The following is a 57,671-nucleotide window of genomic DNA, read 5'->3' as shown; positions in this document are numbered from 1 at the left end:
GCTATTCAGCTATCAAGAACAACTTCACCAGCGTGATGATGGATGGTTCTTTAGAAGCTGATGCTAAGACTCCTGCCAGCTTTGAATATAACGTTGCTGTCACCAAAGAAGTTGTCAATGTTGCTCACTCTTTGGGTGTGAGCGTAGAAGGCGAGTTAGGTTGTTTAGGTTCTTTGGAAACCGGTGCTGGTGAAGCTGAAGATGGCCACGGTTTTGAAGGTACTCTGGATCATTCTCAATTGTTAACCGATCCTGATCAAGCAGTTGAGTTTGTAGAAGCTACCCAAGTAGACGCTTTGGCTGTTGCTATCGGTACTAGCCACGGTGCTTATAAATTTACCCGTAAACCCACTGGTGAAATTTTAGCGATCAGCCGCATTGAAGAAATTCACCGCCGCTTACCTAACACCCACTTGGTAATGCACGGTTCTTCTTCTGTACCTGAAGATTTAATTGCATTGATCAACGAGTTTGGTGGTGCTATTCCTGAAACCTACGGTGTACCTGTTGAAGAAATCCAAAAAGGTATCAAGAGTGGTGTTCGTAAGGTAAATATTGACACTGATAACCGTTTGGCTATCACTGCGGCTGTACGTGAAGCTTTGGCTAAAGGTCCCAAGGAATTTGATCCTCGTCATTTCTTGAAGCCTTCGATTAAGTATATGCAAAAAGTTTGTGCTGACCGTTATCAACAGTTTGGTACTGCTGGTAATGCAAGCAAGATCAAACAAGTTTCTTTAGAAGAGTTTGCTGCTAAATACGCTAAAGGCGAATTAGTAATGAAAGCTGCTGCGAAAGTTTAATTTCTAATTTTTTGAATTTTTCTCAGCAATCAATAGGTTCTAGCTAGGCTATACCCATATATAAATAAACCGGGGGCGTTTATGTTTCCCGGTTTTTTATGATCATAGATACCCAACTTCTTTGAGAAGTCGGGGATCTAATTTGCTAAAAGACTCGATGCTGTAAAGATGGCATTTGACGGCGCACTTGTTCTAATCTGGTGGGTTTAATTTCGGCGATCGCCACTCCTGGTTTATCCCCCGCATCAGCTAAAATTACACCCCAAGGATCAATAATCATGGCGTGTCCGTGGGTTTGACGACGGGCATAGTTAGTACCAGTTTGAGCAGGTGCAATGACATAACAAGTATTTTCAATTGCCCTGGCTTGTAATAATACTTGCCAGTGGTCTTTCCCTGTAAAAGCTGTGAAAGCCGCAGGAACAAACACAACATCGACTTCCTTATCTGCTAAATGCCGATATAATTCTGGAAAGCGGACATCATAACAAATAGAAAGTCCAATATTACCCAAGTTTTCCGAAAAATAGATTGGGGGTAATTCCTTACCAGCCATAACGGTGCTAGATTCTTGATAGGTATTACCATCAGGGACATTGACATCAAATAAATGTGCCTTGTGGTAGCGAGCAAGTTCTTGACCATTAGGATCAATAAGTAAAGCCGTATTGTAAACTTTACCCGTGCTATTTACAGGTACAGGAAAGCCGCCGCCCAGGATAGTAACTTGAAAGCGTTGCGCCATTTTCAAGAGAAATGTTTCTGTTTCTTGAGAAATGACATCTGCTTGGGCAAGTTTATCCTTTTCTTCCCCCATAAAAGAGAAATTCTCTGGCAAACCTACCAACTCAGCACCCTGACGGACAGCTAGATCAATAAATTCTTCTGCTTGTGCCAAATTTTTCTCTAGATCAGGCACACTGGTCATTTGAATAGCGGCGGCTAAATAAGACTTCATAAATTCAACAGCAAACAGTGGATGACGGGATAGATTTTCAAATATAGCCGTAGACAGAGTAGTTAGGACATCAATGAATCATGAAACTCTCACTCTAATAGGGTTTTACTCCTGACTCCTGGTATATATCGGTCTATACAGAATATCCCTAGCGTCTTATCTTAATATTCCTGTTGATTCTAGGAAACTATTTACAGCTATTTTCAGGTTTAACCCATTTTTAAGTGCTGTTTTAAAGTCGGTGGCAGATTTTTAGCTGCTTCTAGTCCGTCCACATCTTCCCAGTTAGTATTTTTATCCCAGCGGATATAACCAAACAATTCATCACCAAAGTTAGCACCAATCAGGTATGCACCGCTAAGGTTAGCACCTCTCAAATTAGCACCACTTAGGTCTACTCGGCTCAAGTCTGCATCTTGCAGGTTAGCATTACTTAAATCTGCACCTCTAAGATCAGTACGAATCAGATTAGCACCGCTGAGGTTAGCGCCACGCAAGTCTGCTTGAATAAGTTTAGCTCCTATCAAGTAGGCATGACTGAGGTTTGTTTGCAATAAATAGCTGCGGCTAAGTTCTGCACGGCTGAGGTCTGCTTGACTCAAGTCTGTGCCACTCAGGTCTGTTTGAAAGAGATAAGTAGCTCTAAGATGTGTCGCACTGAAAAATTGTCCCACTATACTTTTAAAACTATCTCCCCGCAAGCAATTACAGTAGTTAATCAGTCGCTGCAAATCTGATGTTAAATTATCTCCTTGGGTTTCTCCTGATGGATAGAAAATTATGTATTCTTTTAATACATCATGTTCTTGGGCATATCGCTGTATTTCTAACAGCAAAATCATTACATTCAAACCTGCATAGATATCTATTTGGCGTTGACCTAAATTTTCAATCCTGTCATTTTCGCTGTATTGTTGTAATTGTCTCAGCTTGGTTTGGGCTAAAGTTTCTTCTGGGGTATCAATGAATTTTCCTTGACACCAGTTATTGTAAAAGTTCTCTAACACCTTAAATAGATTAATCCAATATAAATCGGGAACTTGTGTGAGTAACCCAATTACATATTCAACTATTTCTGGGGTAATTTTCCCAAATCCTAGCAAATCATAAATTTGCCAGTTCATTTCTTGAATTTGCTCTTGATCATCAAGATTAAATCTTGACCAATATTGTAGCGATTTGGTTAACTTTTCAGCAAACAAAAATTCACTAAAAGTTTTCTGATAACATTCAATATTGTCTTCTTGTTTTTGAGCAGGAATAAAGTAGAACTGATTTAAGGTTGCGGGAATATCTATTTGTGGTTCTTGTAACCGGGATTTGATCATTGACATAGAACCAAATACACCGCCAGACTGGACAACAGCAACAGCAGTTTCTGTGAGAAGATTTTGTAGGTATGATTGGTAATTTTGATGTTCTTGATTATTAACTTCGCTATCATCTAAAGTGAGTTGTTGTTTGGCTATTAACCAATTGAAAAACTCTTGCAAAATGACGACTTTCGCAGTTTTTTTATTAGCTTGTTCTAATTCATTAAATGCGAAGGTTTCATCTCGATACATCAAGGCTAATAAATGCAGATAAAGTGGTTCAAATGCTAATTTTTTAATGGTTGATGGACATTTTTTACTAGATAAAAAATCCGCTAAATCTATTTTTCTCCCGTTGTTTTCTGGCAATAAAGCCCATTTGTTTAACCATTTTTCTTGGAGTTTTATATCCATTTCTAGGATTTCTACTCGCTCTAAATTATGGGGTAAATTAGGAATATATTGTAAAATGTTTATTCTGCCAGTAATTAATAAACGATGCCCCATTTCAACTTGATTTTTACATTTCTTTTGAAATGCGGCTACTTGTTGAATAAATTCCTCTAAATCAATATCAATGTGCAAATCATCAAAACTATCCAAAATAAATATAAATCGCGTATTTTTATTATACAATAAATTCTCTTTAGTCTCGTTAGTTTGATGGCAACTAACTTTTAATTCTGCTTGCAAAGTTTTCTCTAAAGAAAAAGCAGAGGAAACAGCATCAATATCTTTTAGACGAATTAAAATTGGTGTCCATAAAGGATGTAAATGTTGCCGTACCCAGTCAGCAAACATCTGACAAAAAACACTTTTACCCCTTCCTGGTTGACTTTCTATCAACATTACTTGTTCTAATTTTTGTTGATTGAGGATAACTCCTTTTGCCCATGTTTCTACATCTAAGGCATTATCTAAGGCATTGACTTTTTGACCGCAAGGTTGGACTGTGAGAGGAATATAAATATCTTTCCAAGAGTAGCTTTGATCAAATACTTTTGCTAATGGCTGTGTTGCAATATGTTCTTTCAAATATTCGTCAATACCTGTAATTATTTGTTGCTCTTGCTGCAAGTTTACACAGGAATTTGTAATTAAAGCTGGGATGTGATCACCTACATCTATCAAGGAATTAATAATATAGCGGTGAGTATTAAAAGCAATTCTTTTTGTCAGAAGATTGACTAAAAACTTTGTGATGTTTGGGGTTACTAATCTAGCTGATAATATTTGATTAAATGCTGCTGCTAACTCTGATTCATGAAAACAGGAAATTGTATTTTTAGCAGTTTCTTTATCAAATTCAATATCATTAATAATCTGCAATTTTGTTTTAAATTCTTCCAGGTTATCTAGGTGAGTATCCCAATTTATGGATGGGTATAAAGCCAAAATATCTCTGATGCTTTGTAAATAAGCAGCTTGGCTAACTATTAATACAAAGTCTTCTAAAGCAGGAGATTCTTGAGTTATATCAGCGTATAACTTTAACAAGTTAACACCAAGAGATACATAAGATAACTCTTTACCTACTATCTCTGCTAACGGTAAACATAGCACATCTAATAATGAAGATGAGTTTTCTAGTACAGGTTTGATGACTTCTAAACTGATATTTTGTTGGTCAATACTTTGTGTCGCTGCTAAAATTGCTTTACCTGTATCTGCTGTGGTATTCAGACTAGCTTGTACTGAAAAAGATTGTTGCAATTGTTGCCAAATTTGCGATAAAGTTCTGGTCATTAGTTTAAGGGGGTTAATTTACTAATAATTATGTAAAAAATGTATTTTTTTTACTAGTATATTGGCAAATATAGATAAAATTAGTAAAAAAATTACTTTATTTTTACATAACCTGAAGTTGTATATATCACAAGCTAACCTATAAATAACTGATCTATTACAGTAATATTAACTATGTTTAAAGTTAATGTGATACTGGTAAATTTGGTGAGTTATTTAATAATTTTACTGGCGGTTAATCCAAATACCCCTTAAACCAGCCTTTCTAGCGCCATGATAGTCATCTGTAATGCTGTCGCCAATGTGCCATGCTTCTTCTGGTGAACAGTTATGACTTTGCAAAGCTATGTTAAAAATTTCCGGATCTGGTTTAGCTGTACGGACTTGGGTAGAAATGGTAATAGATTTAAAATAGTCTCTGAGTCCTAAGCTTTGTAATACTGAGTATAACCGAGAATCAAAGTTAGATAAAACACCCAAGTCAACTCCCAACCGTCGCCAGTTTACTAAAGCTAGGGGTACATCTGGATAAACAAACCAAGGTTCAGCAGTACCAAAGTGTATATAAAGTTCGCTAAAAAAAGCTGAAAAATCAGAAAATTCCCTGAGTACCCCTGCACCTTCAAAGGTATTGAGGGCGATGATCCGCCACCAGTCAAATTCTCGTTGGGGGATATCTTTAATATCTGGATCAAGAAATATTGATGGTGGTGCTGCTTTAAAGCTTTTAAAAAATTCTTTATTTAAAATTTCTGGGGCAACTGTAACGCCAAATTCCTGGGCTATTTGACTATAAATTGCCCCTACACTACCTTTAACACCAAATAGTGTACCTACAGCATCTAAAAAAATAACTTTTGGTTTTTTCATAAGAAGTTCAGGTGACAGGTGACAGGTGACAGGTGACAGTAAGAAGGCAAGAGGCAAAAGGGAAGAGTTTATTCTTACCAATCACCAATCACCAATCACCAATCACCGATTACCTATTTTACTGAGAAAGTGTTTTAATGATCGGACTAACTAACCAATTAAACCCGACTTTTAACTGATGTTCTAAGGTTGGTAATCTGTATAAATAAGCTAACCGACGGGCGATATATGCTAAAGAACCATCTAGTTTCACACCTAAACCTGTGAGGGTGGCGTTGTCTATTCCCAAGGCCATCATTTCCCCTAGTTGTTGATAGCGGAAGGGAAGTAAAGGACGATTTGTTAAAGATGCCCAAATGTTCCATGCTGTATAATCTGCTTGTTGAAATGCTACTTGGGCGGTTGCAGGTACTTGTTTTTCTTCTGCATCTTTACAGTCTGCTAAGTCTCCTAAAGCGAAAATTTCGGGATGTTCTAAGACTTGTAATGTGGTTGTAGTGGTAATTTGTCCGCGTTGGTTTTGCTTGAGGGGTAGATTTTTTACTACTGGGGAAACTCTTGTACCTACTGTCCAAATTACCAAATCTACAGGAATTTCATCTGTTTGATTTTTATACTCCAGGGAAATGGTATTTTCTCCTATTGATAATACTTTGGTTTCTAAATCTATAAACACGCATCTAGCATCTAAGGCTTTTTTGGCGGCTTCGCGGTTAAATTCTGGGGAATTTCTTAAAATTTGATCACCGATTTCAATCAGGCGAAATCTGCCTTTTTCTCCTAGTCTATCTGCTAGTTTACAAGCTAATTCTACGCCACTGTAACCACCGCCAACTATGGCAACACGAATTTTTTCAGGATTTGATGCTTCTAAAATTCTCAGGCGTTCTTCTAGGTGATAAGCATCCGTTATGGTACGGAAGGGGTAAGCATTGTTTACTGCACCGGGTACTAAATCTAGGGGTGTTTCGCCGCCTAATGCTAATACTAGGCGATCGTAGTCGATTTTTTGCCCATCTTGCAATTGTACCTGTTGTTTGTCGGTGTCGATTTCTGAGACGGTGGCTTGATGAAAACGTACTCCTGTACCTTGTAGCAGTTCTTGGTATGGTGGAGCTATTTCCCAGGTTTGTAGTTCGCCGGTGAGGAGTTCGTAAAGTAGGGGCGAGAAAATAAAGCGATCGCTCTGATCTACTAAGATGATCTCAGGTTTGGGTGTATTTTCCCACGGTAACTGGCTTAAACGTAAGGCGGTGTAGAGACCACCAAAGCCTCCACCTAGTATACAGATTTTTGTAGTTGTTTTTGTAGTTGTTTGTGTCATGGTTTTGCTCAAAGGCTAAATTCTAGCAGGTTGATTTATTTTTAGTGTTATTCTTAGTGTAATGATTTATTGTGATATGGACTTGAATCAGATACGCAATTTATATCAAAAGCCATAAGGTAAAAGACTTTTCACACTGTCACCTGTCACCTGTCACCTGCTATATTACTTTCTCTTGCCATTAGCCAACAATCCTGATATTTACCTTCGTGTAGATCATGACATGGTAACAGCTTAATTTTCACAAACCCACATTTTTCATAGCAGCGAATAGCACGATGATTTTTGACGTTAGGATCAATTACTATTGTCAACGCTTGCAGGGTGTTAAATATATATTCTATCGCTAAAGATAACACTTTTGTCCCAATTCCCTGATTCCAATATTGGGTTTCACCAATAAATAAGTCAATCCCATAGACATTATTTGTATATTCTAAAGAATACATTTCTCTGATATGTTCTGGTAATTTATTCATTTCATAATATTGTAAATAACCAATGTCTATATTTTGATATGAGAAAATACAGGGAATAAGCGGTTCTTTTCCTAATATTCTGGGTTTATAGGTTTTGACAACTTTGGCAAAATCATAAGGTTCATCTCTTCCCCCATAGAATTCTAATACTTTTTCATCTGTGCGCCATTTTTCCATTAATAAATAGTCATGTTTATGATTTTTCATAGGACGAATTTTTATTTCGTCTTTGATAACTAGCATAGGTGGTATTTCTAGAAATGCTCTTGGTTTCGTTTGTTCACAAGGGCGGGAAAGACTTGTAATGAGCGGTTAGTGAGCGCAGTCGAATTATGTCGAAGTATGCCCACCCCACAAGTATTATTATAAGGGATAATGGTCTGAAAAGTACAGGATTTTCGGATGTTTTTTCATGTTTAAAATGAGGTACACAAGGGCGGACAAGACTTGTAATGAGCGGTTAGTGAGCGCAGTCGAACTATGTCGAACTATGGCCAAACCACAAAAATTATTATTAATGTTTGTACTTTATTAATCGAGAATATACTGTAGTAATAATCAATTATTAAATGTTTACAAAGTTACTTTTCCATCCCATCTTTCAATAGTTTTGTTACTAATTCCCGGTATTTTTTCTAAGTCTTGTAAAGATGTAAATTTTTGCTGTTGACGGGCAATTATGATCCTTTGTGCTAACTTTTCACCTACTCCTGGCAGAGTTTCTAATTCTGCTTGTGTTGCTGTGTTGAGATTAATTTTTTGATTATTAAAATCGGGAATAGATGATTGAGTTTTTATTTGCGGACATTGTTGTATTTGCTCATCAATTTTTGATTTTATTCTTGACGGTAATCCTGGTTTTATGGTAGTATAAAGACGGTCAAATTCACGCTGAAAATGTGCAGCTACTTGAGGATTTTCAATAATTAATAAAGTTTCATCATTATTATGATTTGCTGCTTTTGACCAATTATGAGAACCTGTAATTACTGTTTGGTTATCAATAACGGCAAATTTATGATGTAAAAAATCACCTGTTGCTAATGTGGGAACTCCAACGGTAGTAATGGGATTTTTCCAAGGACGGTTATCAACTTCATATTTACAATTTTCACTTAAAGCTAAACCCATCATATCTAAAGCTTCACTGTAGTAACGATAGGCAAATTGTGGTTCAATTAATGCTCTAATTCCTACATTTTGATTATGGCGATTTTCCAGGATATTGGCAATTCTTTGCTCGGAAAATACAAATAATGCCATATCTATATTTTTAGTTGATTTATCTAGTGTTTCTGAAATTAAACCATTACTAGAATTATTCCAAGGTTGAGTAGGGGAAATGGGGGAAAAGTTGACGGTAATTTGATTATTAACTAAGGTGATTTTTTGGGGTTGACGTATTGGTTTTTGCAGTCCAAATTTACTATCTGGTTTTCCTCCTGGTCCATCACCCCACATAATATTAAATTCTTCTGTAAATAAGTTTGCTAATTCTGGACTGTCAATTTTTAATAAGTTATTGGCATTACCTAAGCTGCTAGAATTGCTAATATCTCCTGATGTATCACTTAAAGTAAAATTGGCAGAAGTAATCATCACAAAACGATTATCAACAACGATAAATTTATGGTGCATTAAACCACTACCAGCAGAATTATCTGCGGTGTCATCTATCCAGGGAATTTTGCTATTTTGGATAATGACTAAAGCATCACGTTGACTTATTTCCTCTGGTGTGATTTGATTGTCTTGGTTGATATCAACAAATTTTCTCAATTCGTTGTATCTTGCTTTTTCTCTTGGTTCTAGTTTTTGAACTTCTGCATCTGTTAAACTACTCCAAGGACGAGAATAATTATTATCTAAAATTAACCGAACTTTAACACCGGATTTTTGTTTTTCTGCTAATGCTTGGGCAATTTTTGGTAAACGTAATTCTTGGATTGCTATATCTATGGTAGATTGGGCTTGGGAAATAACATCAAGAATCTGTTTTTCTAAGTCATCTCCTAGACGGGTTTGTTGTCGGTAGGTTTCTTGATATTCTGAAGCTTGGGAATGATTGAAGTAAACTTGAATTAATGGATCTTGGGGTAATGGTGCTAACCTTTGATTTGAAGATGTGACTTTTTGACAACTGGTGAGGGTAAATAAAAATAAAAATATATAAGATGAAAATTTCAGATGGGGCAAAATAGACATGAGAATCTGATACAAATAAATAAGGGATAGTTAGGGAAGTTAGGAGTTATGTACAAGTTATGGAGGAACGAACCGCAAAGGACGCAAAGGACGCAAAGTAAAGAGGTTAGAGAGGAATTTTTCGTGAGTTCTGATCAAGTGAAAAATTCTGACTCCTGACTCCTAATAATTTATTATTGCCCATAATAGGTGCTAAATTAGCAAAATTATTGATTTTATGCAAATTTATCTAGATTACAGTGCTACTACTCCTACTCGTCCTGAGGCGATCGCTGTTATGCAATCAGTTTTAACTCAACAGTGGGGTAATCCTTCTAGTTTACATGAATGGGGCAATCGTGCAGCTTTAATTTTGGAAACTGCCCGGATGCAAGTTGCAGGTTTAATCAATGCTATTCCTGAATCAATTATTTTTACTTCTGGGGGAACGGAAGCAGATAATTTAGCGATTATGGGTGTGGCTCGATGTTATTCTGTACCGCAACATATTATTATTTCTAGTGTGGAACATTCTGCTATTTCTGAACCGGTGCGAATGTTAGAAAGTTGGGGTTGGGATGTTACCCGGTTGGTTGTAGATGGTAAAGGTAGAGTTAATCCTGAAGATTTAAAAGCAGCTTTAAGAAATAACACAGTTTTGGTATCTGTGATTTATGGACAAAGCGAAGTGGGGACGGTTCAACCGATTATAGAATTAGGAAAAATTGCTCAATTAAATGGCGTTTTGTTTCACACAGATGCAGTACAAATTGCCGGACGTTTAGCGATAGATGTGAATACTTTACCTGTTGATTTATTGAGTATTTCTAGTCATAAATTATATGGTCCTTTGGGTGCTGGTGCTTTATATGTGCGTCCAGGGGTGGAGTTAATACCACTTTTGGGTGGTGGTGGACAAGAGAAAAAATTGCGTTCTGGTACACAAGCAACTCCCGCTATTGCAGGTTTTGGGGTTGCTGCGGAGTTAGCGGGAAAAGAGTTGGAAGGGGAAAGAATCAGATTAATAAAATTGCGCGATCGCCTATTTTCTTTATTAGAAAATGTCCCCGGTTTAATTCCTACTGGTGATATGATTCATCGTTTACCCCATCATCTGAGTTTTTGTTTAGAATATGCAGATGGGGAAAAAATCAGTGGTAAAACTTTAGTTCGTCAGTTAAATTTAGCAGGAATTGGTATTAGTGCGGGTGCTGCTTGTAATAGTGGTAAATTAAATCCTAGTCCGATTTTATTAGCAATGGGATATTCTCAAAAAGCTGCTTTGGGGGGAATTAGGTTAACATTAGGAAAACAGACAACGGAAGCGGATATTGATTGGACTGCGATGGTTTTAAAACAGGTTTTACAGAGGTTGGTAAATGTGGAATTGGTAAGAGGTTGATTGTTAGAATTTCTTGTCTGAATCAGGATGTCTGGTTACTGAGCGAAGTCGAAGTACAGGATTTAAGGATTTACAGGATTTTTTATTATATCCTTTAATTCCTGCCTGAGAATAAGCTTTAGCTTTAATTTACTAGGATATTCATTTAAAATAATCAATAAAAACTACTTTCTGCTAGTGAACTCAATCCCAATGCAAAGCTGTTTTACCTATTGATGAACTTTTATAAATAGGTTGCATCAATTATTATAAAATGAAATATAATACTATATATATTCAGTTAAATAAGCTGTCAAGCAGCTAAATTGTATAATTTTCAGATAGTGAAGTCTTGTGGTGTGGGCAAGATGCCCGCTAGACTTATACAAATTAAATGCACAACAGCTTACAAGGTGAGGTATAAACTTATAGACGCTAGGTCAAGCTACGCTATCAGACAATGAGTGAAATGAGAAAATAGTTTATAATAAATAAGCTATAATTTTCATAAAATTAACAACCAAAATCAATCATAGCTACTATGAGCGTCACCATATCAGATGAAACTTTAAATGCCTGTGGAATGAACGAAACCCAGTTTAAACAAGAAATTGCCTTGTTATTATTTCAGTCTGGAAAACTGGCAATAGGACAAGCTAGTAAGTTAGCACAAATGGATAAAATACATTTTTGTCAGTTACTTAAAGAACGTCAAATACCTCTTTATTTTTATGAAATTGAAGATTTTGAACTCGATTTAAAAAATTTACGGGAGTTAGGCAGATTGTGATAATTATTAGTGATACTTCTGTGATTACCAATCTAGCCGCTATTGGTCAATTAGACTTACTGCAAAAACTATACAACAAAATTTTGATTCCCCAAGCTGTTTATCAGGAATTAACCGGTATAGATATCACCGTACCTGGTTCTTTAGAGGTACAACGTTTATCTGCGGTGTAAAATTCAGCATTCAATAGTTTCGATAATGCTAGATAATGAGCATCATAAGCAGCAGATAATTTAAGTGTTTTTGCTATATTGCTTGCCATTTGATGAAGTTGAGAAATTTGCGAGTTTCCATAAAGAACTATTCCTAAATTTAACGCATCTTCTAAAGCTTTTTCTGTTTCTTCTATAGTCAATAAATTCGCTTGATTCATGCGATGTAAAGCATTGGTAATTTCATAATAAAATAATGTTGGTGCAATAATAGTCGCAGAGTTATTTTGCCAATTTTCCCATAGTTGGATAAATGGTGAATCCATAGATTTACTATTTATTAAGTTAATGGTAAAGCTGGCATCTACACAAATTAAATTATTCATGGTGGATAAAAGAATTAATTAACTGTTCACTTCTTTCTTCTCTCATTTCTGAGATAATATTGGTAACTATATCTTGTAAAGATTGATTTTTTAGTCTTTGGTTCAGTATTTCTCCTCTTTTGAGGATACTTTGTTTGATAATATTCCAATCTGGTTTGATTTGCAATTCTGTTTCTAACAATTGTTTTTCTTCTGGGGATAAACAATGAATAATTTCTACTAATTTTTTGACTAATTCGGTGTTCATAGTTGTATTTAGTTATAAGGAGTGGCTATTGATATTCATTTTATCATAATCTAAAACGAATTTCTAGATTTATTTAATCTATTTTTGTTAATTGAGAAACTCTTGGATCAATTATCTTTTGACCTAATTCATTGAACATAATTGCTAAAGATACTTTGTTTTCTGATCCAAAAACATGAGTTATTTCACCAGTACCAAATTTTTTGTGAATTACACGATCACCTACATTCTGGGTGTAGAACCTGATATTTGATTTGTCTGAATCAGGATGTCCAGGATTTAAGGATTTACAGGATGTTTGTCTCCCTACATTCTACTAAAAGAATGAACCACGTTGTGCGAAGCACTTCCCGAAGGGTAGATACGAAGAACACGAAGGAAGAAGAGAAGAAGAGAGGTAATTTTGCAGCGATAAAAGAGTATTTAGACAACTGGTAGCATTTCAGAAACAATAATTTCTAAATCAGGAAAATCTAAAGGAGATATTTTTTGATGTTCTGTGAGAATTTCTTGATTTTGATAACCTTCTGGTGTGGGATTTCTAAATACAATTAATTCGCGTTTGACTACATCTAACACCCAATAATCTTTAATTCCTGCTTGAGAATAAGCTTTAGCTTTGATTTCTGTATCTAGTTTTAAACTGCTATCTGCAACTTCAATAATGAAATAAATTTCATCTGGTGTAGGATGATGATCTGCATAGTCTAAAGGATCTATTTTGACTACAGCAACATCTGGTTCTGGTTCAGACCTTTCATTTAATTTTACAGGGTCTTGAATTGCTATCCAAGCCTGATTTTCTAAACGATTTTGCAGTAATTTATCTGTTCTTCCCACTGCTGAACGGTGGGCTGTTCCTTTAGCAACCATCCAAATTATTTTCCCCTCTAATAATTCTACCCGTTCACTCGGCTCAAATATTCCTGCTTCAGCCATTCTGTGGTATTCATCAACAGTCCACAGCCGCAATTGTAAGGGTGATTCTGTGGTTTGCATAGTTAATTGAGGTAAATATTTATTCTCTATTATATGATATTTTTTGTCAGAATCAGGATGTCCAGGATTTGAGGATTTACAGGATTTTTTATGAAATAATGGAAATAAAGAAACTGTGAACTAATAATTGTTATTGTTAATTACATTAAATGTTGCGATCTGTGAATTTCTCTCAAAATATCCTTTACTTCTTGAAACTTTTTATCCCTACCTTGTTTTTGATATAAATTAGCCGATTTTTGTAAATTGCTAATTGCATAGGGTGGATGTCCTATGGTATAGTAAGTACAACCCAAACTTTGATATGCTTCAGCGAAATAAGGATTAATTCTAATCGCACTATTAAAATCATCAATAGCTTTCTGATATTCTTCTATTTCATTAAACATCATCCCTCTCCTCAGATATGCTGGTGCATGATTAGGATCTAATTTTACAACTGTAGAGAAGTCTATCATTGCTTCTTTATCTAATCTTCTATCATAACGAGCAATACCCAGCCAAAAATAAGCTGAGGTTTTATTATTATTAATAGTGATCGCTTGAGTAAAATCTTCAATTGATTTTTGTATTTCTTGGGTATGATAGAGTATAAATCCACGATTAAAATAAGCTTCGTCTGTTGGATTAATTTTTATTGATTGTGTATAGTCATGAATAGCTAATTGATTAGCTCCAATCTCAAAATACATATTACCCCGCCAAAAATAAGCGTTGTCTGTTGGATTAATTTTTATAGCTTGAGTGAAATCATCAATTGCACTCTGATTATCTCCTAAATTATAGTGAGCAACCCCCCGATTATAGTAAGCAATAGCAAATTCTGGATATAAATTAATAGCTTGAGTGTAATCATTAATTGCACTCTGATTATCTCCTAAAGTATAGTGAGCAAACCCCCGATCATTGTAGACGATGGCATAATTGGGATTAATTTTTATAGCTTGAGTAAAATCATCAATTGCTCTCTGGTTGTCTCCTAATTCAGAGTGAGCATTTCCCCGATTGTTGTAGGCAATGGCATAATTGGGATTAATTTTTATAGCTTGAGTGAAATCATTAATTGCACTCTGATTATCTCCTAAATTACAGTGAGCATTTCCCCGATTGTTGTAGGCAATGGCATAATTGGGATTAATTTTTATAGCTTGAGTGAAATCATTAATTGCACTCTGATTATCTCCTAAATCATAGTGAGCAAGCCCCCGATCATTGTATGCAATGGCATTATTGGCATTAATTTTTATAGCTTTAGTGTAATCATCAATTGCACCCTGGTTGTCTCCTAAACTATGGCGTGCAGACCCACGACAACAGTAATGACCATAATGAGCATCAATTTTTATAGCTTGAGTGCAATCATCAATAGCGTTCTGATAATATCCTAATAGAGAGAAAGCAATTCCCCTTTTGTAATAAATAATTGCATCACTTTTATAATAAGTAATTGCCTCATTTGCCCTTAATTGTAAAGCATGACAATAATTTAAAATAGCACCTTTATAGTCTTTTTTATCAAAAAGACACTCATCACCTAAGTTGATATATTTGTCAGCATCATAAGATACTAAACTATCTAAATAACCACGCAAACCACCAGGATAAAGTAATTCATCTATTCCTACTATAGCTTCATTAAAAGCAGATTGAATCATATTGGTTGGTAAAAACCCAGCCATAATAAAACGATACTCTTTTTCAATGTCACTAAATTCTTCTTGACATAAAACACAAACTAAAACAGAATTTTTTTCAATTTCTTCTTTATCAATTTTCCATTGAACTTGATCATAATTTCCATAACGGGTTTTAACCTGAATACCAGTTGATGAATCAGAAGTTAAAGTAAAATCAACCTTTCCATCTCCACCACTGTATTTTTCATAATCAACTTCAGTTACAAAATCACCTAAACGGATTTTAAAAACTTCCTCACCCAGCTTTCCCTTCATATTATTGAAGAAGATGTTCTTAACGTCGTATTGTTGCTTAAATTTATTAGCCATCTCCCAGCAAAAATCCCGTAATTGCTTTAACCTCTCTCCAGAGATAACCGTCAACTCACTATGCTGGCCTTCCTTCTCACAATGGAGTAAGTCACCTGATTTAATTCTGGCAATAAAATCAGTCTGTTGTGCTTTGAGTATAGTTATCCAGTCCATTTGTCAAAATTCCCCTTTATCTAACAAGGAATATTTATTCTAGTATTCCCTATCAAGCAGCAAAAATCACCAATTTAGATCACAAATTAGCTAACCTACCCAGAAATGAAATTTAGGGCTAATAGTTCAATTGTCCTAAAATAGACTAAAAGCTTTTTATAGTCGTCTTTAGACGAATTTTGCTATTAGCCTGAGAATTAATTCTCAGGTGGGTATTTTGCACAGTGTATCAAATTTTTCAATATGGCTGAACTACCGAAAACCCTAGAAGCGTGCAGTTCAATCCGGTGAAGTTGTAAAATCGTCTTTAGCTGAACGTACCAATTAATGAGAAAATAAAGACTTGCAATCATCCTTGTCTTATATTGCTGCTATCCGAAAGGAATTTTAATCTAATGTGGAAACGAATTGCGTTAATGTTGGTTTTAGTGTTCAGTATCAGCCTCAGTAACCCTGATGTCGCTGCTGCTTCTGGACTCAAAAGCTTTGTAGATACTGCTGATGGTTATCAGTTTTTATATCCTAATGGTTGGTTGCAAGTTAAAGTTACCGACGGTCCTGATGTGGTATTTCATGATTTAATCGAAGTATCAGAAAATGTCTCTGTGGTGATTAGTCCTGTTCCTGAAGGTAAAAGTTTAACTGAATTGGGAACACCTACCGAAGTAGGATATAAATTAGGAAAAGCTGCTCTTGCTCCTGAAGGTTCTGGACGTTCCGCAGAGTTAGTTAATGTTGCTCAAAAAGAAACTGATGGTAAAACATACTATTTTCTAGAGTATGAAGTTCAACTTCCTAACCGTGAAAAACGCCACAATATAGCTAGTGTTGCTGTGAGTCGTGGTAAGTTGTTTACTTTTAACGCTTCTGTACCTGAAAGACGTTGGAAAAAACTGCAACGTACCATTGATGAAGTTGTTAGTTCTTTTAGTGTCTATTAATTTTATGTGATTGGGATGATCTATTTTAGATTTTAGATTTTAGATTTTAGATGGAAATGAAGTAAGTAAAATCCAAAGTCCAAAATTTAAAATCTAATACCCAATTACCAATTACCAATTACCAATTACCAATTACCAATTACCTATGAATATTCCTCAATTTATACTTGCTTCTGCTTCTCCTGCGCGTCGTCATTTGTTGCAAACTGTGGGTATTGAACCTATTGTTAAAGCTAGTGATTTTGATGAGTCGCAAATTCAAATTAGTGAACCAAAAGCATTAGTAGAAATTTTAGCTAAGTGTAAAGCAGAAACTATTGCACCTCAGTTTCCATCAGCTTTGGTGATGGGTTGTGATTCGGTTTTAGCTATTGATGGACAGATTTATGGTAAACCAGAAAATGCAGAAGTGGCGATCGCTCGTTGGAATTTAATGCAAGGTAATTTTGGTGATTTGTATACTGGTCATGTTTTAATTGATAATACCCAAAATCGCACTGTTGTTAAATGTCAAATTACTAGAGTTTATTTTGGGAAAATGAGCGATCGCGCCATTGCAGCTTATGTCAAAACAGGTGAACCCCTTAAATGTGCCGGTGCTTTTGCTTTAGAAGGTTTTGGTAGTTTATTTGTGGAAAAAATCGCAGGTTGTCATAGTAATGTAATTGGTTTGAGTTTACCATTACTAAGACAAATGTTAGCAGAATTAGGTTATGAAGTTACAGATTTTTGGCAATAATTAAGGAGAGCATTGCAATTTTGAAAAAATCAACTTGTCCAGTGCAAAATCTCTCTAAAACTTTCTTTCCTTCGTGTCCTTCGTCCCTTCGTGGTTCGTTCATTTCATGTCTTAGCCTCATTCCTTAAATAAACTTACACATTTGGGATTCTCCCTAATTTAAGTGATTATTCTCCCCAATTTAGCTCATTCCTGTACTTTCAAAATCCAGATATTTATCAAATATTCTGACTCCTTCCCTTAATCGCAATTTTCACTTAACCAGTTTCTTAAATCAGTTTCAGTTTTAAAGTCTAATAAAGCTTCTCCTAAATCTTCTAACTGTGTAAATGATAAATCTGCAATTTGATTTTGAATTTCTGTACCTATTTTTCCTAAATGACGCTGAAGCTGACGCATAATTAACTTCACTTCTGATCTTCTTCCCTGTTCTAAACCTTCTCTAACTATTTTTTGATACACTACAGATTCTTGCATAATATCCTCCCGAAAATAAACGTTAATTAAAATCAGCAAAATGTTATATATAGTGTAATTGATTATATTTTTATAATTCTTAATATAATAGTACAATACAATGTACTCACTAATAGTAAACTAAATTATAAATTACATCGTTTACATAAAAAATATGTCTTTCATTTCTACCCCATCCCTACGTGAACAACAACATCCCTTGATTTGTAAACTAGCTGATACAATTGAAGCAGCTTGGCATAAATACCTAGACTTATCACCCTATCATTTACCAGCGGAATTAGGATATGTAGAAGGTAGACTAGAAGGCGAAAAACTAATTATAGAAAATCGTTGTTATCAAAGTACCCACTTTCGTAAAATGCACTTGGAACTAGCAAGAGTGGGAAATATGTTAGATATTTTGCATTGTGTGATGTTTCCCAGAACTGAATATGATATACCTATGTTTGGTTGTGATTTAGTTGGAGGTAGAGGTCAAATTAGTGCAGCGATCGCTGACCTTTCTCCAGTCAACTTAGAACGTATTTTACCAGAAGGTTATAATTCTCAACTCAGCCAGTTAACAACAATTAACTTTTCCCAATCCCGTGAGTTACCAGATTGGGGAAATATCTTTTCTGACTTTTGTTTGTTTATTCGTCCCAGTTCTTTAGAAGAAGAAACCTTATTTTTGGCAAGAGTAAAAGACTTTTTAGATATTCATTGTAGTCAAGCGATCGCATCTAATCCCGTAGCACCAGAAAAAGTAGCATCAATTATTGCCGGACAACATAATTATTGTACAAAACAACAACAAAATGATAAAACCCGACGAGTTCTAGAAAAAGCTTTTGGTGAAGATTGGGCAGAAAATTACATGACTACGGTATTATTTGATTTACCACAATAAGTCAGTATTCAGCTATCAGTAATCAGTAATCAGTTATTAGTTATCATTCCATAGCAGTAAGAGCAGGGAGCATCCCAAATGTGTCAGTTTATTTTAAGTTTATTCTTATTTAAACAATAGAAAATTACCCCTCGCTTGATATGATTGAACCGCAAAGACGAGCCAGTGCGTTGGGCGGCTCTGCCGACTTGTAGCAACTGGCGTGCAAAGAACACAAAGAAAGAGGTCAGATAATTTAGCGCAGACTCATCAAGAAACAGTATAACAAGGATACAGAGTTTTGTTAAATTACACCAGTGTTAATCAGAGCAATTTACTGACTATGATTGATTGTTTTCAGGTTCTTGCGGATCATTGACTGCTGACAGATGAATCCTTAATTGAAAAATTTTTAAGACTCCCTATCTGTAAGCTTCGTTACGTTTTTTCATCACTAATAAATGTAGAATTTATTTAACTAGAGTTAAACGGGAGTTTAAAATCGGTAGAAATAAAAGTAGCGCATCATATATTATCAGGAAATTACCAAAAATATTTGTTGTTTTGTTAGATGTAAACAAATAAATTGGTTCACAGGTTAACAATTCAGTTGTTAACAATTCAGTTAAGAAAACCTTGATATTAGGAATTTTCTATTTGATATAGGGGTATGTAACACTTCTTCATACCCAGATCCCCGACTTCTAATATCAATTCTTAATTTAGTTTTGCGTGATTATTATTAGCGCATTTATTCCATATTGCTGGGATAAATCATCAGCAATAAAAAATATTTGCTTAATATTTGCTTATCTGGGTGCTGAATGTGGTGAATTAAACACTGCGAATTCCTGTAATTTTTTGTGCAATCACAACTTATATTTTACCAAATCAACTGAGGCTAATTTGCTTTTTTACTTTCACAAATCACAAATTAGATAAAAGGGCAACATACCATGTCAAGGGTGACTGAAAAGCCAAAGTTAACAGAATCGGCACTAGAAAAATCTCAAGTTTGGTTGAAAGTTGCTATAGCCTTACCAGTAGCGATCGCCGCTGGTATTCTAGGTACAGCCAGAATTGAACAATTAAAAAAACTAACTTCCTCCGTATCCATAGCCCCAACTCCCAGTAGTATTAATGCTGTGGGCAGATTAGAACCGCGAGGAGAAGTAATTAAAATAGCTGCTCCCAACTCAGGACTATCAGCAGGTTCACGAGTACAACAACTATTGGTAAAAGAAGGACAAAAAGTACAGCAAGGTCAAGTTATTGCCATTTTAGACAGCCGCGACACCAACATGGCAGCAGTCGAAGAAGCAAAAGCCAGACTACAAGAATCTCGTGCTAATTTAGCCCAAGTAAAAGCTGCTTCACCAAGAGATATTCAAGCTCAAACAGCGGTCATTTCTCGTTTACAAGCACAGCTAGAAGGAGAAAAACAAGCCCAACAAGCGACTATTGCCCGCATCGCTGCCGAGTTAAGTGGGGAAAAAATCGCCCAAACTGCCACAATTAAACGTCTAGAAGCCGAACTCAGTGGACAAAGAGATAGTTTAAGAGCCACAATTAACCGGATACAAGCCGAACAACGCAATGCTCAAGTTGATGCCGGACGCTATGAGTTTTTATATCAACAGGGGGCTATTTCCCAGCAAGAACGGGATAGAAGACGTTTGAGTGCTGTCACCGCTACTCAGCAACTGCGGGAAACTCAAGCTAGTTTAAGACAAGCACTAGGAACACTACAACAACAAATTGCTGAAGCTAGAGCTACTCAAATCCAAACTATCGCTACTTTACAGCAGCAACTGATCGAGGCTACGGCCACCCGCGACAAAACTGTGTCCACATTACAAAAGCAAATTGACGAAGAAAGAGCGAGATTAAGCAGGTTATTAGATGTGCGTCCTACTGACGTACAAATGGCACAAGCTCAAATTAGTAATGCGATCGCCTTTGTCAGAAAAGCCCAAGCAGAACTGCAACTAAGTTATGTCAAAGCCCCAACCCCTGGAGAAATTTTAAAAGTTCACACCAAATCCGGGGAAGTCATGAGTACAAATGGCATTGCAGAAATTGGACAAACCGATCAAATGTTTGTCATTGCTGAAATTCCCGAAGATAGTATTGGTAAAGTTCGTGTTGGTCAAACTGCGACTATCACCAGTGATAACGGCGCATTTAGCGGGCAAATCAAAGGCAATATCACAGAAATTGGCAGAAAAATCGGTAAAAAAGATGTACTGAATACAGATCCAGCCGCAGATATTGATGCCAGAGTCGTAGAAGTCAAAATTGCTCTTTCTCCCGCAGATAGTCAACGAATTTCTGGTTTAACTAACGCTAAAGTGATTGTGGAAATTAACACTGATAACATTAGCAAAACCAACTAACTTGAAATTACATCAGGAGTCAGGAGTAAAACTAGCGAAAGTATATAGGTTTAAATTTAAATTCTGTACCTCATTGATCTGCAATCTGCGATAAATTGACAGTAATAAAACCGGGAGCATCCCCATAAAAGAAAAAATCAACACAGCCACACCAAAAACTCTCTAAAACTCTCTTACCTTTGTGTCCTTTGCACGCCAGTTACTACAAGTCGGCAGAGCCGCCCAACGCACTGTCTCGTCTTTGCGGTTCAATCAAATTCAGCCTGGGATAATTTTCTGTTATTAGATAAAAATCAACTTCCACATTTGGGATATTCCCATAATACCTGGAATTGATTCATTTAATTAATCCCAAATCCAACATCTCCAATCCAAAATTAAATGACTAAAAAAATACCTCTATCTTGGCTACAACTGACAAGAGAAAAAACTCGCCTAGCTGTGGCTTTATCAGGTATTGCCTTTGCTGATATTTTGATGTTTATGCAGCTAGGTTTTCGGGATGCACTATATTACAGTAACGTCAGAATGCACAGCAGTTTAAAGGGTGATATTGTTGTAATTAACAATCAATCTAATGCTGTATTAGCAATGAAACCTTTTTCCCAAAGGAGATTATATAAAGCTTTAGATCTGCCAGCAGTGGAATCAGTGCATCCGATCTATTTAGACTATACCACTTGGAAAAATCCTATTACTGGTCGCCCTCGCAGTATCCTAACTTTTGCCTTCAACCCAGAATTTAATGTTTTTGATTTACCCGGAGTAGAAGAAAATATCAATAAATTGGAAATGCCAGATGTGGTATTATTTGACCGTTCTTCTAGGGTAGAATATGGACCTATTGCTAGTAATTTTGAACAGGGAAAAAATGTCACAGCAGAAGTGAGAAGACGACGAATTAAAGTAGCAGGATTATTTACTTTAGGAGCATCCTTTGGCGCAGATGGCAATTTAATTACCAGTGATGTCAACTTTTTGCGGATATTTAATAATCGCCAAAGAGGATTAATTGATATCGGGTTAATTAGATTAAAACCCGGTTCAGATGTCAACCAAGTGGCTGCATATTTGCGGACTTATTTACCTACAGATGTGAATGTTTTCACCAAACAAGAATTTATTGATTTTGAAAGAAACTACTGGGCAACGAGTACCGCGATTGGTTTTATTTTCACTTTAGGGACAATTATGGGTTTTATTGTGGGAACTGTAATTGTTTATCAGATTTTGTATACAGAAGTAACAGATCATTTATCTGAATATGCTACTCTCAAAGCCATAGGTTATACACAAAATTATTTATTAACTGTCATTCTGCAAGAAGCTTTTATGTTAGCAGTGTTAGGATACATTCCTGGATTTGCTTGTGCTTTGTTTCTCTACAAAGTTGCTAGAGATGCTACACTTTTACCAGTTTTTATGAGTTCTTATCGGGCTATTATGGTACTAATATTAACTATTTTAATGTGTTTTATTTCTGGTGTAATAGCCATGAGAAAATTACGTTCTGCCGATCCTGCTGATATTTTCTAAGGCATGAGGAAATTTTTTGTTTCTTTCTCCTTGAAAGGATAAGTTTCAACCCTGGAATGAAAAAATTGTCAATTATCAATTATCAATTGTCAATTATTAATCACCAATCACCTATGATGAACACTTCAGAACCAGTAATTGCCATTAAAAATATCAACCATTATTATGGTCGAGGGGCGCTGAGAAAACAAATTTTATTTGATATTAACCTAGAAATATATCCGGGAGAAATTGTCATTATGACTGGTCCATCAGGTTCAGGTAAAACCACATTACTGAGCTTGATTGGTGGGTTGCGGTCTGTACAAGAAGGAAGCCTGAAATTTTTAGGTAAGGAACTATTTGGTTCTAGTCAAAGTCGATTGGTACAGAGTCGGCGTAATATAGGTTATATTTTCCAAGCTCACAACTTACTCGGTTTTTTAACTGCTAGACAAAATGTACAAATGGCAGTGGAATTAAACGGGAGTATTTCTCAATCCCAAGCTATTAAAAAATCAGAAGCTATGTTGGGGGCAGTGGGGTTAGCTGAAAGGATGAATTACTACCCAGACAATTTATCTGGTGGGCAAAAACAAAGGATAGCGATCGCCCGCGCCTTAGTCAATCAACCTCCATTAGTTTTAGCAGATGAACCAACGGCAGCATTAGATAAACAATCAGGACGTGATGTGGTAGAAATCATGCAGCGTCTAGCTAAAGAACAAGGAACGGCAATTTTATTAGTTACCCATGATAACCGCATCTTAGATATAGCTGATCGCATCGTGGAAATGGAAGATGGTTTGTTAACTCGTGATGCTCAAAATATACCTATCAGCCACAAGGTAGGCCAGCAAGTTTCAGAGTCTCACTAACTAAACTGTTTACTGAGTCAAGCCTTAGCTTTTCCAGTTATTTTTTTTGGTGGTGGAGGAACATTAGCCTTTCCTGTTGGACCCTCTGAAGGTGCAGCAACATTTGGTTGGCGAGTAGTACGGAAAGTAACATTTACCCCTTCATTTGACTGTTCCAAAACCAGCAAAGGAGTGGGTTTAGCCTTTTGATCCCAGTGCATATAGACAATCCTACCCTGAATCGTTGGCTGCCATGAGTCGTCATCATCTCTAGGACTCAGATAAGTTTCTATACAGTCCATAATTTGGCTAATAGTCGTAGAAGTTGCCTGTGTTGGTAACTTCATTAACCGAATTTGAATCCTAAACAATACTCGCTTGACAATATTAGGTGGTACACCAGTTTCATACTCAACATCAAAAAGCTCGTCTATCTGTCTACCAGTGCTGCTGGCAACTCCTACTTGTCCCTGTTGAGACTGGCCTGGGCGCAGTGCTAAAGAAATTTTATCTTTGATTTTGATTTTAATTTGATTAACAATCGCAAAATGAAATACTTCCTCTGACATCCGCATTCGCAGATAATCAAGGTTAAAGTCCCGCGAGTGGACTAAATCCGGGTTGGTTTCCATGTTGCGAATGGTTTCCAGCGCCAACTTTAATTTTTTTTCGAGTTCTCGCGTGCGAAATTTTTCAAATTTGACGCTTTTTTCATATTTATGGACTAAAACTTTGCCATAAATAATCAAACCTATTAGTCCTAACAGCAGTCCTCCACTGGCATACATGAATAAGGGTGATGTTGGAGACTCATTGGCTGGTACTTGTTGAATTGCCTTTGTAGTTTTAGCTTTTGAAGACTGGGCTAGAAAGATGGTACTGAGCATGGTTAGCAAATTAAAATATTTTACTGATAATGTTTAGGATGCCCAAATATTTGGTATCACTTTACTGTATTATCAATCTTTTTTTACATCATATTCCTTGATTGTCATTTTTCTATGTACAGACACATTAGCAATTCTCATGAGTGGAAGAATATACGTCTTGTAGCCACAGATATGGATGGAACTTTGACTCAAGAGGGAAAATTCACCTCCTCAATGTTGCAAGCTTTGGAGAATTTAGCAGCCACAGGAGTTAAGGTATTGATTGTCACTGGTCGTTCAGCAGGTTGGGTCAGTGGACTCAGTAGTTTGATGCCAGTTGCGGGTGCTTTAGCAGAAAATGGGGGTTTGTTCTATTCATCTCTTACATTAGAACCACTAACTTTAACACCTATTCCTGATTTAGCTCAACATCGTCAGGACTTAGCTACAACTTTTACCAAATTACAAAGTCAATTTCCGCAAATTCAGGAATCTGCTGACAATCGGTTTCGTGTCACTGATTGGACATTTGATGTTGCTGATTTGACATTAAATGAATTGCAATATCTCAGTAAGTTTTGTCAACTTGAGGGTTGGGGATTTACTTATAGTAATGTCCAATGTCACATTAAACCACAAGCACAAAATAAATCTGTGGGACTGTTACAAGTGCTACGCGAATACTTCTCAGAATATTCACTAGAACAAGTTGTTACTGTAGGTGATAGTCCCAATGATGAAAGTTTATTTGATAGTCGTTATTTTCCTATTTCTGTAGGTGTGGCAAATGTGATAAAATATGCCAATCAGTTACAGTATCAACCTACTTATGTAACTAATGCGGCTGAAGGAGCAGGATTTTTTGAGTTATCTAGTTATATTTTGCAAAGCTTGTCAACATCAAAAAGTTAGTTGATTTATAGTAATAATTCAGGAGTCAGGAGTCAGGAGTCAGGACAAGGCTAATTTTTTACCTTTCCTTGTATTTCAATCTTTAAAGCTTTTAGCATAGCGTGTCATTAGGCATTAGCTGACTGCTGACGGCTGAATACTTACGATTTATAGTAATTATTCAGCAATCAATAAATTGCTACGCCATTTACAGATTACTAATAGCTAAATTTTTACACTTATTATAACATATTTTGTGTTTTATAAACTAATTTTACCAGTCTGTTAGTTTGTTCTTATCAAAGAATTTCTTGCTACTAGTTAGATAATATCTAGGTTGACTCATGTAACATATATAACATTTTTAGGCTAGAATTTGATTTAAAATCTGTTAAGGTCATTGCTGAATATTGATAGACGCTCGTTATAGCAACACTCAACCTATATTTTGATGAGAACAGTGACAATTTGCAACACTGTATAGTTTTCCCACCAAGCTTTTGGGATTGATATATGGGATCACAATATTCGATATCAGTAATTAATAAGTTAAGGTAATACCATTTTTATTATTTCTTTGCTATTTTGTATTTAACGGGACAGTTATTCAACACACCGTGAGTTTAAATAGCAATTAATTAAGGAATTTATCTGCCCATTACTTGTAAGATATTCCAATTGCAATTTTTTGATCTAGAATTACTAAGGCAACGCAGATTTCTGTAAGATTTTGCATGGTCATCAGCCAAAATGGCAGAAGTTTATCAAGTTTATCAATTAGAAGACAACAGGATGTAGAACTATGATCACCACAAATTCTCAATCTATCATTTTCCCTAACTTGATTAGCCAGATCGAAGCAACCCAACAAACAAGTCATAAGTCTGATTTACTACAACCAATACGTCAATGGTTAGATGAAATCGAATTTCACAATCGTCAACTAGCTAAATTGATCGCTAAACTGATTCCTGCTCAATGTCCCTTTGAACGTGATATTATATTTTTCGGTCGCAAAATTGCCCACATTCCCCCTATGTGCAAACTCAATCCCCTATACGAACAATTTGTAGGCTTGCGTTTTCGCGCATTGTGTTATTTAGTAGATGAATGTGGCGAGGATATTCAATCCTACTGCTAAATCACCCTAGATACAACAACAAATGGAAATTAGGATCGAGCATCAACCGAGTCAAGAGAGCCTCAATCAGTTAGGTGTATACAAATGGGCAATTTGGCAAAAAGAAGTTTCCAAATTTCCTTGGACTTATGATTCTGAAGAAACTTGTTACTTTTTAGAAGGCGATGTAGTTGTTACCCCTGATGGCGGACAACCAGTGCAAATGGGTAAGGGAGATTTAGTAACTTTTCCTGCTGGGATGTCTTGTACATGGGAAATTATCAAAGACGTAAAAAAACATTATTCCTTTAATTAATTCGGCACTTCTGCACCAAGAGTCAAGATTTATGATCTTTGTCTTCTGGTATAGTTGACGATTTACAAAAGAAACATTTCATCATTTACTTGGAGTAAGTCTTGTCTGGAGATTCGCAACGAGTTTGATTAACTCCAGTTGCAATAATTTGCAAATTGTAAATTCAAGTTGTCAATTGTTCAATATTTTCATCACTTGTTGCGACTCCCAAATAATTACAATTACAATTACAATTACAATTACCAGTTAAAAGTTAAAGCTTAAAAATCATTTGTAAAAATATTCATCAATCAGGAATAACTGATATATAATTATATTTTCCTATTTACATAAGATTTACACAAAATGTTATTACATCTCAGCACCTGGTCAGAAGTTGAAACTTATTTACAACAATCTCAGGGAATTATTATTCCCATTGGTTCAACTGAACAACATGGACCAACGGGTTTAATCGGAACTGATGCGATTTGTGCCGAGACTATATCTCATGGTGTCGGTAAAGCAACATCAGCGATGGTTGCACCAACAATTAATGTCGGTATGGCATTACATCACACTGCTTTTCCCGGTACAATTAGTTTACGTCCTAGCACTTTAATTTTAGTGATTAAAGATTACATCACTTGTTTAGCAAAAGCTGGTTTTACGAAGTTTTATTTTATTAATGGACATGGTGGAAATATTGCTAATTTAAAAGCTGCTTTTTCTGAAACATATGCACATTTAGAAGATTTACAAATTCAAAACTACCAAAAAGTCCAATGTCAAATTGCTAATTGGTTTATGTGCAGTTCTGTATATAAACTAGCGAAAGAATTGTATGGGGATCAAGAAGGTTCTCATGCTACCCCTAGTGAAGTTGCTGTTACTCAATATGTCTATCCTGAAGCTATTAAAAAAGCTCCTTTGTCTCCAGAAGTTGCCGGTGGACATAAAATTTATGGTGCTGCTGATTTCCGGTTACGTTATCCTGATGGGCGCATGGGTTCAAATCCTGATTTAGCGACTCCTGAACATGGTAAGCAGTTTTATGATGTAGCTGTGGAGGAGTTGATTAAGGGATATTTGGAGTTTGTTAGTCAGGAATAAGTAGCTCAACCTTACAGCAATTTTCATGTATTTGTACCACATCCTTCTTGTTATCTTCCTTTCTTCCTTTGCGCCTTTGCGTCTTTGCGTGAGATTAAAAAATGTGGTTCATTTACCTGAAAATCGCTGTAACAGGGAACAGTAAAGAAGGAATCAAGATGTACTGAGTTTTTTTTCAGAAATCAAATCATAGTCCTATAGTTTACTTTAGTAAACTTTAGCTATTAGCCATGAAATGAATTTCATGGCGGGTGTGGAAGCTAAGAGATTAGGTATTTTTCGGTTAAGTTGACACCAATGAGCTTTTGCTTTACCTCTAAGATTCTACCTATATTAACCTTGAGCAATACCTTCTTCCCGTGCAGCTTGTTTGACAGCAGCAGCAACAGCAGAGGAAACACGCTCATCAAATACAGAAGGAATGATATGCTCCCGATTTAAATCAGAAGGTTTGACTAAAGAGGCGATCGCATTGGCAGCTTCTAAACACATATTAGTTGTAATTGTTTTCGCTCGACAATCTAACGCCCCACGAAATACCCCAGGAAAAGCGAGAACGTTATTAATTTGATTGGGGTAGTCACTACGGCCAGTGGCCATGACTGTAACATTTTTAGGTACTAATTCTGGTTGAATTTCGGGAATGGGATTGGCCATTGCAAACACAATTGCATCCTTTGTCATACCTTGTACCATTTCTGGTGTTAAAACTCCAGGTCCACTCAACCCAATAAATACATCTGCTCCTTGGGTAGCACCTGCTAAAGTTCCTTGTGCTTTAACAGCAAATTCCCTTTTTTCTTCGTTCAAATCTGTGCGATTAATAGAGATAATGCCTTTAGAATCACACATCCAAATTTGTTCTGCACCGGCTTTTCTCAGTAAGCGGGCAACTGCGATCCCCGCAGCACCAGCACCATTAATGACAATGCGGATATCTGCAATTGATTTATTGACTAATTTTAACGCATTCAGTAAAGCAGCTAAAGTGACAATTGCAGTACCATTTTGATCATCATGAAAAATGGGTATATCTAATTCTGCTTGTAGTCTTTTTTCGATTTCAAAACAACGAGGTGCTGCTATATCTTCGAGGTTCACACCACCGAATACAGGGGCGATATTTTTGACTGCTTTGACAATTTCTTCTGTATCTTGAGTATCCAAACAGATGGGGAAAGCATCTATACCTGCAAATTCTTTAAATAACATGGCTTTACCTTCCATCACGGGTAAAGCTGCTGCTGGTCCTAAGTTTCCTAAACCTAAAACCGCGCTACCATCGGTGACAATGGCGACGGTGTTTTGTTTAATGGTGAGGTGATAAACTTCTTCTGGGTTTTGGGCGATCGCTTTACAAATTCTTCCTACTCCTGGAGTGTAGGCCATTGCTAAATCAGAAACACTTTTTAAAGGAATCCTACTCGCAATACTGATTTTCCCGCCACGATGTAAATTAAAAGTCCGATCATAAACATCTATGACTTTAATATCAATTAGCTCTTTTACCGCTTGAACAATAGTTTCCGCTTGTTCTGTACTTGCTGCATCTACAGTAATATCACGGATAGACTCTTGGCGGGTTTGTTCAATTAAATCTATTTGTCCGAGATTACCACCACTGGTTGCGATCGCCTGTGTTACAGATGCTAACATCCCCACCCGGTTGGGAATTTGTAAGCGTAGTGTCACACTGAAACTAGAATTAGGAGTGAGATTTGTCATGGTGCGATAGTTAGATTTTGAATCTTAGATTTTATATTGAATTGCTAGTAAAATTGCAACTTTGATAAAAAATATGACATTTCATGTATAAGATTCACATCCCCGACTTTTTTAAGAAGTCCGGGATCTATCCAAGGTTTACTGTACCTTTAAGTAGGTAAATTATTCGGATCAATACCTTGGGAAACTAAAAAAGCTATTAATCTCTCCTTTTCTTGTTTTTCTTGTTCTGCACGTTGTCTTTCTTGTTCTGCACGTTCCCGTTCTCGTTCCGCACGTTGTCTTTCTTGTTCTGCAACTTCTTTTTCTTTAGCAATTTGTTCTAAACCCCAAGGTAACAAATTACCATCTTTATCCCACCACCTTAACCAATACCCGTTTCTACCTTCTTTTTCACCTTGCCAAGTTCCTAAAAATAACCCCATGTTTTCAATCCAATGACGACCATTTTCATCTGGTAATTGCAATTGATAGCGGTCATTTTTCAACTCATAAAATTCTAATAAACCCCCATTAGGTTCAAAAATCACGTAAATAGTAACTTGTAAAACCTGTTCATAAAAAAACCATTTTCCTGGAGGAAAACTCCTTTTCACAGAATATTCTCCCCCATCATTATGAGATAGAAATTCCATGACTATTAAGGGAAATTCACCTTCTAAATATGATGTATAACTTCTGCGTTCTGGCAAAACTTCTTTCACGGATGGTATATATAACCAATCTGGTGCTTTAACAACAATTTCACCATTAACTGTCGCACAAAGTCCAAAATTAGAAACTATTAGCATTTCTGGTTTGATAAAACCTGCTATTTCTAAACTTTCCCGTAATGCACCTGCTAAAAGCGGTTGTCCTGTATTTTCCACCGGTTCATCCTCTAACTGAAAATCATCGGGTAAAGCTTCCCAAGAGATTACCAGTTGTTTGACTGTTTTCGGTGCAGTTGTTGGTTCACTAAGTTGGGTTGCCATTTAGATTACCTCTGGTTGATTTATTTTTATTGTATACTAGGAGTCAGGAGTTCAAGGAGTCAGGATGTCCAGAATTTTGACTGATGATTTTTGATTGTTTAAGATTTTTATTTGTCTGAATCAGGATGTCCAGGATTTGAGGATTTTCAGGATGTGATTTATTAGTTTTTTGTTGGTGTTTAAGATTTTTGTTTGTCTGAATCAGGATGTCCAGGATTTAAGGATTTTCAGGATGTGATTTATTAGTCGTCTGTTGGTGTTGAAGATTTTTATTTGTCTGAATCAGGATGTCCAGGATTTGAGGATTTTCAGGATGTGATTTATTAGTTGTTTGTTGGTGTTTAAGATTTTTATTTGTCTGAATCAGGATGTCCAGGATTTGAGGATTTTCAGGATGTGATTTATTAGTCGTCTGTTGGTGTTTAAGATTTTTATTTGTATCATATATTATTTATATTTTATATAATATAAAAATTAATAAATTAGTAAAATTACATCTTGCTTAATTTACAAAATTAACAAAATTCAAAATCCTCAAAATCCCCAGGGGAAACGCATCTTATCAATAAGGGCGATTCAATCTCAATAACGACCAAAATATTCGCATTAACGACCACTTATTGACAATATTTTAGTCCATCACCATGATCCTGAAAAAATCAATCAAACGATAAATAGGGATTTATTGGTCTATACATTAAAACGGTATTTTGTCAATAAGATTTAGATGCGTTTCCCCTGTCAAAATCCCCACATCCCAAAAATCAAATTTAATTTCTCTCCTATCTTGTAAATCCTTAAATCCTGAACATCCTGATTCAGACAATAATCCAAAATCCTCAAAATTCCCACATCCCAAAAATCAAAACTCCCACCAAAAAACCACATCCTGTAAATCCTTAAATCCTGGACATCCTGATTCAGACCAAATCCAAAATCCTCAAAATCCCCACATCCTAAAAATCAAAACTCCCACCAAAAAACCCACATCCTGTAAATCCTTAAATCCTGAACATCCTGATTCAGACAAAATCCAAAATCCTCAAAATCCCCACATCCCCAAAATCAAAACTCCCACCAAAAAACCGCATCCTGTAAATCCTTAAATCCTGGACATCCTGATTCAGACAAATTATCTAATTAAACGCAGATGAACGCAGATTTTTAATTTTTAATTTCTCTCCTATCTTGTAAATCCTATAATCCTGGATATCCTGATTCAGACAATAATCCCACGAATAGTCTCAACTAACTTACCATAAACATCATCCGATAAAACCGCTTTTGAACCTTCTAACTGCACTTGTTGATTTAAATCAATCCAAGATTTACAACCACCATATTCAGGCAAATAAGGAATATACTGCACCTGGGGTAGTTTATAAGTTCGTAATAACAGAATATATAAAGGTTGACGTGGTTTCCATTTCAGGCGATCGCTAATAAAATACTCGTTCCAAATATGAAAAGGCAATAATTTACTCACAATAGACTCATCCGCTACAGGTAAAATATCCGTAATTTCCGCCCAACTACCAATGCGAGTTGTTTCTGGATGCCATCCTGATGTAACGGGATACACCAAATCAGCATATTCAGCTTTGAGCATAAAAGATTGTTGATGCTCGTAAGTAGGATGCAGTAAAACCCGTTCATGGGCAACAGTAAAGCGTCCTCCCCGTTCATGAATGCCACCTTTACGTAGTAACATAATTGTTTGTCCGCTTTCTAAAGCATTTACGGCTACAGACCATTCTTTGAGAGCGTGAAAAGTGGTAGTCAGTTCCATGAGCGTCTTTTATTAGGTGACAGGTGACAGATGACAGGTTACAGGGAATAGGTTAAAAGTTTATTGGTTTCCTAATTACCTTAGCTTTTGTCAGAAATTAGAGCAAAATTAGAGCAAAATTAGAGCAAAACTATGGAAAAACGCACACTGGGTACATCCACCGTTAAAATTACACCCATTTTAATGGGAACTTGGCAAGCAGGAAAGAGAATGTGGGTGGGAATAGAAGATGCAGATTCAATTAAAACCATTCGCGCTGCTTATGAAGCGGGAATAACAACTATAGATACTGCTGAAGTTTATGGTGATGGACATTCTGAACAGATTGTAGCCCAAGCTTTGTCCGATGTACGCGATCGCGTGGAATATGCTACTAAAGTTTTTTCCAATCATCTCAAATATCCACAAGTGATAGAAGCTTGTGAACGTTCTCTAAAAAATCTCCAAACTGATTATATCGACCTTTATCAAATTCATTGGCCATCTGGTTCTTTTAAAAGTGAAATCGTTCCCATAGAGGAAACCATGAGTGCCTTAAATCACTTAAAAGAACAAGGTAAAATTCGCGCCATCGGTGTTTCTAATTTTTCCCGTGAACAACTAGCACAAGCCGCCCAATATGGCAGAATTGATAGTTTACAACCAGCTTACTCTCTATTTTGGCGGAATGTAGAAACCGATGCCATGCCTTATTGTGTGGAAAATAATATTTCAATTTTGGCTTATTCACCCTTAGCACAAGGATTGTTAACTGGTAAATTTACCCCAGGACATAAATTTGATCCAGAAGATAACCGAGCGAAAAATAAGTTATTTCAAGGAGAGAATTTTGAACGCGCTCAACAAGCATTAGACCAACTTAGACCCATAGCCGAAAAACATAATTGTAGTTTAGCGCAGTTAGCATTAGCCTGGTTAATTGCTCAACCCCAAAGTAATGCGATCGCAGGTGCAAGATATCCTCAACAAGCACAAGATAACGCCAAAGCCGCAGAAATAAAACTTTCTCATGAAGAAATAGCCCAAATAGACAATATTGGCCGCATTGTCACCAGCCATTTCGACAATACCGGAATTATGTGGGAATGGTAATTGGTAATGGGTAATTGGTAATTGGTTTATTAACCTTCCCTATTCCCTCTTACACTGTCACCTGTCACCTGTCACCTGTCACCTACTCCCAATATTGCTAAATGAAACAAAACATCAACTTTCGTAAACAAGTCATTGCATCAGAAAAAAAGAATGCTAGATTATATTCATAAGTTCAAAAGGACACAGAACAAGAACAACCAACCCCATCGGGCAATGACATAAGTGTCCCCCGTCACCCGCCCAAACAAGTTTTAGTATTTACAAATTAAAGTGGCATTCCGACTGTTGTGTTGATAGTCGCGCCAAATCCCTAAGCGGAAAAACAGGAAAATGCTAAACTTGTAAGATTGTCCACCCCTAGTTATTGAATTTCAATCACTTACTTAATCCCAAAAATTTGAAACTAATCAATTCGCTAGAACCTGATCAACCCTGATCAGGTTTTTAGGTTTTTATCAATTGACAATGTACAATTGACAATTAACGATTAATGAATCGGTGTTCTAGAAGGAAAAGGATTGAATGGAAAAATGCAAAGGTTTTATCTTTTTCCCCATAAAAAAGGGGAAGCTTTAAACCTTGAATGGATCAATTGTCAATTGTCAATTATCAATTAGTAATAGATAAAACCCAATCTCGGAAAAGAGGGTTTATTTGATCAGGTGCTTCATCATGGGGACAATGACCAGCATTGATAAAATATTCTGTTAATTGCGGATAATATTCATGGAACTTTTGGGAACGTTCCCGCGCTTTCATCCAGGGATCAGCTTCACCCCATAACAATAATAAAGAACAAGTTAATTGCTTGAGTAAAACATCAACCTTTTCCCCTTGGGGAGTGCTAAAAACAGAGACGAAAACATCTAAAGCACCTGGATCAAAAGCTGGACGTTGAATTTCTGCAACTAATTGATCAGTAATTGCAGTTTTATCTAAATAAACCTTTTCCAAAGTACGACGAATTACCCAACGTTGACGCACATATTGAAATAATAAAGCTTGAAATAACTTTTGTTTAAAAGTCCATTTGACAGTGTTACCAATTAATTTCTGTACAGGATTTTGTGCAGGTTGCATTTGTACTTGTTCCCCTTCCGTTTGCGAAAATGGACCCGCACTATTAAGTAATACTACCCCCGCTACCAGATCAGGATATTTTGCACCTACACATAAACAAGCATAACCACCAAGAGAATTACCCGCTACAACTGTTTTTTCACCAATAACTTCACTAATAAAATCTCCCAGTTGTTCACGCCATAAATCCCCACTATACTGTAATTTCGGTTTTGCTGAACGTCCAAACCCTAAAAGATCAATAGCAAATACTTGAAAATCCGCACAAAGTCCGGTAAGATTTTTACGCCAGTGATCAGTAGAAGCACCAAATCCATGTACTAAAAGCAAAGAGGGGCGCTGGGGTTGTTTTTCTCCCGCTTGTACATAGTATACATTGTGTCCTCGCCATTGCCAGTATTTTCCAGAAATTGCATTTGTAGAGGGTGCTATATTTGTCTGCATTATCTAAATTAAAGTTAAGTGTTTTTTGATGTATGTATTTTCATTTTACTGTATAAAATAAAAATTTCTACAGTTTTTACGTATTATAATATATAATACTAATTATTCATCACATCTGTTTTCATCAACTTATCCCAAAAGCGAAAATAAAGACCATAATTGCAATTAAACTTGTGATGATGCAAGGTGTGATGGGTAGGTGTAATCCAATATTGATTCCAAAAACCCAGCATCCAGGAACTTGGGTAAACCTCATAACCTGTGTGATTAATCACGCCAAATAATGTCATCAATATCAATAACAAAACTACCATACTAATGTGAATGGGAATGATCAAAAGCAAAATGGGAATAATAATTGCTTGAATTATGCTCTCAAATGGATCAAAGCAAAAGGAAGTCCAGGGTGTTGGGTTAATAGATTCATGATGAACCTTATGAAACCGCCGATACATTTTAGGTTTATGTAACCAGAAATGTGTCCAATAAAAATAAGTATCGTGCAAAAACAAATATATAAACAAGCTTAAAGGTAAATATAACCACCCATATTCTAGAGGATCAAAATAAACTTTGGTATGTCCCGTTTCTATTATTTTCATCGTCAAAGCAACTAGAGGTGAAAAAATAAGACAGGATAAAATTGACCATTTAATTTCAGTGGAGATTTTGTTCTTACGTCTATTGATATCTTGAAGACGACGATTTTCCCAAGACTTTGGTCTGCGAATCCACAGCAACCAATATAGTAAAAAAGATACAATCAGGTATCGCAGGGAAAGAGAAAAAAATATGACTAAAGTCAAAATAGTAAATTCCGTAATTATAGGTAGCATGGTGTTAAATTGTATAAATTTGTTTATGTGTTTTGTTTTTTGATTTATTTCGTAATCATTCAATAAAATTGTATGCACTTGTATAATATATCAGGTATGATAATTTACAGTTAATTTTTTCATTATTAAATATAAATAAACATAATTATATATATTTTTATATAACTAAACAATAAACGAATGAAGCTCACAGCAATACGGTTCGGTTAACGAGATTTACGTATTGTAAATATTAGATATCCCCCATTATATCCCTGAAAAAAGGGGAAACAAACGGATTTTTAGGCATTCTTTGAAAGAGAGGTTGGGGGGATGAAAACCTTAACGGAAAAGTATTGAGGTGAATTTTTGATCAGAGTCACCCATCTGGTTAATTTTAAATTGATATTTGTCGTGTAAACCGAACCAGAAATATTCGCATAAACCGAAAATATTTATAATCGAAAATATCGGTTCGGTAATCATCATTTAATAAGTGATAAAAACCGAATTTACATTATTTTTGAACCTCACTAAGATAATAATCAAAGAGTTGATAAAAACAACTCAAACGAAGAAACAACCAACAATATAGAGGTAAAAGTATATGACAGTTATTCGTTACAATCCCTGGAAAGAAATCGACACCTTAGAACGTCGCGTTAATCTTTTAGTAGAAGGATTTATACCTAATACTTTGAAAGAGTTAACTAATGTTCCGAAAATTCCTGCTGCGGAAATAATTGAAACTGATGATGCAGTAATTCTCAAGTTAGAAGTTCCTGGTATGGAAGCTAAAGACTTAGATATTCAAGTTACAGAAGATTCAGTTTCTATTAGCGGTGAACGGAAGTTTCAACACAAAGAAGAAGATCAAGCTAAAACCAGAAGTGAATTTTATTATGGTCAATTTCAGCGTGTGATTCCTCTACCTGTACCTATTCAAAATACCAAAGTTACCGCCGATTATAAAAATGGTATTTTGCATCTGAATTTACCCAAATTGGTAAAAGAAAAGAATAAAGTTGTGAAAATAAACTTGGGTGAAAATTAAGATTTAGGTAAGTATTCAGTAGGGGTTTAGCACTGCTAAACCCGTACAAGAGTCAAAATATTTTAGGACTTGACTTACGCAAGATTGAACTCAAAACCTGATTCTTGGGTAGGGGTAATTCATGAATTACCCTTACTTTTGTATTGACTATTTCATCATCAGTGATCAAGTGGAAGTGTGAAGTGTCGTTTGGGTTGATGTATTAATTTAATCTCATTTAATCTCATTTCATCTCATTTAATATCTGGCATTTAGCCTGGTTGTTTAATGCAACTGGGTTATTTTTTTGGGTAAGTTACCAAAAACAAGTATAATTGCAATAGGTTTTTTAAAAAACATGATGTTTATGAATAACCAAGATCAGAAACAAGAAAATAATTATTGTCAGCAAATAACCGGAAAATCTAAACTTTTGGGAGTTATTGGCCATCCTGTAGAACATTCCCTTTCACCAGTGATGCACAATGCAGCTTTGAGTAAATTAGGATTAGATTATGTTTATTTACCTTTTCCTATTGCACCAGAAAATTTAGAAATTGCGATCGCCGGTTTTGCAGCTATTGGTGTTGTCGGTTTTAGTGTAACAATTCCCCATAAACAGGCAATAATACCTTTATTATCAGAAATTTCCCCCATTGCTCAAGCTATAGGTGCAGTGAATACCGTCACTCGTCAAGGTGACATTTGGGTAGGAACAAATACCGATGTAGAAGGGTTTATCGCACCTTTACAAACCACCTATCATCAAGATTGGAGTCAGAAAACCGCAGTAATTTTAGGAAATGGTGGCGCTGCAAGGGCGGTTGTTGCCGGTTGTATTCAACTAGGTTTCTCAGCAATTCATGTAGTAGGAAGGAATATATATAAATTAAAAGCATTTAATGAAAGTTGGCAAAATTCACCCTTTGCAGATAATTTTCAAGTTCATACTTGGGAAGAATTACCAAACTTAATTCCCCAAGCTAATTTGTTAGTAAATACTACTCCCATCGGGATGTATCCTCATGTTAATCAATCTCCTTTAAGTGCAGAGGAAATGGTTAAACTACCTTCAGGTGCAATTGCTTATGATTTAATTTACATCCCCAAACCAACCAAATTTTTACAACTAGCAGAAAAACAAGGTGCAATTGCCATTGATGGTTTAGAAATGCTAGTTCAACAAGGTGCAGCAGCATTAAAAATCTGGTTACAAAATGAAGAAATTCCTGTAACCGAAATGCGTCAAGCATTGCAAAATTATTTGGGTTTTTAGGGATGGGTAATTGGTAATTCAATTTTGGATTTTGGATTTTGGATTTTGGATTTTGGATTGTTTTTGTCAATTACAATCTAAAATCTAAAATTTTCTTCCCCAGTCACCAATCACCAATTATGAATTATTACGGATTCCTCATATACCTTTCTTCTCCTTGGGAATTGTAGAGAAATAGAGGGAGGTTGGCATTTTCACTGATGACTCCTAAAGCCTGTTGTAAAGTTTGGAAGTGATTCTGCATATCCGCACCAGCAGTTAGCAGTTTGCGATCATACTCTGGAGTTAACCGGACAACAATACGCATTTGTGGTTTTTCTTCAATTGTGAAAGTGCAGAACCGGATGACATTAAAGCAGGTTTTTCCTAAATCAACGCGACTTTGTGCCAAGTTACCAAAGAGTTGCTGTTTTTCCAGTGTCTGTCCTAAACCAGTAGAATAGGTTTGAATGAGTGACTGTGCTGGATTATAGATGGAACTATCTTGAGAAACCTGTTTAGCCGTCTGTATAGCTTGTTGCCAAGATGCTATTGCTTGTGTCCATTGATTTTTCGCCTCGAATGCTTTAGCTTGATTTGCAAAGTTGGTAGCTTGTTGAAAAGTGGAGGCTGCTGCTATTTCTCTGGTAGCGCGGTTGCGTGCCAGTATGAGTTTTGGTTGATATTCCACTAACAGTTTTTTGGCTTCCTCATGTGCTGTGCTGGTGGCGGGGATACTTTTCAAATCATTAATTACTTGTTGCCAAGCAAATTGTACTCTTTGCCAATCATTACCGGATTTAGCAGTAGCTTGACGCTGGTTAGCTGAATCAGCCACAGTTTTGGCTGTGGTAAGTTTTTTCTGCCATAATTCTTCATTCTGTAACTTCTGATTAATCGCTTTTAAATTGCTTTGATATTTGGGTAATTTTGCCTGCACCAAACTATATAGTTCATGACTAGGTTTAATAGCTTCCAGTGGTGTAATTGCTTGTCTCCATAAAGTTTGTCTGCTGCGGAGTTCATCTAAGCTAGTTGCGGGAGTTTGAATTTTTTGCTCTGCGGCGGATGCGGCTTGTAAAGCTTTGATTACTAAGTTAATTTTTGTTGATTGGTTAGAAAAACTGGCAGCCAGTTCCTGCGCTTGCTGATAACGTGGAGACCATTGGGGAATTACTTTGAGATCAGAAATAACTTTATCCAGTTGCTGTTGTAATGCTATTAGTTCTTGTGTAGATTTAGCTGTATGGATTGATTGCTGAGAGTTGCTTTTTAACTGCTCGGCTGTTTGTAATTCTTTGCATTCACCAATCACACAAGCACGATTCAGAAAAAAAGCACCGCCTCCACAAATGACAGTCACTCCCAAGACTCCTCCTAAGAGGATGGGTAAAGGTGGGAGTGGTAATGATATCGGCTGTCTTTTGCGTTTTGGTAAGCTTTCTGTCCCTGCAAATAGGTCAAATTTTTCTTCTTCGGCTAATTCATTGTCACTCTCATTGAACAATGAGCTATTTGAGCTCAATGTAGCATCCGAGTTAAATGATGTCTCTGATCTTAGTATGGTATCTGAATTTAATGAATTATCTGAGCCAAATGAAAGATCGGAACTCAAGGTAGAATCAGAAATATTTTCTTCGATTCGGGAACTCAGTGGATAATCGGAGATATAGTTCTCTGTTAGTGAAGCAAATGGATGATCCGCGATATGATCATCTTTTAGTAAACTAAATGAACTATCCGATATATGAACATCGGTTACAGGAGATGAGAGATCAGGAATTTCCAGTGGGGGAAAAATTAGCGGGTTCTTAGCAGCACCTTTATTAAAGCCATTGTTTGTTTCCAAGGATGGAATTTGCTGGTTTTTCTGTATTTCTTTAGCCTTAATGGTGATTGATTGTTTAGCATAGGGTAGTTTTTCTCCTGAAACCCTGACATAAAATTGCATCCTTTGATCGTGGTATTGAGATTGCCACTGGAGCGATTCCTCAAGGATAGCAAAGATTTTTTGGCTATCAACTGCTATACCTGGAGGGTGCTGAGTTAAAATCATCAGTTCGTCTTTCTGGACAGCGCATCTCACCTGGAGAACTGGGACTGATGGAAGTTCTACCAGTAGTTTTTCCTGTAAAATACTGGTTAAATGCTGGATATCTTCTTTTGGGAATTTATCTTTCATAATGTCTACTGCTAATGTTGTATATAGTTTTATAGTTTTTATGATCTTGGAGTAGATGAAATAAAGTTCTGGTCTTTGTCACATTCAGAATAGATGGTTTTACTAACTGTTTGACAAAACTCAATCATATACTGATGTTTTAATATACAAGTATTTGATTTTGCTCAAGGCTGAACCTTGGTTTCCTGTCCCAGAGAACTAGTTTGTCACACAAAGTTGCATCTGTAACCAGAAAGCGAGGAAGCAGCAATGGTTTAGGATTTTGCTTTTTTATACTACTAGATCATAAATTAGACAATACAAATGCGAGTATAAATTATCCAGGAAAAAATATATAAGAAGAGCCAAGTAATTTTTTAGACTGGCAAGTTGACCAAGGAGGATCAAAAGGTCTAATCAACCAAATAGCAGCGGTTGGGGTTTGAGAATTGAATATGACTTAATTCGATAAAATTGATTATTGCCAAATCAATTTTCTAGCCAACCGAAGCGTGATTATATAAATAAAGTGCTGTGCAAACAATGGGACAGCAATAAAAATTAGCTTTGAAATTGTTAATACAAGGTGTGTACCAATGGATTTATTGGAGTACCAAGTTAAAGAATGGTTTGATAAGATGGGCATTCCTGTCTTACCATCTCAACGAATTGACCATCCTACAGATTTAAAACGGTTAAAAATTAGCTATCCGATTGTACTCAAATCGCAAGTACACGCAGATGAACGGGCTAAAGCTGGTGGAGTCAGAATTGTGGAAACCACCATTGATGCGATCGCAGCTGCCCAAAATATCTTTAATTTACCAATTTGGGGAGAATTGCCAGAGGTTTTACTGGCAGAAACTAAGTATAATGCCAAAGATGAATTTTATCTGGCTGTAGTTTTAGATACAGCTATCTGTCGTCCTGTGCTTTTAGGTTGCAAAGAACCAGATATTGATTGGGAATCTCCAGGGGAGAAAATGCAATATGTGGTGGTAGAACAGGAATTTTCGCCATTTTATGCCAGAAGACTGGGTTTGAAAATGGGCTTACAGGGTGCGCTGATGCAGTCGGTAAGTGATATTGTAGAAAAAATGTATAAGTTATTTGTGCAGAAGGACTTAGATTTAGTAGAGATAAATCCTCTAGCTGTTAGTGTTTCTGGGCAAGTTATGGCACTCAATGGTAAAGTTACAGTCAACGAACGCGCGATTAACCGACATCCAGAAATAGCCAAAATGGCGGCAAAAATGATTGGCCGTCATAAAAATAGCAAGATCAACAGTATCTTGGGTGATTGGGATGGGTTGGAAATGCAAGGCAAAATCGGTATATTAGGCAATGGTACTGGTTCGTTGTTGACAACCTTGGATGCAGTTTTTAATGCAGGTGGTAAACCTGGTGTGTCTTTAAATTTACGACATTCTTTTTTGACTGATACTGAACCGACGACATTTTGCGATCGCCTGGAAACAGGTTTAAAAATGTTAGCTGCTGATAAAAGCATTCAAGTGATTCTGATTAACTTTTTGGGTTCTATTCCTCAAGTTTCCCAAATGCCAGAAATCATTGGTCATTTTATGCAACTAGATCCAAAAGAACTGACATCTTATATAGCCAAAGGTAGTAAATATAAACCCAGAAATTTACCGCGCTTGGTTGTCCGTCTTGCTGGTTCTGATTTTAATGACGCTAAGAAATATTTAGCTCAACTCAAGACTGAAACTGAGACGCTGATAGTAGTGGAAAATTTAGACGAGGCCGTAAAACAAGCAGTACGTTTGGCTAAGTTACCAGCTTACAAAAGGTAGTGATTGGTGACTGGTGATTGGTGATTGGTGATTGGGGAAGAAGAGGCAGGGGAGCAGGGAGCAGGGAGCAGGGAGAAAAGAGTTATTTAATTTTGAATGCATGACTTTTGAATGCATGACTTTTGACTTGATTTTGCCCAATGCCCAATGCCCAATGCCCAATGACTAATGACTAATGACTAATAACTAATAACTAATAACTAATAACTAATAACTAAATTTTATGAACTTAAAACCAGACAGTAAAGTTTTAATTCAGGGTTTTTGTGAATTTATATCAGCAACTCATATTGCTCAAATGAAGGTTTATGGCACTAATTTAGTAGCTGGTGTTGATCCTGGATGTGGTGGACAGAAAATCTATGGTTTGCCAGTGTTTGATTTAGTAGAAGAAGCTATCTCACAATTTGGGCAAATTGATACGACAATTATTTGTGTCCATCCTTATCAAGTTTTGGATGCAGCTTTAGAAGCGATCGCCTCTAACATTAGACAGATAATTATTATTTCTGCTGGTGTACCACCTTTAGATATGGTGAAATTACTCCGCACTACAGAAAGTCATGAAATTTTGCTAGTAGGTCCTAACAGTCCGGGAATTATTGTTCCTGGTAAAATTCTCTTAGGCACTCAACCTAGTGAATTTTATACCCCTGGATCTGTGGGAATTGTTAGCCGTAGTAGTACCCTGACTTATGAGGTAGCCTGGGAATTAACCAAAGCTGGTTTAGGTCAGTCGATTAGTGTCAGTATTGGTAGTGATGCTATTGTCGGTTCTTCCTTTTCTCAATGGTTGCAAATTCTCGATGAAGATGAAACCACAGAAGCAATAGTTTTAGTCGGCCAACCAGGGGGAGAAAGTGAGGAAACTGCTGCTAGATATATTACTGAAGCTATTGATAAACCCGTTATTGCTTATATTGCAGGTAGACACGCACCACCAAACAAATATTGGCATCAAACAGGAAATATAGCAACCGTTGTGAAACGTGATCCTAATTTTGGCACAACACAAAATAAATTAGCAGCTTTCCAAACTGCACAAGTTCCTATAGCTGAATCTCCTGCACAAATTCCCCAGTTGTTGAAGAAGGTAATACATAATTGAAAGTAGAAGAAGCGAATTAGGTTGAGGTCAGCAATGAAAATCACAAATGATTTAGCATCTCTTTATGAGATTGAATATGATCAATGGTTAGAACAAACGATTACAGTTTTAAAACAAAACCAATGGGAAAAATTAGACAAGGATCATTTAATTGAGGAATTGGAAGAATTGAGTCGGCGAGAAAAGAAAACATTAGAAAGATTCCTTGAACAAATTATCAGACATTTACTACTGCTGCAATATTGGCATACTGAATATGATTATAATGCTAATCATTGGCAAGCAGAAATTTTGAGTTTTAGGACTCAACTCAATGAAGATTTAACCAAAAACTTACACAATCATTTACAGGAAAATCAATTCATAATTTATGAAAAAGCACTCAAATATGTGAGACAAAAAACAGGTTATAACATTTCCTTTCCAGAAAAATGTCCTTACACCCTCCCACAATTACTAGATATTAACTGGTTGCCAGAAAATAATTAAATGATCAGATCCCCTACATTGTTGACGCGAAACCTAAATCAAAATGTGGTTTATTTACCTGAAAATAGCTGTAAAAATAAAACTCTTGTGGGGTGAGCATCCTGCCCGCCCTGGTGTACCTCATCCAGATGAAATATGGTGTAACTAATATCTTGCTAATAAATCAGGTAAATAATCATAACCGTCTACACCAATAACAGAAATTATCTTAGGGCGGTTTTGTTGCAATAAAACTTGAAATTTATCTTCTCCCAATTGTCTTTTGATTGTGGTTAATAAACCTGCGGGTTGTTGCCATTCTTGGGATGAAATTTGCTCTAATAGATACATTCCCAAACAACCTGTATAAATGGCTTTTTCAAAGTTGAGAAGGTTATAATAAGCTTCTGATAAATAAGCTAAAGTTCGACCTTGAATATATAAATCACCAGAAACTTGCGCTGTTCTAAAACCCTGTTCTAAATATTTGATTGCTTCTTGATATTGAGAAGTGACTAAATAGGCAATTCCCAAACTACTAAAACATAAAGATTGAGTTTGAACATCACCAATTTTTTCGGCTAATTTTAAACCTTGTTCTAAATAATTAATTGCTGATTCATAAACTTCTGGTTCAGTGTTTTCTAATTGCTGTGCTTGCATGACTTCGCTGTAACCTAAGTTTACGAGGGCGTTAGTTTCTCCGGTTTTGTCTCCTGTTTGTCTACTTAATATTAATGCTCTTTGACTATTATTTATTGCTTCAGCATAATTTTTTTCTTGGACATAGGTACGACTGAGGTGGTTAAGATTAGCAATTTCGCAAGCTGTGTCTTGAGCATTTCTGGCAATTTCTAAAGCTTGTTGATGGAAATTTATGGAGCGCGGATAATTGCCTAAAGCTCGTTGAGAATAACCCAATAATGTTAAGATTCTGGCTTTTTCTTGTGTTCCTTCCGCATAACGCAATGGTTCATCTAAATAATCCAGTGCATCCCGTAAATAACTACCAGAAAAGGAAGCGAAAATCCCACCATAGAGGGGAAAATAGGGACGTTGGGCAAAGGTTCGCAAAATTTGTAACATTATTTGTGAAGCGCCATTACTATATATTATTGATTGATTTTGCCAACCGTTTGCTAGTTGACTCCAAATGACGGCAAAGGTTAAAAATGTGGAAATGGATAATTTGGGACCTGCTTGAATATCATAAGCTTGTTGATCAAACCAACTAACTAAACCTCGTTGTAGGAATTGTAAAACTATTGTTAATTCTACCCAATCACTGAGGGTAAGGTTTTGTTGTTTTTGGGTAAATTCTATTGGAGATTGTTCTATTGCTAAAGTCTGAAAAAATGATTGCGGTATTTCGCTTTTGACTAATTTCGCCCAACTTGCCCAAGGTCCTTTTTCACCAGGTACACCACCAAAACCGAGAGAGGTTTTTTGTTCATACATCCAACTGAGGAGGTTTTCTTGGATGCGTTGCCAAGGGGCGATCGCCTGAGTTATACCTGTGGATATCTGTGTTAAATCTGAGTTTGCTGCACCAAATTGTTGTAAGGATTTGGCTAGTTGTTGTATTTGCGATAAATTTAAGGGATATTTCTGATTGGGATCGGTGTAGCGCAGGAATACGGCTAAACGCTCCTCATTACTAGCAAGGGTAATTTCCCGTACTGCTGAAGCTATGATTTCGGTGGCTTTGTTTTGTTCTTGCCAGCGTTGCCATTGTGTTTGGATGGTTTTGATTGCTCTTAGACTGCGGGTGGCTTTGGCTTTTTTGAGTTCGTCTGTTTCGTTGTCTACCTGGGTTTGGATGGTATTCAAGCGATCGCTAAAAGCTAACTCAAAAACTTCCCCCGTACCGGAAGCAATGCCTTGGAGTAATATTTGATATATTTGTTCTACGGAGCTAATTTTGCCTTTCAGGGTGGTTTCGACTATTTGATCAATTAAAGCCAGGTAGCGATCGCGCAAAGGTAAAGATTCAGACACTTTAGCAAATAGATAACATGACAACAATTCCAATTTTATCTAATTTTATAAGAAAATCGAGTGAGCCAAAACCACGCTCGATAAAATATCAGAGCTTGCTTGACATTGATACTTTATCGTGCTAAAGAACAGTGGATGTAGGCGAACGGTTCGCTCCTTTAGGGGCAGTTAGGCTGATTTAATGTTCTAGCATATCGTTCAATTAACTCACTAACACTGATTTTTTCTGTTTTAGCTTGCCTAGCTAGAATCTCCCAAGCTGTATCAGTTAAGTTAATGCCTCTTTGCTTCTTAATCTCATCATAAAGAACTGGTGTATTCTTGATTCTCTTTTTCCCCTTTCCTGTTGACATATCTAAAATATATAAGTAAACTGCATTTAGTATAGCAGAGCAAATGGAGGTGATTAAGTAGTGCTGGTGTTAGAGTACAAAGCCAAATGCAATCAAAGCCAAAAACAAGCTATTAACGAGGCAATCAGGACAACTCAGTTTGTCAGGAATAAAGCTATTCGCTTCTGGATGGATTCACCCAAAGAAGCCAAAGTTAACAAAATTGCATTAAATAATTACTCAACAGCACTACGAAAAGAATTTAGTTTTGTAGAAGAATTAAATTCAATGGCTTGTCAGTCTGCAACCGAAAGAGCATGGCAAGCAATTCAGAGATTTTACGACAACTGTAAACAGAAAGTTGTAGGTAAAAAGGGATATCCTGGGTTTCAAAAAGATAACCGTTCAGTTGAATATAAAACTTCTGGATGGTCATTACACCCAACAAAAAGACGTATCACCTTTACTGACAAAAAAGGTATTGGTGATCGCTGACATATATCACACCAATAACATCCAAATGATAGAAGTTGAACATCTGAGTAAAATATATGGTTCTACCGCAGCGATAGCCGATGTCACCTTTAACGTAGAACCAGGAGAAATCTTAGGTTTCTTAGGTCCCAACGGTGCAGGTAAAACCACAACCATGCGGATTTTAGCCGGTTATCTTCCAGCTACCAAAGGAACAGCCAAAATAGCCGGGTATGATGTCCATGAAAATTCTTTAGCAGTGCGGCAAAAAATCGGCTATTTACCGGAAACACCGCCCTTATACCCCGAAATGACAGTTGAGGGGTTTTTGCACTTTGTAGCTCGAATTAAAGGCGTATCCGCAGGCGATCGCCCCCAAAAAGTACAAGCTGCTATGAAACGCTGCAACCTCACAGAAAAGCGTAAAGTCATTATTCGCAAGCTTTCCAAAGGTTTTCGCCAAAGAGTGGGAATAGCGCAAGCAATAGTCCATGATCCTCCAGCCATTATCCTCGATGAACCCACCGTAGGACTAGACCCCCGGCAAATTATCGACGTGCGAAACTTGATCAAAAGTCTAGCCGGTACACACACCATCATCATCTCTACCCATATTCTCCCAGAAGTCAGCATGACCTGTAGCCGCGTAGCCATCATCAACCGTGGTAAAGTCGTAGCTACCAACACCCCAGAAAATTTAATGACACAGTTAACTGGAGGTTCGGGTTATGAGTTAGAAATTTCTGGAGAAGTTACCCTAGCAAAACAGGTATTACAAAATGTAAAGGACGTGATTTTGGTAGAATCAATGCCGATAAGTCATGATCATCGTCCCCTACTGCGTGTTATATCTCAACCAGGCACAGAACCAGGAAAAGATATTGCAGCCGCATTAATTCGGGGAGGATTTGATTTATATGAAATGCGACGGGTTAGTGCTAGTTTAGAAGATGTATTTTTACAACTAACAACCGAAGAGAAAAATGTACTTCTCCCAGCAAAAGAAATACCAGAAACTACACTAGAAAACACACCAGAAACAGAAGGAGAAAACGCATAAAATGGGTATCGTCATCGCTAATATAATTGCCATTTATCGCCGAGAATTACAAAGTTATTTTGTATCACCCTTGGCTTATGGTATAGCTGGTATCTTCTGGTTTATTTCTGGGTTATTTTTGGTGATGATTTTAATAGGACCAGGGGGAATTTTGCCCACAGTTGCGGCTTATGATGTCCAAGGGCAACAATTAGGAGTACCCGTTCCCCCCATAGATGTACCCTATGAATTTATCCGGGCATTTTTAGATAGAATCAGTTGGTTATTATTGTTTATTTTACCCATACTTTCAATGGGACTTTATGCCGAAGAACGCAAACGCGGAACATTAGAATTATTAGCCACATCACCAGTTACTAACTGGGCTGTAGCCGTAGGTAAATTATTAGGAGTTTTAACATTTTTCATCACAATGGTATTACCATTACTCGGATTTGAAGTCATAGCCATTAGCGATTCAAATCCTCCCATGTCTCCAGTTATTCCTATTCTTGGTCATGTAGGATTGATATTATTAGCAGCAGCAATTTTATCATTAGGAATGTTCATTTCCTCCTTAACAGACAGCACACTTTTATCAGCCGTTCTCACCTTTGTTGTGGTCATTTTACTATTATTAATAGATTCCATATCTAAAGCTATACCAGGTCTACTGGGAGAAAGTTTAGCTCATCTATCCCTACTCAAACATTACAACACATTAATTCAAGGAATTTTTGATAGTAGCGCCTTCATTTTATTTATTAGTTACATTATCTTAGGCATTTTTCTCACCGCCCAATCAATAGATGCACTGCGTTTTCAACGGCAATAGTTAGGAGGTGACAGGTGACAGTAAAGAAGTTTGTACCAATCACCAATCACCAATCACCAATCACCAATCACCAATCACCAATAATGAAAAAAATACCTAAAAAAAATTTCCCTAATCTACTATTTTTATGTGGCCCATTTTTATTAGCCCTTGGTTTAACAGTCGGGGTAATATTAGATAAATGGGATATATTACCTCTAGTATTTATCATCGCAGGTCTTTTGATTTGCATTGGTTGGGTATTTTTCCAAGCCCAAAAAAATCAATTTTGGAACCAACGTTCTACCGTATCTACAACTAACGCCTTAGTGGCAACTTTGGCAGTATTAACAATATTAGGATTAATCAATTTTTTAGGTACACGGTATCAGTTAAGATTAGATTTAACAGAAACTCAATTATTTACCCTCGCACCCCAATCTAAAGAATTATTGCGGACTTTACCTAAACCTGCGAAACTCTGGTTATTTACCAGAGAACAAAATCTGCAAGATGAACAATTACTAGAAAATTATCGTCGTCAAACTCCTAAGTTTAACTTTGAATATATAGACCCCCAAACCAGACCAGGACTAGCAGAAAAATTTGGTGTGAAAGATTTTGGCGAAGTTTATCTAGAATTTGATAATAAGCGCCAATTAGTACAAACTGTCAATGAATATGAACGTCTATCAGAAGTAAGATTAACTAGCCGTTTACAACAAATTACTAGCAACAATACCGCTAAAGTTTACTTTCTGCAAGGTCACGGTGAACTAGAATTTACAGATGCTAAAAATGCTATTTCTCAAGCTATTCAAGGATTAGCAGACAAAAATTTTACAGCTTTACCTCTGAGTTTAACAGAACAAACTACAGTCCCTGAAGATGCTGCTGTTGTTGTCGTCGCTGGTCCAAAACGAGAGTTATTAGCAGGTGAAGTTACAGCTTTACAAGATTATCTCAATCGTGGCGGTAATTTAATGTTAATGGTTGACCCTAATACTGACCCAAAAATTGATGACTTATTGCAAGATTGGGGTGTAAAATTAGATAATCGTTTAGCGGTTGATGTTTCTGGAACAACTTTAGGACTAGGTCCTGCTGCACCTGCTGTTACAGAGTATGGACAACATCCCATCACTAAAGATTTTGGTAATGGTATTTCTTTCTATCCCCTTGCACGTCCTATATTAATTGAACCAACTCCTAATGTTCAATCTACTCCTTTACTCAGAACTAAATCATATCCTAATAGTTGGGCAGAAAGTGACCAGCAAAACGAAAATTTAGAGTTTAATGAAGGTCAAGATTTAAAAGGTCCTTTAACTTTAGGTGTAGCATTAACTAGAACTTTATCATCCCCATCTCCTACATCTACTGCTTCCCCATCTCCTACATCTACCGCTTCCCCATCTCCCACACCTACCCTATCTCCTACAGTTTCCCCAACTGAGGAAAATTCTCAAAATCAAAGCAAAGAATCTCGCTTAGTAGTGTTTGGAAACTCAGATTTTGCTAGAGATGGTTTATTTCAGCAACAATTAAATGGAGATGTATTTCTCAACTCAGTCACTTGGTTAAGTCAACAAGATCAACAACCTCTTTCAATTCGTCCCAAAGAACAAACAAATCGCCGTATCACTATGTCAACTGCAAAAGCCAATTTATTAAGTATTTCTTCTTTGTTGCTTTTACCTTTCATTGGTTTAGCTACCGGCGCTATTATTTGGTGGAAAAGAAGATAATTGATAATTGATAATTGATAATTATGAATTTATCTACCTGTTTCACCTACTTCCTCTTCTCTGTGACCTGTCACCTGTCACCTATTTCCAAATGAAACGAACAACTTTAACTTTAGTAATTTTAGCGTTGGGTTTAAGTGGTTTTGTCTATTTTGATGAAATTAGACGGAAAAATCAACCACAACAATTTGCACAAAGTCACCTCAATAAAATAAATCAGGGAAATCGGCAAAATCAGCAAAATCAAACCACTCAACAGCAGATTTTCTCATTTAATGTTGAGGATGTTCTATCTATAGATATTAAAACGAAGGACTACACTTTAAATTTAGAAAAAAGTCAGAAACTAGAAGCGCCAAAGTGGTCAATTAAATTACCAAAATCTCCCAAACCAGAACCTGCAAAAGAGGCTATAGTTTCTTATTTAACGGATTTATTGGTTAAAGGTAAAAGTGAAAGTAGTGTATCAATTTCACCTAATCAATTGAGTGAATTTGGTTTAGATAAACCTCAAGCTACTATTGATATTAAACTGAAAAATCAAAAAACCCATCAAGTAATTTTAGGGAAACCTAATTTTAACAACTCTTTCTTATACGCCCAAGTTGATCCTGTGATTGACAATAATGGAAATACTCAGGTTTTATTAGTTTCTAAAGATTTCGCTAATGCTGTCAATCGGGAATTATCAGAATGGCAAGAAATATCTCAAGCATCTGCTAACAAAGCTAATGAAAAAAACAGTGAAAAATCTGGTAAACAACCCAGTGAAGAACCTGATCAAAAAACTCAACAAAATACTAAAAATACTAAATTAGAACTTGCACCAATACCTATATATCCTAATCCCGCCCATACTAAATAATTAATAATTAATATTAATTACTCTTACCCATTACCAATCACCAATCACCAATTACCGAAAATGAACCCAACAGCAACTTTACTGATTTCTTGCCCTGATCAAAAAGGATTAGTCGCAAAATTTGCTAATTTTATTTATGCTAATGGTGGTAATATTATTGATGCTGATCAACATACAGATTTTGAAGCTGGTTTATTTCTCACTCGTATAGAATGGCTGTTGGATGGTTTTAATTTACCCAGGGATTTAATTGGTGCTGCTTTTAATGCGATCGCCCAACCTTTAGGCGCTAAATGGGAATTACATTTTTCTGATACTGTTCCCCGCATTGCTATTTGGGTAAGTCGTCAAGATCATTGTTTATTAGATTTAATTTGGCGACAAAAAGCTAAAGAATTTAATGCAGATATACCTTTAATTATTAGTAATCATCCCAATTTACAGGAAGTTGCAGTACAATTTGGTATTGATTATCATCACCTTCCAATTACTAAAGAGAATAAACAAGAACAGGAAATAAAGCAATTAGAATTATTGCGTCAATATAATATTGATTTGGTAGTTTTGGCTAAATATATGCAGATAATAACTGATAATTTTATTCAGCAATTCCCGCAAATAATTAATATTCATCACTCATTTTTACCTGCATTTATTGGCGCGAATCCTTATCATCGAGCTTTTGAAAGAGGTGTAAAAATTATTGGTGCAACTGCCCATTATGCAACTGTTGATTTAGATTGTGGTCCAATTATTGAACAGGATGTAGTTAGGGTAAGTCACCGGGATAATGTAGATGATTTGATTAGAAAAGGTAAAGATTTAGAGAGAATTGTTTTAGCTAGGGGAGTGCGATCGCATTTACAAAATCGCGTTTTAGTCTATGGTAATAAAACCGTAGTTTTTGAATAAATAACAGAGTTTTACTCCTGACTCCTGTACGGGCGTTTGCGAAGCGTGCTGGAAAGATTAGCATTCGGGCGATAAATTATCAATTTTTATCACATTTTATCACAGGTTATTTTCCGAATGAATGCTTCGCCCCTACGACTCCTGCAATATCGTTAACAGTCAAAATACAGACTTTCATGAAATACTAGTTTCAATTCTTATTGTTAACGACAAATGAAACAGCTAAAGTCACGTTCTCAAGATTTACGCAGCTTATTTGAGAACAGTATTACCATAGAATATGTAGCCGAACCTCTCAAAGCCGTCAAAGCTGATGCAGATATAAGAGAAATTATAAATTGGATGGAGTTGCAGGATTTTGATGTCGTCGGAGTGGAAACAGAAGGTAGTATTACAGGTTATGTAGAACGTTCTACTTTAAGAGAAAATTTACGAGAAAACCAATCGGGAAAATGCAGCAACTATCAACAAGTGTTTCATCCTCAGGAACTCATTGCTATGTCTACACCCTTGATGAAGTTGTTGCCAATTCTGCAACAAAAATCCAGATTATTTGTATTAGACTGTAATAATGTTAGTGGCATTATTACTTGTGGTGATTTGCAGAAAGCACCAGTCAGAATGTTCCTGTTTGGGTTGGTAACGCTGCTAGAAATGAATTTGTTACGACTGGTGCGGCTATATTATCCCCAAGATTCATGGCAAAAAGTTCTTAAACCTGACCGCTTAGAAGCTGCTCAAAAATTATGGCGTGAAAGTCAAGAAAGAAATGAAGCCACAGATTTATTAGATTATCTGCAATTTTGCGACAAGCGGGAATTGGTATTAAATCAACCTGAATTGTTTAATAAATTGGGGTTAAATTCAAAACGATCTGGTGAACGCTTTCTCAAATCTGCTGAACATTTGCGGAACCGTTTAGCACACGCTCAAAATCTAGTCAGTGGTTCTTCTTGGCAAGATTTGATTTCTTTGGCTGAAGGTTTGGAACGTTTATTAATCCATTGTGAAGAAATTGAATATTAACGTATCCAGGAAATAGCAAATACTTTCTGATGTCAGTATACTTAAAGGAAAGCACTAATGAAAAATTAAGAATTTATACAGTTAATATGTCTAAACAATTACCACCATCAAATGATTTAACAAAATTGCCTACAGAAGCCGAAAGAGAAGAACAATTGATGCAAGATGTCCTGCTTTTGCTGGAAAATCTGGTTTACAGAGAGGAAGCAACCGTTAAGCTGATTTTGAATTGTCTTTATGATGCAGGGTCAACTAATTTGATCAACCAAAAGTTTCAGTCTCAAAATATCAAGAGAACCCTGAAATGGATTTCCAAAATGTCTAAACCTGCATTCAGAATGATTGCTTGGCAATGGTTTAAAAAGAATTTCCCTAAATTGATCACAGATTGGTTGCGAAGCCAAATTGAGTTTAAAAAAATTGAAACCCCAAAAGTAGAGATAGTAGTAGAAGATCAAGGGACTAACTTAAATTCTCGTGATCAAGCTCAAGATCAGATGTATGAAGTTAAACAGCTTCGCTCTCAAGTGAAATTGTTAACTGGTATTTTACTGGTGGTGGTGACTGTGTTAACTGGCAGCTTTGTTTGGGCTGGTTATTTACTAGAGCGATCGCATTTACAAGTAGTAGAAGAATTACAAACTCAGGTAAAAACTCTTGAGGCTAGTGTGAATAAGCATTAACTTGATACTTACTGTTGACATCTGTCAATTAATGTCAATGCTTACTCCAGTCAAATGTGTTTTGGTTTGAAGCAATAGTTCTGCGCTAGGCTGTTCTCCCTCTTGCAAGATTCAGCATTTTTTGTTCAACTATATCAGGTAACTGCTCCCAGGACAGGTCTCCTGTTATCTGTCACAACTTTTGACCTGCATAAATTGAGCGCACCTCACCATTACGGCGGATAATTGCCTCACCATTACTTACGTCTACTAGCGTCCAACCAGTAGCACCAATATTTTCTCCCAGGTTAATCCGGCGAGTCACACCATCAATTTTGAACAAAGCCGCAGATTTGCTACCTAACTCTAACAATCCTTCCAACTCGGCTGAATGGGCAGGTAAATACACCTGTTGGGTAGTTGTGGGTGTAGTTGTGGGTGTAGTTGGTAATGTTTCTGGTTTTGGTAATGATGCAGTTGCGATCGCCGCAGGTAGTTTTGGTGGTGCTGTAGCTGGTAGCTTAGAAGCATCTGCCCGCTTCACAGTTGTCGGTGAATTTTTTGCTGGCAGGGGCTTGGTTGCTTGTTGCACATTACTAAGGGAATCTTTGACAACCTCAGGTGGTGATACCTGCGCTGACATTGGGGAAACTTCTGGTAATGGGCGTATAGTTGGAGGTGCTTGATAAACAGGAACATGAACATATATTCTCTCTACCACATTTGTCACTCGACTGGGAGCAGGTGGGGCATTGTTAGCCGCCACTGGTAGGGGTAAAGTGCCAATAGGTTGGTTACTGGGCAAAGGTAAAGAGTTTGTTTGGCTGGGATTAACATCACGTAACCCAGATTTAGCAGGTATTTGATCATTACTAGAGCCTTGCTGGTCTATCACTGCCAAAGCCTGCAACATATAATTAACTAACTCACCATGAGGATCTGGTTGTACAGGTACTGGTGATTTTACCTGATCTGTTGGTGGTATATATGGAGTAAATTGGGCAGTGATATTGGTGAATAATGTCGGCTGTGCTAGGTAGACTGAACCAACCATTGCCACACTTAAGGTTAAGCCTAACACGAGCAGGTTGCCTAATCCACCGCTGTGCTTTTGATTCCTTTTCCTAATTGCAGTGACAGAGGGAGGATTTAAAACCAGTGTACTTGGTTGCGGCTTTTGGATGGGCGCGATCGCTTTGGTTGCTCGGTTTACTGTCTGTGTCAAAACAACTTCTTGCATCTTCACCGCTACTGTTTGCTTATGTGGCACATATTCTATCCTTATGGTTTTGGCAGGGTGTTTTCTACCACAATCTAGTATGTTGTCGATATCGGTGAAGAGTTCATCTATCAAGCCTTCAGCGTAAGTCTCTATCGACGGGGCTTCACTGGGGAGTAAGTCCTCTAGTGCTTCAGAAATCATTAGATGTGTGCTGGCTTCTGTTATCATAGACATTTTCTTTGTGGCTGCTAGAAAGGGAAAGGAAACCCAATTATGTCCGGGAAATCACTTTCTTTAAATTACACCACTAACCTTAATTTGGCAGTAATTTGGCAGTGGTATTAAATTTTACTGTGATTTAGAAATGATTCAGAATTTTACTTCAAAAATCTATGTAGTCCATCATACTGATCCCCCACCCTATAATATACCCATCCTTAATGAATTTTTGTATTTGCTAATAAGGAAAACTCATTCTGCTCCTTGTTTTTACGGATTTCTAAATAAATTAACAGCGCATTGATATCCGCAGGATTAACACCACCAATTCTTGCTGCTTGCCCAATAGTCAAGGGTCTTACTTTCGCCAGCTTTTCTCTGGCTTCTTTGGAAAGGGTATCAATTGCTGCATAATCTAAATCGGCTGGCAATGTTCGATTGGCTTGACGAGCTATTTGCTCAATTTGGTTTTGCTGTCTGGCTAAATATCCAGAATACTTGATATCTATTTCCGCCCCTTCTTTTTCCGCTTGGTTAAGACTGGTGTTACTTAGTGCGTATCTTTCTAAATCTACATAGTGTATTCCCGGACGACGTAACAAGTCAGCTAGGGTGATTGAACCTTTGATTGCTTGTTGAGTACTTTTAGCGATCGCACGTCCCACTTCTTCATGTTCTTTAATTCTCGTCGAATGCAGTCTTTCTTTTTCCGCTACTATTTGTTCTTGTTTGCGTGTAAATAAATCCCACCGTCTGTCATCAATTAAACCAATTTCCCTTCCTAACGGTGTCATCCGTTGATCGGCATTATCAGAACGTAGCAATAAACGATACTCTGATCTACTCGTAAGCATACGGTAAGGTTCACGCAAATCCTTGGTACACAGGTCATCAACTAAAGTCCCAATGTAACTTTGCTCACGGGGAAAAATAATCATTTCCTGACCCCGGACAAACCGCGCCGCATTTACACCCGCTACTAAACCTTGTGCAGCAGCTTCTTCATAACCGGTTGTACCGTTAATTTGTCCTGCACAAAACAACCCTTCAACTTTCTTTGTCATCAAGGTAGGATAACACTGGGTTGCTGGTAAATAATCGTACTCTACCGCATAGGCTGGACGCAACATAAAGCAGTTTTCCAAACCCGGAAGACTCCGCAGCATCAGCAATTGTAGATTTTCTGGTAAACCAGTGGAAAAACCTTGAATGTATAATTCTGGTATATCTCGTCCTTCTGGTTCAATGAAGATTTGATGACTTTCTTTATCGGCAAAGCGGACTATCTTATCTTCAATACTCGGACAATAACGCGGACCTTTGGCATCTACCCAACCACCATAAACCGGAGATAGGTGCAAGTTATCTTGTATTAATCTGTGTGTTTCTTTAGTAGTTCTTGTCATGTGACAGGGAATTTGTTCCCGTTCTACCCACGCTTGGGGGTCAAAACTAAACCAGCGAACTTCCTCATCTCCTGGTTGCAGTTCCATTTTACTGTAATCAACAGACCGCTTATCTACCCTTGCAGGTGTACCGGTTTTTAATCTTCCAGTTTCAAAACCCAAGCGGTTGAGAGTTTCTGTTAAACCTACGGCCGCAAACTCACCCGCGCGGCCAGCTTCCATAGATTTATTACCGACCCAAATTCTCCCACCTAAAAACGTACCAGTGGTTAAAATGACGGCTTTACATTCAAAAGCGACACCAAAATAAGTCTCAACGCCTATAATTTCATCATTTTTTCCTAAGACTAAATCTGTCACCATGCCTTCACGAATTGTCAAATTTTCTTGATTTTCGACAATTCCTTTCATAACTGCTGCATATTCGCGCTTATCGGTTTGCGCCCGTAATGCCCAAACTGCTGGACCTCTGGAAGAGTTGAGGATACGTTTTTGTAAATAAGTGCGATCGGCCATTTTCCCAATTTCCCCACCTAAAGCGTCTACTTCATGGGTAAGTTGGGACTTAGCAGGTCCACCGACTGCGGGGTTACAAGGTTGCCAAGCGATTTTATCCAGGTTAAGGGTTAATAGGAGAGTGCGACAACCGAGGCGAGCAGTAGCTAAAGCAGCTTCACAACCGGAGTGACCTGCACCCACTACAATCACATCATAAGCGTCTTGGAATTCTACGGTATTGGGCATGGTCATAAGTAGTTAGGAATTAAAAGTTAAAAGTTAAAAAAGTTAGTTACTGTGGGTATTTTAGCGTATATTTTGGTTAATTGTCAGAATCAGGATTTCCAGGATTTAAGGATTTACAGGATGTTGAATATTACTGATTGATTACAAAGGATTTCTCTCCATAAAATTTTTGATTTTTCTATTCAAGTTTCTTTCGGCTTCACGCTTCATTATTAGTGCTTCATATTTAGCATCTTGAATCAATTTATCATTTTCCTCTTTATGTTTTGATTGTCTGAAAGCTTTATAACGTGCTTTCTGTTCAGATGCCCTTCTCTGATTTTCAAAAAATGTGAATTCAAGATTAAATTTATCTCTACATATAGTTTCAATTTTTTCTGTCAGAATCGTATATATTGCTATAAACAAGAAAGGTGATAAACACATAACAATTAAAAATATAAGTAGACATATCCGAAAAAGAATCAAATTATGGTATAACAGGATAAAATCGTGTACCTACCCTGAGATTATGAGCAACATAGTTGAGTACATTCATAACAATCCTGAAGAATCACAACGGTTATTAGGG

The 57,671-nt window shown here is 36.6% G+C and carries 49 protein-coding genes and 2 pseudogenes (1 of these 51 running past the window's edge); 27 read left to right on the top strand and 24 right to left on the bottom strand.

Annotation, left to right across the window (positions count from 1 at the left end; all coding sequences use genetic code 11):
- Window positions 1–803, top strand: partial view of a class II fructose-bisphosphate aldolase gene (fba, locus tag IQ237_RS18520; RefSeq protein ID WP_096567579.1) — the 3' portion only. The gene continues 271 nt to the left of window position 1, outside the view; the window shows 803 of its 1,074 coding nt (coding positions 272–1,074); its start codon lies off the left edge, out of view; the stop codon is at window positions 801–803.
- A 145-nt stretch (window positions 804–948) separates the two neighbouring features.
- Here the strand turns inward: fba and IQ237_RS18515 are convergent, their stop codons facing one another.
- From IQ237_RS18515 to IQ237_RS18490, 6 genes are all read right to left on the bottom strand, one after another.
- Window positions 949–1,761 carry a carbon-nitrogen hydrolase family protein gene (locus tag IQ237_RS18515; protein ID WP_194057775.1) on the bottom strand — a complete coding sequence of 271 codons (813 nt, stop codon included), beginning with the start codon at window positions 1,759–1,761 and terminating at the stop codon, window positions 949–951.
- Between the two features lie 209 nt (window positions 1,762–1,970).
- Window positions 1,971–4,820 carry an NACHT domain-containing NTPase gene (locus IQ237_RS18510; protein WP_194057773.1) on the bottom strand — a complete coding sequence of 950 codons (2,850 nt, stop codon included), beginning with the start codon at window positions 4,818–4,820 and terminating at the stop codon, window positions 1,971–1,973.
- 225 nt (window positions 4,821–5,045) lie between these two features.
- Entirely contained in the window at window positions 5,046–5,690 is a 645-nt protein-coding gene (locus IQ237_RS18505) for an HAD family hydrolase (RefSeq protein ID WP_194057771.1), read from the bottom strand.
- A 118-nt stretch (window positions 5,691–5,808) separates the two neighbouring features.
- Window positions 5,809–7,014 carry an NAD(P)/FAD-dependent oxidoreductase gene (locus tag IQ237_RS18500; RefSeq protein ID WP_194057769.1) on the bottom strand — a complete coding sequence of 402 codons (1,206 nt, stop codon included), beginning with the start codon at window positions 7,012–7,014 and terminating at the stop codon, window positions 5,809–5,811.
- Between the two features lie 146 nt (window positions 7,015–7,160).
- Window positions 7,161–7,736: a GNAT family N-acetyltransferase gene (locus IQ237_RS18495; protein WP_194057767.1), complete on the bottom strand. Its 576-nt coding sequence runs from the start codon at window positions 7,734–7,736 to the stop codon at window positions 7,161–7,163.
- A gap of 330 nt (window positions 7,737–8,066) precedes the next feature.
- Window positions 8,067–9,698: a DUF655 domain-containing protein gene (locus IQ237_RS18490; RefSeq protein WP_194057765.1), complete on the bottom strand. Its 1,632-nt coding sequence runs from the start codon at window positions 9,696–9,698 to the stop codon at window positions 8,067–8,069.
- Window positions 9,699–9,915: 217 nt separating this feature from the next.
- Here IQ237_RS18490 and IQ237_RS18485 point away from each other — a divergent pair, with 217 nt between their 5' ends.
- Both IQ237_RS18485 and IQ237_RS18480 read left to right on the top strand, forming a co-directional pair.
- Entirely contained in the window at window positions 9,916–11,079 is a 1,164-nt protein-coding gene (locus IQ237_RS18485; protein WP_194057763.1) for a cysteine desulfurase family protein, read from the top strand.
- A gap of 520 nt (window positions 11,080–11,599) precedes the next feature.
- Window positions 11,600–11,848, top strand: coding sequence for a UPF0175 family protein (locus IQ237_RS18480; protein ID WP_194057761.1), 249 nt, complete (start codon window positions 11,600–11,602; stop codon window positions 11,846–11,848).
- Window positions 11,849–11,951: 103 nt separating this feature from the next.
- Here the strand turns inward: IQ237_RS18480 and IQ237_RS18475 are convergent, their stop codons facing one another.
- The 5 genes and pseudogenes from IQ237_RS18475 to IQ237_RS18460 all read right to left on the bottom strand — a co-directional run bounded on the left by IQ237_RS18475 (window position 11,952) and on the right by IQ237_RS18460 (window position 15,794).
- Window positions 11,952–12,386, bottom strand: coding sequence for a type II toxin-antitoxin system VapC family toxin (locus IQ237_RS18475; RefSeq protein ID WP_194057759.1), 435 nt, complete (start codon window positions 12,384–12,386; stop codon window positions 11,952–11,954).
- Window positions 12,379–12,633: a hypothetical protein gene (locus IQ237_RS18470; protein WP_194057757.1), complete on the bottom strand. Its 255-nt coding sequence runs from the start codon at window positions 12,631–12,633 to the stop codon at window positions 12,379–12,381. Before IQ237_RS18470 ends, IQ237_RS18475 begins: the two co-directional genes overlap by 8 nt.
- A gap of 73 nt (window positions 12,634–12,706) precedes the next feature.
- Window positions 12,707–12,859: pseudogene (locus tag IQ237_RS27065) on the bottom strand (hypothetical protein); the annotation flags it as partial.
- A gap of 197 nt (window positions 12,860–13,056) precedes the next feature.
- Window positions 13,057–13,632 (bottom strand): Uma2 family endonuclease, encoded by a 576-nt coding sequence (locus IQ237_RS18465; protein WP_194057755.1) that lies wholly within the window; start codon window positions 13,630–13,632, stop codon window positions 13,057–13,059.
- A 140-nt stretch (window positions 13,633–13,772) separates the two neighbouring features.
- The gene (locus IQ237_RS18460; RefSeq protein WP_194057753.1) at window positions 13,773–15,794 is read right to left on the bottom strand and encodes a tetratricopeptide repeat protein; all 2,022 of its coding nucleotides are present in this window, start codon (window positions 15,792–15,794) and stop codon (window positions 13,773–13,775) included.
- A gap of 395 nt (window positions 15,795–16,189) precedes the next feature.
- Between IQ237_RS18460 and psbP the strand changes: the two genes are divergently transcribed.
- Window positions 16,190–16,735 carry a photosystem II reaction center PsbP gene (psbP, locus tag IQ237_RS18455; RefSeq protein WP_194057751.1) on the top strand — a complete coding sequence of 182 codons (546 nt, stop codon included), beginning with the start codon at window positions 16,190–16,192 and terminating at the stop codon, window positions 16,733–16,735.
- Between the two features lie 145 nt (window positions 16,736–16,880).
- Window positions 16,881–17,474 carry a nucleoside triphosphate pyrophosphatase gene (locus tag IQ237_RS18450; RefSeq protein ID WP_194057749.1) on the top strand — a complete coding sequence of 198 codons (594 nt, stop codon included), beginning with the start codon at window positions 16,881–16,883 and terminating at the stop codon, window positions 17,472–17,474.
- A gap of 240 nt (window positions 17,475–17,714) precedes the next feature.
- Here the strand turns inward: IQ237_RS18450 and IQ237_RS18445 are convergent, their stop codons facing one another.
- Window positions 17,715–17,951 carry a DUF4351 domain-containing protein gene (locus tag IQ237_RS18445; RefSeq protein WP_194057747.1) on the bottom strand — a complete coding sequence of 79 codons (237 nt, stop codon included), beginning with the start codon at window positions 17,949–17,951 and terminating at the stop codon, window positions 17,715–17,717.
- A gap of 154 nt (window positions 17,952–18,105) precedes the next feature.
- Between IQ237_RS18445 and IQ237_RS18440 the strand changes: the two genes are divergently transcribed.
- From IQ237_RS18440 to IQ237_RS18425, 4 genes are all read left to right on the top strand, one after another.
- A complete protein-coding gene (locus IQ237_RS18440; protein WP_194057745.1) occupies window positions 18,106–18,843 on the top strand; it encodes a phycocyanobilin:ferredoxin oxidoreductase in 738 nt (245 codons plus the stop codon).
- Window positions 18,844–19,778: 935 nt separating this feature from the next.
- Complete coding sequence (locus tag IQ237_RS18435) at window positions 19,779–21,218, top strand: HlyD family efflux transporter periplasmic adaptor subunit (RefSeq protein ID WP_194057743.1); 1,440 nt, start codon at window positions 19,779–19,781, stop codon at window positions 21,216–21,218.
- 381 nt (window positions 21,219–21,599) lie between these two features.
- Window positions 21,600–22,754 carry an ABC transporter permease DevC gene (devC, locus tag IQ237_RS18430; protein WP_194057741.1) on the top strand — a complete coding sequence of 385 codons (1,155 nt, stop codon included), beginning with the start codon at window positions 21,600–21,602 and terminating at the stop codon, window positions 22,752–22,754.
- Between the two features lie 116 nt (window positions 22,755–22,870).
- Window positions 22,871–23,611 carry a DevA family ABC transporter ATP-binding protein gene (locus IQ237_RS18425; protein WP_194057739.1) on the top strand — a complete coding sequence of 247 codons (741 nt, stop codon included), beginning with the start codon at window positions 22,871–22,873 and terminating at the stop codon, window positions 23,609–23,611.
- A 17-nt stretch (window positions 23,612–23,628) separates the two neighbouring features.
- Here IQ237_RS18425 and IQ237_RS18420 read toward each other — a convergent pair whose 3' ends face one another.
- Window positions 23,629–24,477, bottom strand: coding sequence for a hypothetical protein (locus IQ237_RS18420; RefSeq protein WP_228020466.1), 849 nt, complete (start codon window positions 24,475–24,477; stop codon window positions 23,629–23,631).
- 114 nt (window positions 24,478–24,591) lie between these two features.
- Between IQ237_RS18420 and IQ237_RS18415 the strand changes: the two genes are divergently transcribed.
- The 4 genes from IQ237_RS18415 to IQ237_RS18400 all read left to right on the top strand — a co-directional run bounded on the left by IQ237_RS18415 (window position 24,592) and on the right by IQ237_RS18400 (window position 27,878).
- Window positions 24,592–25,371 (top strand): HAD family hydrolase, encoded by a 780-nt coding sequence (locus IQ237_RS18415; RefSeq protein WP_194057737.1) that lies wholly within the window; start codon window positions 24,592–24,594, stop codon window positions 25,369–25,371.
- Between the two features lie 781 nt (window positions 25,372–26,152).
- Window positions 26,153–26,491: a Mo-dependent nitrogenase C-terminal domain-containing protein gene (locus tag IQ237_RS18410; protein WP_194057735.1), complete on the top strand. Its 339-nt coding sequence runs from the start codon at window positions 26,153–26,155 to the stop codon at window positions 26,489–26,491.
- A 22-nt stretch (window positions 26,492–26,513) separates the two neighbouring features.
- Complete coding sequence (locus IQ237_RS18405; RefSeq protein ID WP_194057733.1) at window positions 26,514–26,786, top strand: cupin domain-containing protein; 273 nt, start codon at window positions 26,514–26,516, stop codon at window positions 26,784–26,786.
- Between the two features lie 345 nt (window positions 26,787–27,131).
- The gene (locus IQ237_RS18400; protein WP_194057731.1) at window positions 27,132–27,878 is read left to right on the top strand and encodes a creatininase family protein; all 747 of its coding nucleotides are present in this window, start codon (window positions 27,132–27,134) and stop codon (window positions 27,876–27,878) included.
- Between the two features lie 333 nt (window positions 27,879–28,211).
- On the opposite strand, the gene IQ237_RS18395 is transcribed toward IQ237_RS18400, so the two are convergent.
- The 3 genes from IQ237_RS18395 to IQ237_RS18385 all read right to left on the bottom strand — a co-directional run bounded on the left by IQ237_RS18395 (window position 28,212) and on the right by IQ237_RS18385 (window position 32,366).
- Window positions 28,212–29,603 (bottom strand): malic enzyme-like NAD(P)-binding protein, encoded by a 1,392-nt coding sequence (locus IQ237_RS18395; RefSeq protein WP_194057729.1) that lies wholly within the window; start codon window positions 29,601–29,603, stop codon window positions 28,212–28,214.
- A gap of 149 nt (window positions 29,604–29,752) precedes the next feature.
- On the bottom strand, window positions 29,753–30,577 hold the full coding sequence (locus tag IQ237_RS18390) for a Uma2 family endonuclease (protein WP_194057726.1): 825 nt from the start codon (window positions 30,575–30,577) through the stop codon (window positions 29,753–29,755).
- A gap of 1,219 nt (window positions 30,578–31,796) precedes the next feature.
- On the bottom strand, window positions 31,797–32,366 hold the full coding sequence (locus IQ237_RS18385) for a DUF1802 family protein (RefSeq protein WP_194057724.1): 570 nt from the start codon (window positions 32,364–32,366) through the stop codon (window positions 31,797–31,799).
- A gap of 132 nt (window positions 32,367–32,498) precedes the next feature.
- Here IQ237_RS18385 and IQ237_RS18380 point away from each other — a divergent pair, with 132 nt between their 5' ends.
- Window positions 32,499–33,458, top strand: coding sequence for an aldo/keto reductase (locus IQ237_RS18380; protein WP_194057722.1), 960 nt, complete (start codon window positions 32,499–32,501; stop codon window positions 33,456–33,458).
- A gap of 612 nt (window positions 33,459–34,070) precedes the next feature.
- Here the strand turns inward: IQ237_RS18380 and IQ237_RS18375 are convergent.
- Window positions 34,071–34,985 (bottom strand): alpha/beta fold hydrolase, encoded by a 915-nt coding sequence (locus IQ237_RS18375; RefSeq protein WP_194057720.1) that lies wholly within the window; start codon window positions 34,983–34,985, stop codon window positions 34,071–34,073.
- A 98-nt stretch (window positions 34,986–35,083) separates the two neighbouring features.
- Complete coding sequence (locus tag IQ237_RS18370) at window positions 35,084–35,821, bottom strand: sterol desaturase family protein (RefSeq protein ID WP_194057718.1); 738 nt, start codon at window positions 35,819–35,821, stop codon at window positions 35,084–35,086.
- A 586-nt stretch (window positions 35,822–36,407) separates the two neighbouring features.
- On the opposite strand from IQ237_RS18370, the gene IQ237_RS18365 reads away from it, so the two are divergent.
- The gene (locus tag IQ237_RS18365) at window positions 36,408–36,854 is read left to right on the top strand and encodes an Hsp20/alpha crystallin family protein (protein WP_194057716.1); all 447 of its coding nucleotides are present in this window, start codon (window positions 36,408–36,410) and stop codon (window positions 36,852–36,854) included.
- Window positions 36,855–37,200: 346 nt separating this feature from the next.
- Window positions 37,201–38,109: a shikimate dehydrogenase gene (locus tag IQ237_RS18360; protein WP_194057714.1), complete on the top strand. Its 909-nt coding sequence runs from the start codon at window positions 37,201–37,203 to the stop codon at window positions 38,107–38,109.
- A gap of 127 nt (window positions 38,110–38,236) precedes the next feature.
- Here IQ237_RS18360 and IQ237_RS18355 read toward each other — a convergent pair whose 3' ends face one another.
- Window positions 38,237–40,270 carry a hypothetical protein gene (locus IQ237_RS18355; RefSeq protein WP_194057712.1) on the bottom strand — a complete coding sequence of 678 codons (2,034 nt, stop codon included), beginning with the start codon at window positions 40,268–40,270 and terminating at the stop codon, window positions 38,237–38,239.
- 575 nt (window positions 40,271–40,845) lie between these two features.
- On the opposite strand from IQ237_RS18355, the gene IQ237_RS18350 reads away from it, so the two are divergent.
- From IQ237_RS18350 to IQ237_RS18340, 3 genes are all read left to right on the top strand, one after another.
- Window positions 40,846–42,063, top strand: coding sequence for a succinate--CoA ligase subunit beta (locus tag IQ237_RS18350; protein WP_194057710.1), 1,218 nt, complete (start codon window positions 40,846–40,848; stop codon window positions 42,061–42,063).
- Between the two features lie 223 nt (window positions 42,064–42,286).
- Window positions 42,287–43,171: a CoA-binding protein gene (locus IQ237_RS18345; protein ID WP_194057708.1), complete on the top strand. Its 885-nt coding sequence runs from the start codon at window positions 42,287–42,289 to the stop codon at window positions 43,169–43,171.
- 33 nt (window positions 43,172–43,204) lie between these two features.
- Window positions 43,205–43,660: a DUF29 domain-containing protein gene (locus tag IQ237_RS18340; protein WP_194057706.1), complete on the top strand. Its 456-nt coding sequence runs from the start codon at window positions 43,205–43,207 to the stop codon at window positions 43,658–43,660.
- Between the two features lie 144 nt (window positions 43,661–43,804).
- Here the strand turns inward: IQ237_RS18340 and IQ237_RS18335 are convergent, their stop codons facing one another.
- Window positions 43,805–45,637, bottom strand: a complete 1,833-nt coding sequence (locus tag IQ237_RS18335) for a tetratricopeptide repeat protein (protein ID WP_194057704.1) — start codon at window positions 45,635–45,637, stop codon at window positions 43,805–43,807.
- Window positions 45,638–45,795: 158 nt separating this feature from the next.
- A complete protein-coding gene (locus IQ237_RS18330; RefSeq protein WP_194057702.1) occupies window positions 45,796–45,990 on the bottom strand; it encodes a hypothetical protein in 195 nt (64 codons plus the stop codon).
- 60 nt (window positions 45,991–46,050) lie between these two features.
- On the opposite strand from IQ237_RS18330, the pseudogene IQ237_RS18325 reads away from it, so the two are divergent.
- From IQ237_RS18325 to IQ237_RS18290, 8 genes and pseudogenes are all read left to right on the top strand, one after another.
- Window positions 46,051–46,458, top strand: a pseudogene (locus IQ237_RS18325) (RNA-guided endonuclease TnpB family protein); the annotation flags it as partial.
- Between the two features lie 31 nt (window positions 46,459–46,489).
- A complete protein-coding gene (locus IQ237_RS18320) occupies window positions 46,490–47,503 on the top strand; it encodes an ABC transporter ATP-binding protein (RefSeq protein ID WP_194057700.1) in 1,014 nt (337 codons plus the stop codon).
- A 1-nt stretch (window position 47,504) separates the two neighbouring features.
- Window positions 47,505–48,317 (top strand): ABC transporter permease, encoded by an 813-nt coding sequence (locus IQ237_RS18315; protein WP_194057698.1) that lies wholly within the window; start codon window positions 47,505–47,507, stop codon window positions 48,315–48,317.
- Window positions 48,318–48,400: 83 nt separating this feature from the next.
- Window positions 48,401–50,044, top strand: coding sequence for a Gldg family protein (locus IQ237_RS18310; protein ID WP_194057696.1), 1,644 nt, complete (start codon window positions 48,401–48,403; stop codon window positions 50,042–50,044).
- A 91-nt stretch (window positions 50,045–50,135) separates the two neighbouring features.
- Window positions 50,136–50,909, top strand: a complete 774-nt coding sequence (locus IQ237_RS18305) for a DUF4340 domain-containing protein (protein ID WP_194057694.1) — start codon at window positions 50,136–50,138, stop codon at window positions 50,907–50,909.
- A gap of 60 nt (window positions 50,910–50,969) precedes the next feature.
- Entirely contained in the window at window positions 50,970–51,821 is an 852-nt protein-coding gene (purU, locus tag IQ237_RS18300) for a formyltetrahydrofolate deformylase (protein WP_194057692.1), read from the top strand.
- A gap of 213 nt (window positions 51,822–52,034) precedes the next feature.
- Window positions 52,035–52,847, top strand: coding sequence for a hypothetical protein (locus IQ237_RS18295; protein ID WP_194057690.1), 813 nt, complete (start codon window positions 52,035–52,037; stop codon window positions 52,845–52,847).
- Between the two features lie 29 nt (window positions 52,848–52,876).
- Window positions 52,877–53,530: a hypothetical protein gene (locus IQ237_RS18290; protein WP_228020462.1), complete on the top strand. Its 654-nt coding sequence runs from the start codon at window positions 52,877–52,879 to the stop codon at window positions 53,528–53,530.
- A gap of 172 nt (window positions 53,531–53,702) precedes the next feature.
- Here IQ237_RS18290 and IQ237_RS18285 read toward each other — a convergent pair whose 3' ends face one another.
- The 3 genes from IQ237_RS18285 to IQ237_RS18275 form a co-directional block, all read right to left on the bottom strand.
- On the bottom strand, window positions 53,703–54,965 hold the full coding sequence (locus IQ237_RS18285; RefSeq protein WP_228020461.1) for a hypothetical protein: 1,263 nt from the start codon (window positions 54,963–54,965) through the stop codon (window positions 53,703–53,705).
- Between the two features lie 203 nt (window positions 54,966–55,168).
- Window positions 55,169–57,106, bottom strand: coding sequence for a tRNA uridine-5-carboxymethylaminomethyl(34) synthesis enzyme MnmG (gene mnmG / locus IQ237_RS18280; RefSeq protein WP_194057688.1), 1,938 nt, complete (start codon window positions 57,104–57,106; stop codon window positions 55,169–55,171).
- Window positions 57,107–57,241: 135 nt separating this feature from the next.
- Window positions 57,242–57,526, bottom strand: coding sequence for a hypothetical protein (locus IQ237_RS18275; RefSeq protein WP_194057686.1), 285 nt, complete (start codon window positions 57,524–57,526; stop codon window positions 57,242–57,244).
- Window positions 57,527–57,671 lie beyond the last annotated feature (145 nt).

The sequence above is a fragment of the Sphaerospermopsis sp. LEGE 08334 genome, from assembly GCF_015207205.1.
In the GTDB taxonomy this organism is placed as follows: domain Bacteria; phylum Cyanobacteriota; class Cyanobacteriia; order Cyanobacteriales; family Nostocaceae; genus Sphaerospermopsis.
The sequence above is the reverse complement of the archived record's forward strand: the minus strand, read 5'-3'. Positions and strand labels throughout refer to the sequence as shown.

What these genes read in the sequence shown, in the direction of transcription:
- IQ237_RS18515 (WP_194057775.1), bottom strand. Translation starts at nt 1,761, where the DNA reads ATGAAGTCTTATTTAGCCGCCGCTATTCAAATGACCAGTGTGCCTGAT.
- IQ237_RS18510 (WP_194057773.1), bottom strand. Translation starts at nt 4,820, where the DNA reads ATGACCAGAACTTTATCGCAAATTTGGCAACAATTGCAACAATCTTTT.
- IQ237_RS18505 (WP_194057771.1), bottom strand. Translation starts at nt 5,690, where the DNA reads ATGAAAAAACCAAAAGTTATTTTTTTAGATGCTGTAGGTACACTATTT.
- IQ237_RS18500 (WP_194057769.1), bottom strand. Translation starts at nt 7,014, where the DNA reads ATGACACAAACAACTACAAAAACAACTACAAAAATCTGTATACTAGGT.
- IQ237_RS18495 (WP_194057767.1), bottom strand. Translation starts at nt 7,736, where the DNA reads ATGCTAGTTATCAAAGACGAAATAAAAATTCGTCCTATGAAAAATCAT.
- IQ237_RS18490 (WP_194057765.1), bottom strand. Translation starts at nt 9,698, where the DNA reads ATGTCTATTTTGCCCCATCTGAAATTTTCATCTTATATATTTTTATTT.
- IQ237_RS18485 (WP_194057763.1), top strand. Translation starts at nt 9,916, where the DNA reads ATGCAAATTTATCTAGATTACAGTGCTACTACTCCTACTCGTCCTGAG.
- IQ237_RS18480 (WP_194057761.1), top strand. Translation starts at nt 11,600, where the DNA reads ATGAGCGTCACCATATCAGATGAAACTTTAAATGCCTGTGGAATGAAC.
- IQ237_RS18475 (WP_194057759.1), bottom strand. Translation starts at nt 12,386, where the DNA reads ATGAATAATTTAATTTGTGTAGATGCCAGCTTTACCATTAACTTAATA.
- IQ237_RS18470 (WP_194057757.1), bottom strand. Translation starts at nt 12,633, where the DNA reads ATGAACACCGAATTAGTCAAAAAATTAGTAGAAATTATTCATTGTTTA.
- IQ237_RS18465 (WP_194057755.1), bottom strand. Translation starts at nt 13,632, where the DNA reads ATGCAAACCACAGAATCACCCTTACAATTGCGGCTGTGGACTGTTGAT.
- IQ237_RS18460 (WP_194057753.1), bottom strand. Translation starts at nt 15,794, where the DNA reads ATGGACTGGATAACTATACTCAAAGCACAACAGACTGATTTTATTGCC.
- psbP (WP_194057751.1), top strand. Translation starts at nt 16,190, where the DNA reads ATGTGGAAACGAATTGCGTTAATGTTGGTTTTAGTGTTCAGTATCAGC.
- IQ237_RS18450 (WP_194057749.1), top strand. Translation starts at nt 16,881, where the DNA reads ATGAATATTCCTCAATTTATACTTGCTTCTGCTTCTCCTGCGCGTCGT.
- IQ237_RS18445 (WP_194057747.1), bottom strand. Translation starts at nt 17,951, where the DNA reads ATGCAAGAATCTGTAGTGTATCAAAAAATAGTTAGAGAAGGTTTAGAA.
- IQ237_RS18440 (WP_194057745.1), top strand. Translation starts at nt 18,106, where the DNA reads ATGTCTTTCATTTCTACCCCATCCCTACGTGAACAACAACATCCCTTG.
- IQ237_RS18435 (WP_194057743.1), top strand. Translation starts at nt 19,779, where the DNA reads ATGTCAAGGGTGACTGAAAAGCCAAAGTTAACAGAATCGGCACTAGAA.
- devC (WP_194057741.1), top strand. Translation starts at nt 21,600, where the DNA reads ATGACTAAAAAAATACCTCTATCTTGGCTACAACTGACAAGAGAAAAA.
- IQ237_RS18425 (WP_194057739.1), top strand. Translation starts at nt 22,871, where the DNA reads ATGAACACTTCAGAACCAGTAATTGCCATTAAAAATATCAACCATTAT.
- IQ237_RS18420 (WP_228020466.1), bottom strand. Translation starts at nt 24,477, where the DNA reads ATGCTCAGTACCATCTTTCTAGCCCAGTCTTCAAAAGCTAAAACTACA.
- IQ237_RS18415 (WP_194057737.1), top strand. Translation starts at nt 24,592, where the DNA reads ATGTACAGACACATTAGCAATTCTCATGAGTGGAAGAATATACGTCTT.
- IQ237_RS18410 (WP_194057735.1), top strand. Translation starts at nt 26,153, where the DNA reads ATGATCACCACAAATTCTCAATCTATCATTTTCCCTAACTTGATTAGC.
- IQ237_RS18405 (WP_194057733.1), top strand. Translation starts at nt 26,514, where the DNA reads ATGGAAATTAGGATCGAGCATCAACCGAGTCAAGAGAGCCTCAATCAG.
- IQ237_RS18400 (WP_194057731.1), top strand. Translation starts at nt 27,132, where the DNA reads ATGTTATTACATCTCAGCACCTGGTCAGAAGTTGAAACTTATTTACAA.
- IQ237_RS18395 (WP_194057729.1), bottom strand. Translation starts at nt 29,603, where the DNA reads ATGACAAATCTCACTCCTAATTCTAGTTTCAGTGTGACACTACGCTTA.
- IQ237_RS18390 (WP_194057726.1), bottom strand. Translation starts at nt 30,577, where the DNA reads ATGGCAACCCAACTTAGTGAACCAACAACTGCACCGAAAACAGTCAAA.
- IQ237_RS18385 (WP_194057724.1), bottom strand. Translation starts at nt 32,366, where the DNA reads ATGGAACTGACTACCACTTTTCACGCTCTCAAAGAATGGTCTGTAGCC.
- IQ237_RS18380 (WP_194057722.1), top strand. Translation starts at nt 32,499, where the DNA reads ATGGAAAAACGCACACTGGGTACATCCACCGTTAAAATTACACCCATT.
- IQ237_RS18375 (WP_194057720.1), bottom strand. Translation starts at nt 34,985, where the DNA reads ATGCAGACAAATATAGCACCCTCTACAAATGCAATTTCTGGAAAATAC.
- IQ237_RS18370 (WP_194057718.1), bottom strand. Translation starts at nt 35,821, where the DNA reads ATGCTACCTATAATTACGGAATTTACTATTTTGACTTTAGTCATATTT.
- IQ237_RS18365 (WP_194057716.1), top strand. Translation starts at nt 36,408, where the DNA reads ATGACAGTTATTCGTTACAATCCCTGGAAAGAAATCGACACCTTAGAA.
- IQ237_RS18360 (WP_194057714.1), top strand. Translation starts at nt 37,201, where the DNA reads ATGAATAACCAAGATCAGAAACAAGAAAATAATTATTGTCAGCAAATA.
- IQ237_RS18355 (WP_194057712.1), bottom strand. Translation starts at nt 40,270, where the DNA reads ATGAAAGATAAATTCCCAAAAGAAGATATCCAGCATTTAACCAGTATT.
- IQ237_RS18350 (WP_194057710.1), top strand. Translation starts at nt 40,846, where the DNA reads ATGGATTTATTGGAGTACCAAGTTAAAGAATGGTTTGATAAGATGGGC.
- IQ237_RS18345 (WP_194057708.1), top strand. Translation starts at nt 42,287, where the DNA reads ATGAACTTAAAACCAGACAGTAAAGTTTTAATTCAGGGTTTTTGTGAA.
- IQ237_RS18340 (WP_194057706.1), top strand. Translation starts at nt 43,205, where the DNA reads ATGAAAATCACAAATGATTTAGCATCTCTTTATGAGATTGAATATGAT.
- IQ237_RS18330 (WP_194057702.1), bottom strand. Translation starts at nt 45,990, where the DNA reads ATGTCAACAGGAAAGGGGAAAAAGAGAATCAAGAATACACCAGTTCTT.
- IQ237_RS18320 (WP_194057700.1), top strand. Translation starts at nt 46,490, where the DNA reads ATGATAGAAGTTGAACATCTGAGTAAAATATATGGTTCTACCGCAGCG.
- IQ237_RS18315 (WP_194057698.1), top strand. Translation starts at nt 47,505, where the DNA reads ATGGGTATCGTCATCGCTAATATAATTGCCATTTATCGCCGAGAATTA.
- IQ237_RS18310 (WP_194057696.1), top strand. Translation starts at nt 48,401, where the DNA reads ATGAAAAAAATACCTAAAAAAAATTTCCCTAATCTACTATTTTTATGT.
- IQ237_RS18305 (WP_194057694.1), top strand. Translation starts at nt 50,136, where the DNA reads ATGAAACGAACAACTTTAACTTTAGTAATTTTAGCGTTGGGTTTAAGT.
- purU (WP_194057692.1), top strand. Translation starts at nt 50,970, where the DNA reads ATGAACCCAACAGCAACTTTACTGATTTCTTGCCCTGATCAAAAAGGA.
- IQ237_RS18295 (WP_194057690.1), top strand. Translation starts at nt 52,035, where the DNA reads ATGAAACAGCTAAAGTCACGTTCTCAAGATTTACGCAGCTTATTTGAG.
- IQ237_RS18290 (WP_228020462.1), top strand. Translation starts at nt 52,877, where the DNA reads ATGTCAGTATACTTAAAGGAAAGCACTAATGAAAAATTAAGAATTTAT.
- IQ237_RS18285 (WP_228020461.1), bottom strand. Translation starts at nt 54,965, where the DNA reads ATGTCTATGATAACAGAAGCCAGCACACATCTAATGATTTCTGAAGCA.
- mnmG (WP_194057688.1), bottom strand. Translation starts at nt 57,106, where the DNA reads ATGACCATGCCCAATACCGTAGAATTCCAAGACGCTTATGATGTGATT.
- IQ237_RS18275 (WP_194057686.1), bottom strand. Translation starts at nt 57,526, where the DNA reads ATGTGTTTATCACCTTTCTTGTTTATAGCAATATATACGATTCTGACA.